The organism is Nonomuraea sp. NPDC004702, from assembly GCF_053601695.1.
In genome coordinates this window covers 1-56,410 of the sequence record NZ_JBSGCE010000025.1, presented here as the reverse complement: position 1 = coordinate 56,410, position 56,410 = coordinate 1, and the positions used below count along the sequence as shown (strand labels likewise).

The window sequence follows — 56,410 nt, the reverse complement described above, 5'->3', positions numbered from 1 at the left end:
AAGTCCTCGACGACGAGCACCCTCACCGCCCCGCACCGCCGCTCGCCGTGCGCGGAGGGCGGACGTGGCGGCCGAACCGGCCGCCGGGACGAGAAGCCATGGGCCAACGATGCCAGATCCCCGGTCGCAGCCGGGTCGCAGCGGCCGCGACCCGGCTGGAACCGGGTGCCGCGTACAACCGTCGCCATGAATTCATCCATGTCTCACCGATCCGGCCGGTCGTCCGGGCGGGACGGTTTCCTCCGGATGCTGCGCGCGGAGTGGGCCGGGTTCCGTTCCGCGCGGGGCCGGGTGCTCGCCGTGGCGGCCTCCGTGCTGGTGACCGTGTCGATCGGACTGCTGGTCGCCGGAGGCGTCCGCACCACCTGCGTGACGGGGAAGGGCGAGGGCCCCTGTCCCGCGCCCCTGGTGGGCCCCGACGGCACGGCGGTGAAGGACAAGTACTACTTCGTGCACCAGCCGCTCAAGGGGAACGGCAGCATCACCGCCCGCGTGTCGGACATGACCGGGCAGATCCGGCTGCCGGACGCCGTACCGGGCGTGCGCAACGTCAAGGAGGGGGTGGTGCCGTGGGCGAAGGCCGGCCTCCTGGTCAGGCCGAGCCTCAAGCAGGGCACGCCGTACGCCGCCGTCATGCTCACCGGAGATCATGGGGTGCGGATGCAGTACAACTACGTCCACGACGTGGCCGGCGGTCCGCACAACGGTCCGCAGTGGCTACGGCTGACCCGGTCCGGCGACACCGTCACCGGCCAGGAGTCGGACGACGGCAGGGCGTGGACCGAGGTGGCCACCGTCAGGTTGGCCGGGTTGCCGGAGACGGTCGAGATCGGGCTGTTCGCCACGTCCCCAGGCGCCGTGTGGGACATGGCGAGAGCCTTCGCCAACGCCACCGCCACCTTCGACCAGATCGAACTGCAGGGGGCGGACGGTCCGTGGCGCCGCGACGACGTCGGCGTCTCCATGGAGTCGGACGGGAAGACGCCGCACCATCCGGGCGGGGTCGTCGAGTCCGGCGGGAAGCTCATCGTGACGGGGGGAGGCGACATCGGGCCCGCCACGGTGGAGGGGGCCTGCGCGCCGACCTCATGCTGATCGGCGGAGCCCTGGGACTGATCCCCATGTTCGTGGCGGCGGCCACGTTCCTCACCACCGGCCACCGGCGCGAACCGGCCGGGACCGGCCTGACTGCCGACTCGCGTCCGGCGTGGCTGCTGGCGGCCAGGGCCGGGGTGGTCGGCGTGGTCGGGTTCGCCGTGGGGCTGGTGGCCTCGGGGGTCGTGATCCCTGCCGGGCTGGCGATGATGCGCGCCCATGGGAACCCGATCCAGCCGATCACCCTGGGCACCGGACTGCGGATGATCGTCGGCCACGCGGCGCTGACCGCGGCCGCCGCCGTGCTGGCTCTGGGCCTGGCCGCGCTGGTCAGGCGGGCCGTCGTCGCCGTCGGGCTGGCGATCGTGCTGGTCGTCGTGCCGTACCTGCTGGCGACCGCGGGGCTGGCGCCATGGCTGCTGATGATCACTCCTGCCGCCGGGTTCGCGATCACGCAGAGCATCCCGGCGTTCGCGCATGTGGACGTGGACCCGTCACTGCTGGGGGGCTACTACCCGCTCCCACCATGGGCGGGTTTGACCGTGACCTGTGGATATGCCGTCGTCGCCTTGGGGGTGGCGATCGCCGTACACCGCAGAGAAGTGCCATTTGGCGGCAAGCTCCCGCTCGCCCGCTGAGCCCGTGCCCGCCGTCGGCCGGCCCGACGCCGCCCGCGGGCTTCAGGCTGTAGACGGCCCCTTGCGGGGCCGGGACACGCCACCTGGGCGGCCGACCGGCGATCGTTCCGACGGGCGAAGGCGGTGCCGGGTGCGTGAGCAGGCGGCGTGCCGGAAGTCAGGCACGATGGCGGATGCCAGGGCGAGGGGGTGCGATGGGATGATGGGCCCGTTATGACCGCCTCCTTGCCGTTCCGTCTCGCCCGTGCCGCGGTGTTCGCCGTGGTCTGCGTGGCGCTGGGCGCGCTGGCGCACCTGTTCGGCGGGGGATCGGTCACGGGGCCGGTGGTGGCCGGTGGGCTGCTGCTGGCGTTCGGGGGCGGGGTCGTGGCCTCGGCGCGTGAGCGCACGCTGGCGGTGATCCTGCCGTTGCTGGCCGGCATGCAGGTGGTGCTGCATGTGCTGTTCTCCCTCAGCCATGCCGCGGACGCCTACGCCGCGCTCGTCCACGGCCATTCGGGACTGGTGCCCGGCGTCGGCATGCTCGTCACGCACGCCGGTGCCACCGGGCTGATCGCCCTGTGGCTGGCCCGCGGCGAGGCCGCTCTGTGGGGGCTGCTGCACCGCCTCGCCGCGCGGCTGTGCCGGGTCCTCCTGGCGCTCTTCCCGCGTCCGCCGCACGAGCCGGTCGTCGTGGTGACGGCGCCCGAGCCGGGCCGGCTGCGCTCGGCGGTGCTGGCACACGCCGCGCCCACGCGCGGTCCGCCGTTCACGCAGGTGATCGCTTTCTCCGGCTGACCCTCATGGCGAGGCTGGAGCACGTCGTCATGCCCGGCTCCGTCCGGGTTCGCGTGGCCGCCGACGTCGCGGCCGCGTCAAGCGCCCCTGCCTGATCCGCCTCCGGCGCGGTGGGAAACGCCACCGCGCGCCGAGGGCTGCCTGGAAAGGCCCACCATGCACTCTCTCCGTTCGCGTTCTCCGCTTCTTCCCGCCGCGGCGCTGGCCGTGGCCGTGCTCGTGTCCGGCTGCGGCGGCCAGAGCACGACCGCGTCGACCCCGTCGGCGTCACCGGCGGCCGCCACCGCCGCCGCCACCCCTTCGCCCGCTCTGACCATCACCGACCCCTGGATCAAGACCGGCGGCAAGGGGATGACGGCCGCCTTCGGCACTCTGGTCAACAACACCGACGCGGAGCTGACGGTCGTCTCCGGCGCCTCGCCGCTGTCTCCGACGGTCGAGCTGCACGAAGTGGTGGACTCCGGGGGCAAGATGGTGATGCGCCCCAAGAAGGGCGGGTTCGTGGTACCTGCTCGCGGTTCTCACCAGCTGGCGCCCGGCGGCGATCACATCATGCTGATGGGGGTCACCGGGAAGGTGGAGCCCGGCGCCGAGGTGCCCTTCACTCTGACTCTCGCCGACGGTTCCACCCTCCAGTTCACCGCGATCGGCAAGGACTTCGCCGGCGGCAAGGAGAACTACCAGCCGGGCGAGGGCAAGCACTGATGGACGCCCACACCGGCAGCAGGTCCCGCCTGACCCGGCGGGGCCTGCTGGCCTCGACCGCGGCCGCCGCGGCCGGCGCGCTCGCGGCACAGGCCGCTTCGGCGGGCCCGGCCCAGGCTGCTTCGCCGGGCTCGGCGGTGGAGCCCTTCCACGGCCCGCACCAGGCGGGGATCGCCACCGTCCCGCAGGCCCACGCCGTCTTCGTCGGACTGGACCTGCGCGCGGGCGTCGGCCGCGAGGCGGTGGCCCGGATGATGCGGCTGCTGACCGACGACGCCCGCCGCCTGAGCGCGGGCGGTCCCGCCCTGGCCGACACCGAACCGGAGCTGGCGGTGCTGCCCGCCCGGCTGACCGTCACCTTCGGGTTCGGGCCCGGTCTGTTCGACGCGGTGGGCCTGGCGGACGCGCGCCCGTCCTCGCTGAAGGCGCTGCCCCGCTTCTCCATCGACAAGCTGCAGAACCAGTGGAACGGCGGCGACGTGCTGGTGCAGATCTGCGCCGACGACCCGCTGACCGTGGCCCACGCCCTCCGCATGATCATCAAGGACGCCCGCGCGTTCACCCGCGTCCGATGGGTCCAGCGCGGGTTCCGGCGGGCCGCCGGGGTGCAGGCGTCCGGGCTGACCCAGCACAACATCATGGGGCAGCTCGACGGGACCGCCAACGCCGTCCCCGGGAGCCCTGTCTTCGACCGGGTGGTGTGGGCCGGCGCGGACGCGCCCGCCTGGCTGCGCGGCGGCACCACGCTGGTGCTGCGGCGGATCCGGGTCGAACTGGAGACCTGGGACGCCGCCGACCGGGTCGCCAAGGAGTTCACGATCGGACGCCGCCTGGACACCGGCGCCCCGCTGACCGGGACCGCCGAGCACGACCCGCCCGACTTCGCCGAGCTCACGCCCCTGGGGTTCCCGGTCATCTCCGAGTACGCCCACATCAGGCGCGCGCACAGCGCCGACCCGGCCAAGGGGATCTTCCGTCGCCCCTACAACTACGACGAAGGGCTCACCGCGGCCGGACACTCCGACAGCGGCCTGCTCTTCGCCTCCTACCAGGCCGACGTCGGCGCGCAGTTCCTGCCGATGCAACGCCGGCTGGCCGAGGCCGACCTGCTCAACGAGTGGACCACGCCCATCGGATCGGCCGTGTTCGCCATCCCGCCGGGCTGCCCGCCCGGCGGCTGGATCGGGCAGGGGCTGCTGGCATGACCCGAGGGGGCCCGCCGACCTGGCGGCGCGACCTCGGCGTCAGGTCAGCGGTCCCCCGGTGACAGGCGGCGCAGCAGGTACGTGTCCATGATCCAGCCCTTGCGGTCGCGGGCCTCGGCACGCAGCCGCCGGATGCGGTCACCGACCTCCGGCACCGGCCCCGACACCAGGATCTCGTCCGGCGTCCCGAGGTAGGCGCCCCAGTAGATGTGGAAGTCGTCGAGACCGGTGAAGGAGCAGTGGGCGTCGAGCATGACCACCACGTCGTCGGAGGTGGGGCCCTGCTCGGCCAGGCGGCGGCCGGTGGTCAGGTGCGTGGGCCGGCCGACCTGGGTCAGGCCGATGCGGTGACGGGCGGTGAGGGCGGCCACGCTGCTGATGCCGGGGACGACCTCGACGTCGAACGTGACGTTCCCGCGTCGCCGGATCTCGTCGAGGATGGCGAGCGTGCTGTCGTAGACGGCCGGGTCGCCCCACACCAGGAACGCGCCGGTCTCGCCGGCGCCCAGCTCGTCGTGGATGAGCGCTTCGCAGGCGAGCGAGCGGCGCGAGCGCCAGTCCTCGACGGCGGCGGTGTAGGCGGGGGCGGCGCGGTCCCGTTCCGGGTCGCGGGCCTCGGCGATCCGGTACGGCTTGCGACCGTGCTCGGCGATCAGGTCGAGGCGGAGCTGGATCAACTCCTGCTTGGTCTCGCCCTTGTCGACGATGAAGAACACGTCCGTGGCGGCGATGGCCTTGACCGCCTGCAGCGTGAGGTGGTCCGGATCGCCGGCGCCGATCCCGATGACGAGAAGCCGTTTCACCCGCCAAAGTCTGCCAGATAGGCAGATATACGATATCCCTCGCACTTTGCCATCGAGGAGGATCGTGAACCTGGCCGAGCAGGGCGACGCCTTCGCCGCGTCCCGTCAGGAGCGGCTTGCCGAGGAGATCCAGCTGACACGGCGCGACGCGTGATCACGGTCGTCGGGATCGGCGCGGACGGCTGGGACGGGCTGACCCCGGGCTCGCGCCGCGCGGTCGAGGCCGCCGACGTGCTCATGGGCAGCGCGCGGCAGCTCGACCTCGTGCCCGCGACGGCCGCCGAACGCGTGGCATGGCCGTCGCCGCTGCTGCCCGCCCTGCCCGCGCTCATGGACCGGTACGCCGGCCGCGAGGTCTGCGTGCTGGCCAGCGGCGATCCGATGTTCTACGGCATCGGCTCGACGCTGGTCCGGCTGCTGGGCGCGGAGCGCGTAACGGTGCTGCCGCACGTGTCGTCGCTGACGCTGGCCTGCGCCCGGCTGGGCTGGCCGGCCGAGCAGGTGGACGTCGTCAGCCTGGTGGGCCGGCCGCCCGCGGCGCTGGCCGCCGCGCTCCAGCCGGGCCGCCGGGTCGTCGTGCTCGGAGCGGGCCCCGGCTCGCCGCCGGTGGTCGCCGGGCTGCTCGTCCGGCACGGGTACGGACCCAGCCCGATGACGGTGCTGTCGGAGCTGGGCGGCCCAGGGGAGTCCGAACGGCGGGGCACGGCCGAGAGCTGGGCGGAGGGCCAGGAGTCCCCGCTGCACGTGATCGCCGTCGAGTGCGTCCTCGCCCGGGACGCCGAGCCCCTGGCCAGGGTGCCGGGGCTGCCCGACGGCGCGTACGAGCACGACGGGCAGCTCACCAAGCGGGAGGTCCGCGCCGTCAGCCTGTCCCGCCTGGCCCCGACGCCCGGCGAGCTGCTGTGGGACGTGGGCGCGGGGGCGGGCAGCATCGCCGTCGAGTGGATGCGCAGCCACCCGTCGTGCGCCGCCGTGGCGATCGAGAGCCGGGCCGACCGGGCCGCCGCCGTCCGGCGCAACGCCGAGCGGCTCGGCGTGCCGTCGATGCGCGTGGTCGAGGGGAAGGCCCCCGGGGCGCTGGACGGGCTGCCCGAGCCGGACGCGGTGTTCGTCGGCGGCGGCGCGACCGCCCCCGGCCTGCTGGAACGCTGCTGGACGGCGCTGCGCCCCGGCGGCCGGCTGGTGGTGAACGCCGTGACCCTGGAGTCCGAGGCCGTCCTCGCCCACTGGCACGGCAGGCTCGGGGGCGACCTGGTGCGCCTGGGCGTCCAGCGGGCCTCGCCGGTCGGCGGGTTCACCGGCTGGCGGGCGGCGATGCCGGTGACCGTGTGGTCGATCACAAGGAAGGAACAGCCTTGACCGTGTACTTCGTCGGAGCCGGTCCCGGCGCCGCCGACCTGATCACCTTGCGCGGCCTGCGCCGGCTGGAGGCGTCGCCGGTCTGCCTGTACGCCGGGTCGCTGGTGCCGCGCGAGCTGCTCGACGCCTGCCCGCCCGGGGCCAGGCTGGTGAACACGGCGGACCTGACGCTCGACGAGATCGTCGCCGAGCTGGCCGCCGCGCACCGCGACGGTCTCGACGTGACGCGGCTGCACTCGGGCGACCCGTCGGTCTTCAGCGCCGTGGCCGAGCAGATGCGCAGGCTGGACGCCCTCGGCGTGCCGTACGAGGTGGTGCCCGGGGTTCCGGCGTTCGCGGCGGCGGCGGCCGCGCTGGGCCGGGAGCTGACCGTGCCCGGCGTGGGCCAGACGGTCATCCTGACGCGCACCTCCGCCCGCGCCACCCCCATGCCGGACGGCGAGGACCTCGCGACGCTCGGCGCGAGCCGGGCCACGATGGTGCTGCACCTGGCCGTGCAGCGGATCGACGCGGTGGTCGCCGAGCTGCTGCCCTCCTACGGCCCGGACTGCCCGGTGGCCGTGGTCGCGCGGGCGAGCCGGGCCGACGAGGTGATCCTGCGCGGGACGCTGGCCGACATCGCCGGGCAGGTCCACGACGCCGGGATCCGGCGGACGGCCGTGATCGTCGTGGGCCGGGTGTTGTCGGCGACGCAGTTCCCCGACAGCCACCTCTACAGCGACGCCAGGGAGCGGGCGTGCGGCGGGTCCTGATCCTCGGCGGCACCGCGGAGGCGCGGGCCCTGGCCGCCGAGCTGGCCGCCGATCCCGGGCTGCACGTGGTGTCCTCGCTGGCGGGGCGGGTGAACAACCCGCGGCTTCCCGTGGGCGAGGTGCGGGAAGGCGGGTTCGGCGGGCCGTCGGGCCTGGCCGCGTGGCTGCTGGAGGAGCGCATCGACGTGCTGGTCGACGCCACGCATCCGTTCGCGGAGCGGATGACCGCCTCGGGGGTCGCGGCCTCGTCGGCGACCGGGGTGCCGCTGCTGGTGCTGCGGCGTCCGGGGTGGCGGGAGGGGCCGGGCGACGCGTGGCTGCGGGTCGGCTCCCTCCAGGAGGCGGCCGGGCTGCTGACCACGGCCCGGTGGGGCGCGGCCGGCCGTGACACCCGGGTCTTCCTCACGACCGGACGCCGGAGCCTGCCGGTGTTCGCGCCGCTGCCCGGCGTGTGGCTGCTGGCCAGGTCGGTGGACCCGCCGGAGGGGCCGGTGCCGGCGAACGTGCACGTCCTGCTCGACCGCGGGCCGTACACCGTCGAGGGCGAGCGCGCCCTGATCCGGGAGCACCGCCTGGACGTGCTGGTGACCAAGGACAGCGGCGGCGGCATGACCACGGCCAAGCTCGGCGCGGCGCGTGAGCTCGGCCTGCCGGTGATCATGGTGGACCGGCCGCCGCTGCCCCCGGGCGTCCGGGCCACGGACAGCGTGGCGGCGGCGGCGGCCTGGGTTCAGGGGTAGCGGCGCGGGGTGTAGACGACGCCGCCTTCGGTGGCCCGGGTCGTGGACGAGCCGATGATCAGCAGGCAGCGCATGTCCACCTGGCCGGGGTCCAGCTCGCCGAGCGTGGTGACCGTGACGCTCTCCTGCGGGCCGCCGACGTCGCGGCCGATCACCACGGGGGTGTCCGGCGCGCGGTGCTCCAGCAGCAGGTCCCGGGCGGCGGCGACCTGCCACGTACGGCTGCGCGAGGCCGGGTTGTAGATCGCCAGCACCAGGTCCGCCCGCGCGGCGGCGGACAGCCGGTCGGCCACCACCTCCCACGGCTTGAGCAGGTCGGACAGCGACAGCACGCAGTAGTCGTGCCCGAGCGGCGCGCCCGCCCTGGCGGCGACCGCCTGGGCGGCGGTCAGTCCCGGCACGACCCGCACCGGCACGTCCGGGAAGTCGGCGGCGGCTTCGAGCACGGCACTGGCCATGGCGAACACGCCCGGGTCGCCGGACGACACGACCGCCACGCGGGCCCCGTCCCGGGCCAGCTCAAGGGCGTGCCTGGCGCGCTCGGCCTCCACCCGGTTGTCGGTGCGGTGGCGGCGCTGGCGCGGGTTCGGAGCCACCCGGTCCACGTACGGGCCGTAGCCGACGAGGTCGGTGGCCGCGGCCAGCGCCTCCTGCGCCTCCGGCGTCAGCCACGGCCGCCCCGCCGGTCCCAGACCGACCACGGCCACCTCGCCCCGCCCCTCGTCCGCCGGGCGCTCGGGGACGAAGGTGCGCTCGGCCGGGCTGGCGAGCAGGGCCAGCGAGAAGTACGGGACGCCGTCCGGGTCCACGTCCTTGAGCGGGGCGACCCGCTCGGCGCCCATGGTGGCGCGCTCGACGTACCAGGCGTCGTCGAGGCGGCCCGCCTCGGCCAGCGCGTCGCGCACCTTCCCGAACGTGCGGCCCAGCTTGAGCACGGCGGCCGAGTCGGTGTCGCGCAGCCGCTCGGCCAGCACCTGCGCGGGCAGCGTGCCGGGCAGCACGGTCAGCACCTCGTCCCGCTCGACCAGCGGCCGTCCCAGCACGGCGGCGGCGGCGCTGACCGAGGTCACGCCGGGCACCACCTCGGTCGGGTAGCGGTGGGCGAGCCGCTTGTGCATGTGCATGTAGGAGCCGTAGAACAGCGGGTCGCCCTCGGCCAGCACGACCACGGTGCGGCCCGCGTCCAGGTGGGCGGCCAGGCGTTCGGCGCAGTCGGCGTAGAAGTCGTCGAGCGCTCCCTGGTAGCCGCCGGGGTGGTCGGTGGTCTCCGTGGTCAGCGGGTAGAGCAGCAGCTCCTCGATCTGGCCTTCGCGCATGTACGGCAGCGCGATCGAACGGGCGATGCTGCGGCCGTGCCGGGCGGCGTGGTAGGCGATCACGTCGGCCTCGCCGATCAGCCGGGCCGTCCTGACCGTGACCAGCTCGGGGTCGCCGGGGCCCAGGCCGACTCCGTACAGGCGTCCTGACATGGTCGTCACTCCGTCTCGTTCGCGATGGCGTTGATCGCGGCGGCCGTCATCGCACTGCCGCCGCGACGGCCGTGCACCACCAGGTACTCCAGGTCGCTGCCGGCCAGCGCCTGCTTGGACTCGGCCGCGCCGATGAAGCCGACCGGGATGCCGAGCACGGCAGCGGGGCGTCCGGCGCCCTCGGCCACCAGCTCCAGCAGCCGGAACAGGGCGGTCGGCGCGTTCCCGATCGCCACCACCGCGCCCTCCAGGCGGTCGCGCCACAGCTCCAGGGCCGCGGCGCTGCGGGTGGTGCCGAGGCGTTCGGCCAGCTCGGGCACGCGCGGGTCGCCCAGCGTGCACAGCACCTCGTTGCCCGCGGGCAGCCTGCGCCGGGTCACGCCGGAGGCGACCATCATGGCGTCGCACAACACCGGCGCGCCGCCGCGCAGCGCCTCCCTGGCCCGCGCGACCACCTGCGGCGACCAGGCCAGGTCGGTGACGAGGTCGGTCATGCCGCACGCGTGGATCATGCGCACCGCCACCTGGGCGACCTCGGGCGGCAGGCCCGTGAGGTCGCTCTCGGCGCGGATGGTCGCGAACGAGCGCCGGTAGATCTCGGCGCCGTCGCGGATGTAGTCGCTCACTCCTGGCGTTCCTCGTATCCGTTGATGGTTGCGATCAGCTGGCGGACCGGGCCGCGTGGCAGGCCGCAGCGCCGCTCGCAACCGGCCCAGTGGACGGGCGTGGCGGGTGCGCGGCCGAGGCTCCGCACCCATTGCCGGGCATCGGCCCGCACGTCGGCGAGCGCCTTCGCGCAGCCGGGACGGCCGGTGCAGGCGGTCACCCCGGCCCAGGGGGAGTCCGGGTCGGCGGCGAGCCCGGCGGCGGCCAGCGCCCGTTCGGTCGGGTCCGCCTCGCCGGGGGAGAGGTCCGGCAGGACGACGGTCCGCCAGGGGGTCAGGCGCACCGGCCGTCCGAGGTCCGCGAGGGCTCCGGCCTGGTCGGACGTCAGGCGGCCGAGCGGCACGAGCGCCTCGATCGCCATCCGGCCGTCCCGCTGGGCGATCCTGCCCGCGGACGGGCGGCGCGCGGAGACGGGGGCGGGCGCGGCGTCCGCGGCATCCGAGGCGTCCGGGGCGTCCGTGGCGTCCGGGGCCTCTGGGGCGTTCGTGGCGTGCGGGTCGTCGATCAGGCTTGGTTCGCCGGCGCGCAGGCGGGTGGCGATTCTGGCGGGGCCGTCCGGGAGGTCGCGGATGCGCCAGGCGCGCGGGCCGTCGGGGGACAGCTCGTCCAGGAACGCCTCGGCGGCGTCGATCATGAGCGGGACGGCCGCGTCCGGGGTGACGGTCAGCCCCGTGTCGGCGCCGGCGAGCAGCAGCCGTCCGGTCGCCACGTAGGTGACGTCCGCGCCGAGCCCGGCGACGTCCCGCGTGCCGTCGTCCAGGGCGAACAGGAACCGTCCAGGCAGCGCGGCCAGCCGGGGCCGCGCGCACAGCGCCCGGTCCAGGGCGTCGGCCATCGCCAGCACATCCAGCAGCCCGTCGGGACCGCGCCCGCCCAGCGGCGAGGCCAGGATGTTGCGCACCCGCTCGTGCGCGGGCGACGGCAGCAGCCCGGCCGCCGCGATCCGCCCGGCGAAGACCTCGGGCGAGCGCAGCCCCCGCACCTGGACGTTCGCCCGCGACGTCAGCTCGATCACGCCCGTTCCCAGCTCGGCCGCGCACCCGGCGAGCACGCGGAGCTGCGCGGCCGACACCGCGCCGCCGGGCAGGCGCACGCGGGCGAGCGGGCCGTCGGCGGCCTCGTGCACCTGGAGCGCCCCCGGACAGGCATCGGGACGCGTACGTCCGGAAGATTCACCTACGGGCACGAAGGGATCGTAACGCCACTTCTGGGACGGGTCGCTCCTGTCGTAAGCTTCGGCGTAGACGATGGCAATGGGAGGAAGCCGGTGTGAATCCGGCGCGGTCCCGCCACTGTGACCGGGGAGCGAACCCCACCACGAGGCCACTGTCCGGCGACGGGCGGGAAGGCCGGGGTGAGCGTCGATCCGGGAGCCAGGAGACTCCTGCCGTCGTGTCACCCGCGACCGGGGCGAGGACCCCGAGGGAGGAATGCGCCGTGCCTGGCGACAGCCGTACCGTTCTGCTGCTCTCCACCTCCGACACCGACCTGCTGAGCGCTCGCGCCTGCGGGGCGGGCTACCGCCTGGGCAATCCCGCCCGGCTGACCGCCGAGGACGTCCCCGGCCTGACGGAGGGGACCGACCTCGTCGTGGTGCGCCTGCTGGGCGGGCGGCGGGCCTGGCCGGACGGGCTCGACGCGCTGCTGGCCGGGCCGCGCCCGGTGGTGGTGCTGGGCGGGGAGCAGGCTCCCGACGCCGAGCTGATGGAGCTGTCCACGGTCAGCGGCGGGGTGTGCGCCGAGGCGCACGCCTACCTGGCCCATGGCGGCCCGGCCAACCTGGCCGAGCTGCACGCGTTCCTGTCCGACACCGTCCTGCTGACCGGGCACGGGTTCGAGCCGCCCGTCCCCGCCCCCACCTGGGGACGGCTGGACCGCCCTGCCAGGACCACCGGCGGTCCCGTGGTGGGCGTGCTCTACTACCGGGCCCACCACATGGCCGGCAACACCGCGTTCGTCGAGGCGTTGTGCGACGCCGTCGAGGAGGCGGGCGGGCAGGCGCTGCCGGTTTTCTGCTCGTCCCTGCGCGCGGCCGAGCCGGAGCTGCTGGACACGCTGCGCGCGGCGGACGCCCTGGTCGTCACGGTGCTGGCGGCGGGCGGCTCCCGTCCGGCCACCGCGGGGGCGGGCGGCGACGACGAGGCCTGGGACGTCGGCGCGCTGGCCGGGCTGGACGTGCCGATCCTGCAAGGACTCTGCCTGACCACCACCCGGCAGGCATGGGAGGAGAACGACGACGGGCTGTCGCCGCTGGACGCCGCCTCCCAGGTCGCGATCCCGGAGTTCGACGGCCGGATCATCACGGTGCCGTTCTCGTTCAAGGAGATCGACCACGACGGGCTGACCGTCTACGTCGCCGACCCCGAGCGGGCCGCCCGGGTGGCGGGCATCGCGGTGCGCCACGGCCTGCTGCGGCACACCCCTCCCGCAGAGCGGCGGCTGGTGGTGATGTTGTCGGCGTACCCGACCAAGCACTCCCGCGTCGGCAACGCGGTCGGGCTGGACACCCCCGCGAGCACCGTCCGGCTGCTGGCCCGTCTCGCCGAGGCGGGTTACGACCTGGGCGACGGCTTCCCCGGCGTGGCCGACCAGGACGGCGACGCGCTGGTGCACGCGCTGATCGCCGCCGGCGGCCAGGACCAGGACTGGCTGACCGAGGAGCACCTGGCGGGCAACCCGGTGCGGATCTCCGCCGCCTCCTACGAGCAGTGGTACCGGACGCTGCCCGCGGCCCTGCGCGAGGGAATCGAGCGCCACTGGGGGCCGCCGCCCGGAGAGCTGTTCGTGCACGAGGGCGACAGCGGGACCGACATCGTGCTGGCCGCGCTGCGGGCCGGGAACCTGGTGGTGATGGTGCAGCCGCCGCGCGGCTTCGGGGAGAACCCGATCGCCATCTACCACGACCCCGACCTGCCGCCCAGCCACCACTACCTGGCCGCCTACCGCTGGCTGTCGGCCGAGTTCGGCGCGCACGCGATGGTGCACGTCGGCAAGCACGGCAACCTGGAGTGGCTGCCCGGCAAGTCGGCGGGGATGTCGGCCGCGTGCGGCACCGACGCCGCCATCGGCGACCTGCCGCTGGTCTACCCCTTCCTCGTCAACGACCCGGGGGAGGGCACGCAGGCCAAGCGGCGCGCGCACGCCGTGCTGGTGGACCACCTCGTGCCGCCGATGGCCCGCGCCGACACCTACGGCGACATCGCCCGGCTGGAGCAGCTCCTGGACGAGCACGCCACGATCGCCGCCATGGACCCCGCCAAGCTGCCCGCGATCCGGGCGCAGATCTGGACGCTGATCCAGGCCGCCCGGCTCGACCACGACCTCGGGCTGGCCGACCGGCCGCACGACAGCGAGTTCGACGACCTCATCCTGCACGTGGACGGCTGGCTGTGCGAGGTGAAGGACGCGCAGATCCGCGACGGGCTGCACGTCCTCGGCCAGGCGCCCACCGGCCAGGTGCGGGTGGACCTGGTGCTGGCCATGTTGCGCGCCCGGCAGATGTGGGCCGGCAGGGAGACGCTGCCCGGCCTGCGCGAGGCGCTCGGCCTGGCCGAGGACGGCACGGCGGCGCTCGGCGACGTGGACCGCGCGGAGACGACCGCCCGCGCCCTGGTCGAGGCCATGGAGCAGCACGCCTGGGCCCCGAGCGCAGCCCCCGCCGTCACTCGCGCGGTATTGGGTGGCGTGGCCGAGGAAGGCGTGGCTGAGGGGCGGGAGGAGCTGGTGGCGCGGGTGCTGGCGTTCGCCGCCACCGAGATGGTGCCGCGCCTGGCCCGCACCACCGACGAGCTCGACCACGTCCTGCACGCCCTGGACGGCGGCTACGTGCCCGCCGGCCCCAGCGGCTCCCCGCTGCGCGGCCTGGTCAACGTGCTGCCGACGGGCCGCAACTTCTACTCCGTGGACCCACGGGCGGTGCCCAGCCGCCTGGCCTGGGAGACCGGCCAGGCGATGGCGGAGTCGCTGCTGGAGCGCTACCGCGCCGACACCGGCGAGTGGCCGCGCTCGGTCGGGCTGTCGGTGTGGGGGACCAGCGCCATGCGCACGGCGGGCGACGACGTCGCCGAGGTGCTGGCCCTGCTCGGCGTCCGCCCCGAATGGGACGAGGCGTCGCGTCGCGTCATCCGCCTGGAGCCGATCCCGCTCGCCGAGCTGGGCCGCCCGCGCATCGACGTGACCGTCCGCATCAGCGGCTTCTTCCGCGACGCCTTCCCGCACGTGGTCGGCATGCTCGACGACGCCGTACGGCTGGTCGCGTCGCTGGCGGAGCCGGCCGCGGACAACTACGTCCGCGCCCACGTGGCCGCGACGGGCGGCGACGAGCGGCTGGCCACGATGCGCGTCTTCGGCTCCGCGCCCGGCGCGTACGGGGCCGGGCTGCTGCCGCTCATCGACAGCCGCAACTGGCGCGACGACGCCGACCTGGCCGAGGTGTACGCCGTGTGGGGCGGCTACGCCTACGGCCGCGACCTCGACGGCGTCGCCGCCCGCCCCCAGATGGAGGACGCCTACCGCCGCATCGCCGTCGCCGCCAAGAACGTCGACACCCGCGAGCACGACATCGCCGACTCCGACGACTACTTCCAGTACCACGGCGGCATGATCGCCACCGTGCGCGCGCTCACCGGCAGGGCCCCGGCCGCCTACGTCGGCGACAGCACCCGCCCCGACGCCGTGCGCACCCGCACCCTGTCGGAGGAGACCTCACGGATCTTCCGCGCCAGGGTGGTCAACCCGCGCTGGCTGGCCGCCATGCGCCGGCACGGCTACAAGGGCGCCTTCGAGCTGGCCGCCACCGTCGACTACCTGTTCGGCTACGACGCCACCACCGGCGTGATGGCCGACTGGATGTACGACAAGCTCACGGAGACGTACGTGCTCGACCCCGAGAACCAGGCGTTCATGGCCCGCTCGAACCCCTGGGCGCTGCACGGCATCGCCGAACGCCTCCTGGAGGCCGCCGAGCGCGGCATGTGGCAGCACCCGGACCCGGAGGTCCTGCGCGGCCTGCAGGAGGTCTACCTCAAGACCGAGGGCGACCTGGAGGACGACACCAGCCGCTGAGCCAGGCGCGGCGCGCCCGCCCAGTGCAGATGCAGGTAGGACGCGGTCACGCCGGGGTCGCCGTACCCGTCGTGGCCGCCGTCCCAGCGGAACAGCGGCTCGCCCGCGTACGTGACGGCCGTCCGGTGGAACTCGTGCCCGCGCAGCCGCTCGCCCGTCCTGGTGAGCGGCGAGCGCCGCAGCGCGACGGCGTCCCGGTAGCCGAGCGTCAGCCGGGACGTCATCCGCGCCCGCCCCGGGACGCGCCCGCACATGCGCTGGCCGTCCAGCTCGTCGCACAGGTACAGCAGCCCCGCGCACTCCGCGGCGATCGGGCCGGGGAAGGCGGCCACCTGCTGCCGCAGGGGCTCGTTGGCGGCCAGCTCGGCGGCGTACACCTCCGGGAAGCCGCCGCCGATCACGATCGCGCCGGTCCCGTCCGGCAGCCGCGTGTCGCGCAGCGGGTCGAAGACGGCCACCTCGGCCCCCGCCGCCCGCAGCAGCTCGACCTGCTCGGCGTAGCCGAACGTGAACGCCGCCCCACCGGCCACGGCCACCACCGGCCGGCCGCGCGCGGCACCCGCCACCGCCTCCTCTGGCCGGCCGCCCGTCGCGGCGGGCGTCGGCGGCGTCCAGGAGGGGCCGCCCAGCGGGGGAGCGGAGCGCGCCAGCCGCAGCAACGCGTCCAGGTCGCACGAACGCGCCACCAGGGCGGCCAGCCGGTCCACGGCGGCGACCGCCTCGGTCCGGCGCTCGGCGGCCGGCACCAGCCCCAGGTGCCGGGAGGGCGTGGCCACGGCGTCGTCGCGGCGGATCGCCCCCAGCACCGGCACGCCCGCCGCCGCCAGCGCCGACCGGCACAGCTCCTCGTGCCGGTCGGAGCCCACCCGGTTGAGCACCACCCCGCCCACCCGCACGTCCGGGTCGAAGGTGGCGAACCCGTGCACCACCGCCGCCACCGACCTGCTCTGCCGGGCCGCGTCCACGACCAGCACCACCGGCGCGTCCAGCAGCGTCGCGACGTGCGCGGTCGAGGCGAAGCCGGTGTCCCCCCTGCCGTCGAACAGGCCCATCACGCCCTCGACCACCGCCACGTCGCACCCGGCGGCGCCGTGCAGGAACAGCGGGGCGACGAGCTCCTCCCCGACGAGCCACGGATCCAGATTGCGGCCGGGACGGCCGGCGGCCAGCGCGTGATAGCCCGGGTCGATGTAGTCGGGCCCCACCTTGTGCGGCGAGACCCGCAGCCCGCGCTCCCGCAACGCCGCCATGAGCCCCGTGGCCACCGTCGTCTTGCCGCTGCCCGACGACGGCGCGGCGATCACCAGCCGGGGGACTACCACTCGATGCCCTTCTGCCCCTTCTGCCCGGCGTCCATGGGGTGGCGTACCTTGCCCATCTCCGTCACCAGGTCGGCGACCTCGATCAGCCGTCCGGGCGCGTCCCTGCCGGTGATCACGACGTGCTGGCTGCCCGGCCGGTCCGTCAGCGCCTTCAGCACGTCGTCCAGGTCCAGCCAGCCCCACTTCAGCGGGTAGGTGAACTCGTCGAGCACGTAGAACCGGTACGTCTGCGCCGCCAGGTCGCGCTTGATCTGCTCCCAGCCCTCACGGGCGTCGGCCGCGTGGTCCTCCTCGCTGCCGGGCCGCTGGATCCACGACCAGCCCTCGCCCATCTTGTGCCAGGTCACCGGGCCGCCCTCGCCCGTCTCGCCGAGCACCTTGAGCGCCCGTTCCTCGCCGATGCGCCATTTGGCCGACTTCACGAACTGGAACACCCCGACCGGCCAGCCCTGGTTCCAGGCCCGCAACGCCATCCCGAAGGCGGCCGTGGACTTGCCCTTGCCCGGTCCGGTGTGCACCATCAGCAGCGGACGGGTCCGCCGCTGGCGCGTGGTCAGGCCGTCGTCGGGCACGACAGCCGGTTTTCCCTGAGGCATGTTCAGACCGCCTTCCTGTGGTCACGGACGACCGAACCGAGATCGGCCAGAGAGTCGAGAGGCACGAGCCGCGCGCGCAGCCGCGAGGCCAGCCGGACGGCCAGGCCGAGCCTGACCGGCCCGCTCTCGCAGTCCACGACCACCGACGCGGTGCCGGCCAGCAGCGCGGCGGCCCGGTCCACGTCGCCGCCGGCCGTGGCCCGTCCGTCGGTGACCAGCACCAGCAGCGGACGCCTGGCGGGGTCGCGCAGCCGTTCCACGCGCAGCACCTCCGCCGCGCGCACCAGCCCCGCCGCCAGCGGCGTGCGCCCTCCGGTGGGCAGGGAGCGCAGCCGGGCCGCGCCCGCCTCCACCGACGAGGTGGGCGGCAGCGCCACCTCCGCGACGGCGCCCCGGAAAGTGATCAGTCCTATCTTGTCCCGCCGCTGGTAGGCGTCGAGGAGCAGGCTGAGCACGGCCGTCTTGACCGCGGTCATCCGCTTGCGCGCCGCCATCGAGCCGCTCGCGTCCACCACGAACAGCACGAGGTTGCCCTCCCTGCCCTCGCGCACCACCTCGCGCAGGTCGTCGCCGCGCAGCGCCAGCCCCGGGCCCTGATGGCCGCGTTCCCGCTGGTGGGGCGCCGCTGCCAGCAGCGTCGCCGGCACATGGAGGTCGCGTACGGGGCCGGGCGGGCGGCGCGCGCCGGCGCTCCGGCCGCGCCGGGTCCGGGACCGCGACCGCCGGCCCACCGCCCCCTCGCCGATCCCCGGCACCTCCAGCAGCGGCACCCGGTACGGCGCGGCCACGCCCGCCACCTGCGCGGCCGCCTGGGAGGCCGCCTGAGGCGCCGCCGCTCGGGAGGCGGCAGCCCCCGTGGCGGGCGACGCGTCCGGAGCGGGGTCTCCGGCCATCGGCGGCGCGTCCGCACCGGCGGCCCCGGACGCCGACGGGTCAGCGGCGGCCGTCCGGCCGTCCGCCGAGGGCTCCGCGCCGGTCGGGTGGTTCCGCGTTCCGGGTCCGGTGCCGTCGCCCGGTGGCGGCGTCCCGCCAGGTCCGCCGGGACCTGAGCCGTCGGGACCTGAGCCGTCGCGGCCGCCGCCGGGCCCGGAGCCGTCGGGGCCGCCGTCCGGGGTGTCGTCGCCCGACGTGCGTTCCAGCAGCTCGTCGAGCAGCGCCTCGTCCAGGCCCGGAGCGTCGAACGGATCGCGCCGCCTGCGATGCGGCAGCGACAGCCGGGCCGCGGCCCGGACGTCCTCGGTCGTCACCGTGTCGCGGCCCTGCCAGGCGGCGTGGGCGATGGCCGCGTTCGCCGTCACCAGGTCGGCACGCAGGCCGTCGACCTCGAAGGCGGCGCACACCGTCGCGATCTGCCGCAGCCGGGCGTCCGGCAACCGCACGCCGGGAACCCGGGACCGGGCGGCGGCGATGCGGGCCGACAACGCCGATTCCGCTGCCGTCCATCGACGCGCGAACGCCGCCGCGTCCGCCTCGAAGGCCAGCCGCCGCCGCACCACCTCGGCGCGCTCCTCCGGGTCGCGGGACGCCCTGACCTCGACCGTCAGCCCGAACCGGTCCAGAAGCTGCGGACGCAGCTCGCCCTCCTCCGGGTTCATGGTGCCCACCAGCAGGAAGCGGGCGGCATGGCGCACCGACACCGACTCGCGCTCGACGTAGCAGGTGCCCAGCGCGGCCGCGTCGAGCAGCAGGTCCACGAGGTGGTCGTGCAGGAGGTTCACCTCGTCCACGTACAGGACGCCGCGGTGGGCGGCCGCCAGCAGCCCCGGCTCGAACGCCTTCACCCCTTCCGTCAGCGCCCGCTCGACGTCGAGCGAGCCGGCCAGCCGGTCCTCCGACGCGCCGACCGGCAGCTCCACCAGGGCGGCCGGCCGTTCCACCCGCCCGGCGCCGGGCTCGTGCGGCCCGTCCGGGCACTCAGGGTCGGGTACGGCGGGGTCGCAGGCGAACCGGCAGCCGGGCACCACGGACACCGTCGGCAACTGGGCCGCCAGCGCCCGCACGATCGTGGACTTCGCCGTTCCCTTCTCCCCGCGGACGAGCACCCCGCCCACCCGGGGCGACACCGCGTTCAGCACCAGCGCCAGCTTCAGGTCGCCGAGCCCGACGACGGCGCTGAACGGATAGGTGACGATCAAGACTCAGCCTTCCGGTTGACGTGGACCACCCGCCAGCCGTCCCGCGCGACGGTCAGCTCGGTGGTGGACAGAGGGGCCAGGTCGAAACGGGCCGCGCGCAGCGGATGCAGCCCCAGGACATGGCCGAGCGCCGCTCTGATGACGCCCGCGTCGCAGACCACGACGGCCCGCGGCTCGTCCCGTACCGAGTCGAGCCAGCCCGCCACCCTGGCGGCGAGCGCGCTCAGTGACTCGCCGCCGTGCGGGGCGGCGTGCGGGTCGGCCAGCCAGCTCGCCAGCGCGTCCGGCTCCGCCAGCGCGACCCGTCCGTACGGCAGGCCCCGCCACCGGCCGCAGTCCGCCTCCGCCAGGGCGGGAGCCTCGCGGGCCGCAAGCCCCATGGCGGCGGCCGTCTGCCGCGCGGCCCTGCAGGGAGCGGCCCATGCCGCCGCCGCCTCGACGGGCCCCGCCGCGGCGGCCCTGGTCAGGCTCGCCGCGTCGGCGTCCTCGTCGGCGGGAAAGCACCCGGCCCGCATCCCCGGTGTCGTGGCATGCCGGACGAACAGCACCTTGCTCAGCTCGGCGCCGCGACCAGCGGGTGAGCCGCCGTACGCCGCTCCGCCCGGTCGCTCGCCCAGCCGAACAGCACGCCGAACGCCGCCCAGAAGACGAGCTGCGTGCCGAGCGAGGCGAGCCGGAACTCCCACAGCAGCGTGGCGGGGAACCCCTCGGGCACCTCATCGACCGCCGGCAGCAACCACCACGCGGCGACGACGGGCACCAGGAACGCGACCGCCGCCGCCGTCCAGCGCGCCCACGGGCCGCCGTCGACGCGGCGGGCCGTCGCCACCGCGATCGCCGTCGCCGCCAGCCCGACGAGGATCATGACCACGTAGAGCAGCGTGCGGCTGTTGATGGTGTCCGGGGCGCCCACCGCAGGCGGGTTGGCCGGATATTTCACGAAGGGCACGAGGATGATCGCGGCGAACGCCGTACCGGCCGCGGCCAGCGCCAGCCGCCCGTCGGAACGCGGGCCGACCCGCCCGCGCAGTCCGGCGAACACCAGGGCGAACACCCCGCCCACGGCCAGCCCGTAGAGCCCGGTGGCCAGGAACAGCCCCGCCTTCTGCACGGGCCTGCCGACCACGGCGTCCTCGCCGTGACTGTGCCCGGCCGCTTCGGCGTGACTGTGCCCGGCCGTCCCGGCGTCCGGATCGGGCGCCTCGGCCTGGGCGGCGGCCTCCTCCAGGGCGATCGCGTGGTCCACGCGAGGTTCACCGAAGGCGAAGGCGAAGGCGCCCGCGATCAGTCCGGCCAGGAGTCCGACGAGCAGACCTCTGGCCAGGAAGGTGCGTACCATGACGGGCCCTCAGTGGCAGGGCACGCCGAGCAGGTGACGCCCGTCGTGCATCAGCTCGTGCAGGAAGGTGCCGGTCTGGGAGATGGCGCCGTTGTCCATCAGAACCAGGTAGGCGACCAGCAGCAGCACGGGTACGGCCAGCAGCAGCCAAGGGCGCAGGCGGGGAAAGGGAATCGTCGACGGGGTGGACAACCCGGTCATGTCAAGCCTCCTCAGGGGTCACGCGTCCCATATCACGAGGTCACGGCTGCCAAGCGACCTGGCTCCCGGGATCTACGTCCCGGATACAGTGGCGCGTCCGCACCGGCATCTCACCGGATTTCCCTTGGACAACCGTGAAATCTACCGGAACGTATCCTTTCCTCACGTTCGCGTCAACATGCGACCGGTGCCCCTGGGCCACCTGCCGCTGCGCGGCGCGCCTTTGCGAAAGGCCCAGAATTTCACCTCGTCGAGTCTGCGGATCTAGCCTGCGTTGGTCATTCGACCGCATATCGACAGCCACGCTGGGCATCGAGCGAATATAGGAGGACCCGGTGCCATGAATGTTGCCCGCGAGGTGCGCGACCGCTATACGGACGCGTTCAACGCCCACGACATGACGGCACTGCTCGGCACTTTCAGCCCGGCCGGAGTGTCCATCAGCCCCGAAGGCGTATCTCAGGGACACAGCGAGCTGGCCTCCTATCTGGAGGAGTTCTGGACGGCGTTCCCCGACGTCCGGGCCGTGATCACGGAGTCCTCCGAGTGTGAGGCCACAACCGTCGACGAGCTTCTCATGGTCGGAACTCACCGAGGCCCATACACCATGCCCGACGGTCAGGTGCTTCACGCGACAGGCCGTCCTGTTCGTTTGCGATGCTGTTATGTCTGCACAGTGGAAGACGGGCTCATCACGAGTTTGCGCCTCTATTTCGATCAACTGGAGTTGCTCACCCAGCTCTCCGACTCGGTGATTCTGCAGCGTCCTTAGCGAATTGCCGGACGCGACGGATCGCCCCCGCCACCGCTCGTCCTGCACCTGGCAGATGTACCCTCAGCAGGGCTCTGGTTGATCTTCGCGGCCGGCCGCACTCTGGCCGCATGACGACGGACACACACGACCTGACCGCCGCTGACACGACCCCGCGATGGGGGCTGCGCGGCTGGCTCGTCCTCATCACGTTGTGCGGCGCGACGTTGATGACCGGGCTGGACTACTCGATCATCACGGTGGCGCTGCCGGAGATCGGCAGGGACCTCGGCTTCTCCTCCGCCTCGGCGCTGCAGTGGGTGGCCACCGCCTGCCTGCTGCCGACGGCCGCGTTGATGCCCCTGTTCGGACGCGCGTCCGACATGGTGGGCAGGCGCCGCTTGTTCGTCATCGGCGTGGCGGCGTTCTCGGTGTTCTCGCTGCTGGCCGGGCTGGCGCCGACCCCGGGGCTGCTGGTGACGGCCCGCGCGGGACAGGGCGTGGCCGCGGCCATGATCGGCCCGACCGCGCTGGCGCTGATGACCGGCACGTTCCCCGAAGGGCCGCAGCGCACCAGGGCGCTCGGCGTCAACGGCGCCCTGCTGTCGCTGGGCTTCGTCGTCGGGACGATCGGCGGCGGGCTCATCACCAGCGGCCTGAACTGGCGCTGGACGATGCTCATCCTGTTCGGCATCGGCGTCCTGGTCATGACGGGCGCGGTGACGGTCGTGCGGGAGACGGCCGTACGCGGCCGGGCCAGGCTCGACGTGCCCGGCGCGCTGCTGGCGAGCGGCGGCCTGTTCGCCCTGGTCTACGGCATCTCGACCGGCGGGGCGGCGGGCTGGGGCAGCCTGCCGACGCTGGCGACCTTGACGGCGGCGGCCCTGCTGCTGGGCGCGTTCCTGGCCGTCGAGGCGCGGCACGCGGCCCCGCTCGTCCCGCTGCGGCTGCTGCGCCGCAGGACGGTCAAGTGGGGCATGACGGTCGGGCTGGTCACCTTCGGGATGTGCGGCGGCGCGACCCTGCTGCTCAGCATCCACATGCAGGACGTCCTGGGCTACACGCCGCTGCAGACCGGGCTCGGCTTCCTCGGGGAGGGCATCGCGGCCCTGGTCGCGGGCAGCTTCGCGGCCAAGATGATCAGCACGCGGGGGACGGCGGCGACCATCGTCACCGGCCTGACCGTGCAGGCCGCCGGCACCGCCGCCATGGTGTTCCTGCCGGGCCAGGGCGGCCTGGTCCTGCTGCTGGCGACGTCGGCCACGATGGGGTTCGGGCACGTCCTGACGGTGGTGGCCGCCGTCACGACCATTACGTCCGGGCTGGGCGAGGCCGACCAGGGCGTGGCGGGCAGCCTCGCCCAGATGCCCCCCTTCGTCGGCGCCGTCGGCGTGGCGGGGCTCACCGCGATCGCCGCCGTCCGTACGGAAGCGCTCGCCTCGGCCGCCACCGAGGCGTCGGCCACCCTCGGCGGCCTGCACGCCGCCTTCCTGGTGGCCGGCGCGGTGGCGCTGGCCGGCGCCCTCGTCGGCGGCGCCCTCCTGCGCCGCCCGGCTCCGGCCGCGTGACCCGCCCCTGAGGCCCTACGGTGAGACGGCGGCGGCCAGCTCGGCCAGCCGCCGCAGCCGTTCCTCCGACGGTGAACCCGCCTCGGCCTGGAAGACCGTCACGCCCTGCCCTTCGTCGTCGGGCGTGCGCAGGAGCTCGGCGGTGAGGGTCATGACGCCCACCTCCGGATGCCGGTAGCCGCGCGAGATGGAGGCGCAGTTGCTCACCGGGTGCTCGGTCCACATCGCACGGAACTCAGGGCTGAGCGCCAGCAGCTCGTCGACCAGCGCGTTCAGCCCTTCGTCGGTGGGGAAGCGGCTCAGGGAGCCCTCCAGGTAGGCGATGTCGTCGCGGGCCTTCTGCGTCCAGTCGGCGTACAGCCCGCGGGAGAAGTCCAGCTCCAGGAAGTCGAGGCGGACGAAGTTGGGCTTCTCCGCCCCCTCGAAGGGCCAGTGCGGGGCGAGCAGCGCGTGCGCCGGACGGTTCCAGGCCAGGATGTCGCCCCGCCGGCCGACCGCGATCGCGGGCCGGTCGGTGAAGGCGTCCACCATCAGCCTGATGCCGGGACGCAGCTGCTCGGGCTTGGCCCTCGCCCCGGCCCGGGCGGCCCTGGCCAGCCGGTGCAGGTGGGCCAGCTCGTCGTCGTCCAGCCGCAGGACGCGGGCCACGGCGTCCAGGACGTCGTCCGAGACGTTGGGGCTCTGCCCCTGCTCCAGGCGGGTGTAGTAACCGACGCTGACTCCGGCCAGCGGCGCCAGCTCCTCCCTGCGCAGCCCCGCGACGCGCCGATGCCTGACTCCTGAGCTCAGGCCCACGTCCTCGGGACGCAGCCGAGCCCGTCGGGACCGCAGGAACTCGCCAAGTGCAGAAGCGGGATACATAGCACCAAGACTGCCAAACTCCCCACCCGCACAAAGCCACCCGCCGCCCTCGACGGCCGGCCAACGCCGTTGCTGCCGGTGCCGCGCCACGGCTTCCGCACCGCCCGGAGCGGAGCACGCCTGGACCGGCTCACCGCCTTCGCGGACCGCCTGGCCGAACTGCTCACAGGCGTGTCGCTTCGCCTGTCACGAGGCCCGCGTTCCGGAGAATCAGCCCGACGGTCCGGGCCAGGGTGCTGCTCTCGTCGATGATCGTCTCCGTCGCGCCGGGCAGGACGTCCTGTTCGAGGTACCACCGCCGCATGTCGTCGAAGCTGAACTGGGTGCGCTGAGGCCGCGTCCGGTGCCTGGCGAGCGTCTCCTCCAGGGAGACGTCCAGGTAGTAGCCGTGGCTCGTGCCTCGATGGTCGCGGAACAGCGCCTGCAGCATCTCTCCGTAGTGGCTCCGGGCGAGGATGCCTTCCAGGATGACGTGGTAGCCGGCGTTCAGTGCGTGGCGGCACATCACGTCGAGCAGTCCGATGTTCACGCCGCCCGCCTTGTCGCGCTCGCGGAGGATCTCCCGGCGTACGACGTCCTGACCGATGAGGGCCATGCCGCGCTGGTCATACGTTTCCCGCACGGTGCGGGCCACGGTGGACTTGCCGGATCCGGAGTTGCCTCGAATGACGATCAGGACCGTGTTCGGTGAGCCGATGAGCACCGTCCGACAGTACCGGGGGTGCCGCCCGTCCTGCGGCGAGCTTTGAAGGAACGCTCTCACCTGGTCCTCTGGACGGCCGTCGGCGCGGCGCGGCGGGTGGGCGGGGAGTCAGGCGGCGGTCGGGGCTTGGTGTTCGGCGGTCTTCGGCGACGTCCGTGGCCGGGGCAGGACGAGGTAGGTGAGGGCCAGTCCGATCAGGCTCAGTGCCGCGCCCGCCAGGCCGGTCCACCGCAGGGCGCCGGCGGCGACGATCGTGCCGCCGATGACCGAGCCGGCCGCGGCCCCGAGGTTGAAGGCGCCGACGTTGGCGGAGACCGCCAGGTTCGGGGCGGCGCCCGCGTGGTGCAGGATCAGTCCCTGGAGCGGGGCGATGGTCGCGGTGGCCAGCAGGCCGAGCACCAGGACCGCGGCCACCGCGGCAGGCTGCCACACCACGGCGAACGGGACCAGCAGGAGCGTCCCCGCCAACCCGCCGAAGACCCCCCGTACGGTGGCGCTCATCGACTTGTCGGTCAGCCGTCCGGCGGTGAGGTTGCCGATGAAACTGCCCGCGCCGTAGGCGAGCAGCAGACCGGAGACCGCCCCGGCGGAGAAGCCGGAGACGCGGATCAGCAGCGGGGCGATGTAGGTGAACACCGTGGCGACCCCGGAGAAGCCCACCGCGGTGGTGGCGATGGCGAGCATGACCGGCCGGCGCGTCACCACGCGTACCTCGTCACGCAGGCGCGTGGACGGCGCCTCCTGCCGGGGCAGGACGACGGCCAGGAGCATGGCGCCCACCAGGGACAGAACGGTCAGTACGGCGAACGGAGCCCGCCAACCGGCGCTCTCCCCGAGCAGTGCGCCCAGGGGCACCCCGAGGAGCGTGGCCACGGTGAAGCCGGAGGCCACGGTGGCGATGGCCGAGCCCGTCCGCTCGGCCGGGACCACCCGGGTCGCCGTCACCAGCGCCAGAGCCAGGAAGGCGGCGTGGCTGAGCGAGGACACCACGCGGCCTGCCAGGAGCAGGCCGAACGACGGCGCCCCCGCGCTGATCGCGCTGCCCGCCGCGAACAGCAGCATCAGCCCGACGGCGAGCCCCTTGCGCGGCAGCCGCGAGGTCAGCAGGGCCATGAGCGGCCCTCCGGCCACCACTCCGAGCGCATACGCGGTCACCGCCTGTCCGGCGGTTCCCACGGAGACGTCAAGATCAGCTCCGACCTGGGGCAGCAACCCGGCGATCAGGTACTCCGAGGTGCCCACGACGAAGACGCTTGAGCACAATGCCGCGAGCGTCGCGAAACCCTTGTCCATCTTCATGGCGTAGACGCTAAAGTCTCACATCGATATGAGAGTCAAGGCGAGCGGGGTGTCGTCGTGCGCATCGGTGAGCTGTCCCGGCGGACCGGCGTGGCCGTGCACCTGCTGCGCTACTACGGGGAACAGGGGCTGCTCCACCCGCAGCGGCGCCCCAGCGGCTACCGGGAATACGCCGAGGAGGACGTCGCCGTCGTCCGCCGCATCCGCAGCCTGCTGGCCGCCGGCCTGAACACCTCGACGATCATGACGGTCCTGCCGTGCCTGCGGGACGCCGGCGACCGCCTCGTCCCCACCTGCTCTGACCTGGTCGCCGACCTCCACCAGGAGCGCGCCCGCATCGCCCAGGCCATCAGCGACCTCCAGACCTCCATGGACGCGCTCGACGACGTCATCGCCGCGGCCCCGGCCGACGTCACCCGCCGGGCCCTGGCCTCACTCGGCGGCTGAATCGCCTGTCGTGCTGACGCGGCACGTGGAAGATCGTCAGGATGGACGCATGAGTTCATCGCAGCCCTTCGCCGGCCCCGGGTCCGCCCCGGATCACCGCTACCTGCTCGACAACGCCCGGAGGGAGGCGGGCGAGCGGTTCACCTGGCTGGCCGAGTTGTTCGACGGCGTCACGCGGGGGCACTTCGACCGGCTCGGCGTGCAGGCGGGCTGGCGTTGCTGGGAAGTCGGCGCGGGAGGCCCCAGCATCCCCGAGGCGCTCGCCACGGCCGTCGGGCCGACCGGTCACGTGCTGGCCACGGACATCAACCCCACCTGGCTGGACCCGCACGCCGGGTACGAGGTGCTCCGGCACGACGTCGTCGCGGACCCGCCGCCGCAGCCGGGCACGTTCGACCTGGTGCACGCCCGGCTCGTGCTCGTCCACGTGCCCGACCGTGCCCGGGCGCTGGCGACGATGGTGGCGGCGCTGCGCCCCGGCGGCCGGCTGTTGATCGAGGATGCCGACACCGAGCTGCAGCCGCTGGCCTGCCTCGACGAGGCCGGCCCGGCACAGCGGCGCGCCAACCGGCTGCGGCGCGCCGTCCGGGAGTTGCTGACCCGCCGTGGCGCCGACCTGCGCTTCGGCCGGACGCTGCCACGGGAGTTGCGCGCGGCCGGCCTGGTCGACGTCGCGGCGGCCGGCTGCTTCCCGGTCGGCGGGGTGGCCTGCGACCGGCTGGAGGCCGCGACGGTGCGCATGGTCCGCGCCGAGTTGCTCGCCGCCGGGCTGGCCGAGGACGCCGAGATCGACGCGCACCTGGCCGCCGTCGAGGCCGGCGAGCTCGACCTCACCCTCGCGCCGCTGATCTCGGCATGGGGACGCCGCCCGGAACAGCCCGCGGCGCCCGGACCGCGCTGAGCCGCAGGCCGGTGAACACGCCGCAGGCCGGGACGGTGGACGACGCCGCTGACGTGCTCTCCTCCCGGCGGCTCCCCGGTGGTCGTCAGGCGAGGACCGGAAAGTTGCCGCGGAAGATGCCGCGGGGGTCGCGGGACCGCTTGACGTCCCGGAGGCGGGCCAGGTCGTCCGGGGCGAAGGCGGCGGCGGCGCGCTCGCCCGGTGCCAGGAAGGTGAACGGCTTGCGCCCCGACGTGCAGCGCACCAGCGCCCCCGTCCCCGCGGCGCCGAGGGCGAACGCCACGCCGCCGAGGCGGTCGCCCTGGCCAGACGGACGGGTGACACGCCGCTCCTGGCCCGCACGATGAACAACTACCTGCTCGCCGCGTTCCGCCCCGGCGGCAACGCCGCGCGGCGGGCCATGGCCGAGGAGCTGGCGGCCCTGCCCGGCCTGCCGGTGAGCGGCGAGGTGCTGGCTCGGGTCTCCCTCATGTCCTGCCTGCTGCGCGACGGCGACCTGCCCGGCTGGGACCGCGAGCTGGCCCGCTGCGAGGCGCTGCTGGCCGGATCGCCGCGCCCGGAGCTGGAGTCGATGGTGCGCATCGCCCAGCCCCCCGTGCCACCCTCGACGGCCGGTGGGAGGAGGCCGAGAACCTGCTCGCCCGGTACGGCGACATGCGGTTCGCCCCGGCCATGTGGGGCCGCCGGTTCCACCGGCTGGTGACCACGTTCACCTGCCGGCGCGGCCAGGGGCGGGTGGCCGAGATCCTGGAGGAGCTGGTGGCCGCCGCGGAGGAACCGCGGTTCGTGCCGCTGCGGCCCGTCGCCGTGCTCGCCGCCGTCGAGTCCGGCCGCGTCGAGCTGGCGCACGAGCTGGTGGCGCGCTGGGGGACCGACGTCCCCGCCGACTGGGTGGCCGACTTCCTCGTGCCCGTCTGGGGCCTGGTCGCCGCCCCGCCTGGGCGTGCCCGATCCGCGTGCGCTCTACGACCGGCTGCTTCCGTACGCCGACCTGCTGGTGGTGGCCGGCATGGGCACCGCCTGCCGGGGGTCCGCCCATCTCGTGCTGGCCGAGCTGGCCCGCCGCCTCGGCGACGAGGACGCCGCCCGCGCCCACGCCGCCGCCGCGCGGCCGGCACCGGCGGGCGGCCGGCGGATCTCGCGCGGGACCACGCCGAGCAGCCGGTCGGCGCTCAGGTAGCCCGCCCGGCGCGAGTCGTGGGAGCGCGCCGCGGCGCCGCCCGCACGCCGGCGTGCGCCGTCCGTCTCAGCGAATTCTCAGTGCTTTCTCAACGCTCTGGCCTGCTCCCTGACCTGCTCCGCGCGGGCGTCGCCGAGCTGGTCGAACCACTCCGCCGCGCGCTTCCACGCGTCGAGCGCCGCCTCGGCCTCACCGGCCAGCGCGTGCGTCTCGCCCAGCCTGACCAGCGTCTCCGCCGCGGGATACAGGTCGTCGCAGCTCCGCAGCAACTCCGCGGCGCGTTCGTAGCAGGCCACCGCCTCGGCGTGCTGGCCCATGGCGTCCAGGACGTAGGCGACGCTGTCCCAGGCGTGCCCCTCGCCCTGCGGGTATCCGAAGCCGGCCAGCAGGCGCTGCGCCCGGCGGCAGTCGGCCAGCGCCTGCTCGTACTCGCCGCGCTGGGCGCGCCACCAGCCCGCGTTGTTCAGCGCCCGCGCCTCGCCGACGACGTCGCCGCCCTGCCTGAACAGCTCCATCGCCCGTACGGCGTGTCCCAGCTCCCGCCCCGGCCCGATCCGGCTCAGCGGGACGGTCAGACCCAGGTGGACGTGCGCCTCAAGGACCGGCTCGGTGAACCGGCGGTGCAGCTCCAGCGCCCGCTCGTAGTGCGCCACCGCCTCCCGGTCGTGTCCCAGCTTGACGTGGGCGCGGGCCATGGCGTTGTGGCAGCGCGCCGCGGCCAGCCCCTCGTCGAGACGCTCGGCCGCCGACAGCGCCACCGCCTGGACGCCGAGGATCTCGGCCCACGGGCCGCGCCGCTGCATGAACTCCGTGAACGCCCAGGCGAGCTGCCAGGCGTGCCGGTCCAGCCCGGCGCCGGTGGCCTCGGCGAGCAGCGCGGGCAGGGGCAGCGACTCCGCGGCGAACCAGCGCAGCGCCTGCGCCGCGCCGGCGAAGCGCTGCACCACGACGCCCGCGACCGGCGGTGGCGGGTGCAGCCGCTCCCGGTGGGGATAGCAGACCTCGCTCGCGGCCAGGGCGGTGTGCACGTAGTGGTCGAGGAGGCGGTGCGTCGCCGCCCGGCGCACCTCCTGGTCGTCGGTCGCGCGGCCCTGCTCGGCCGCGTAGACCCGGAGCAGGTCGTGCAGGCGTACGCGGCCTTCCGCGCGCAGCTCCACCAGGTTGGCGTGGTCGAGCCGGTCGACCGTCTCCCGCGCGCGGTCGACCGGCAGCCCGGCCAGGCTCGCCACCGCCGCGAGCGGCAGGTGCACGCCCGATTCGCGGCCGAGCAGCCGGAAGAGGCGGGCGGCCGGTTCCGGCAGGTCGTGGTAGGAACGTCCGAGCACCTGACGCAGGTCGATGGCCGGATCGGCGTGGACGAACGGCTCCAGCCCCGGACGCGCCAGATCGGCGGCGGCATCGGCCAGCGACAGCTCCGTCCTGCGGGACAGGCGCGCCGCGACGATCGCCAGCGCCAGCGGCAGGTGGCCGCATCGGCGCACGATCCGCGCGGCGGCCTCGGGCTCGGCCGACAGGCGTGCCGCGCCCAGCCGCGCCGACAGCAGCCCGCGGGCGTCGCCGTCCGGCAGGACGTCCAGGCGCAGCAGCGACGCGCCCGCGGTCACCGACAGGCCGGACAGGTCGGAGCGGGTGGTGATCAGCGTCAGGCAGCCCGGCGCGCCGGCCAGCAGGGGACGCACCTGGGCCGCGTCGCGGGCGTCGTCCAGGACGACCAGCACCCGGCGGCCGGACAGCAGGCTGCGGAACAGCCCGATCTGCGCGTCGAGGCTCGCGGGCACCCGTCCCTCCGGCACGCCGAGGGAGCCGAGGAAGCGGGGGAGCACCGCGGCGGCGTCACTCGCGTCGAGGTCCGCGTGCAGCTGGCCGTCGGGGTAGCGCTCCCGGCGCAGGTGTGCCCAGCGCAGGGCCAGCGACGACTTGCCCACCCCCGGAGGGCCGTGGATCACGCGGACGGGGGCCCGCTCGCCGTCCAGCCGCTCCAGCTCGGCGGCCCGGCCGACGAAGCAGCCGAGGTCGAGCGGGAGCTGGGCGGGCGCCACGGGCTCGGCGGCGCGGGCGCCCCGATCGGGATGGAGCATCCGCTGGTGGACGCGGTGCAGTTCGGGCCCCGGATCGACGCCCAGCTCCTCGGCCAGGAGGGCGCGCACGTCCGCGAAGCGGGTCAGCGCCTCGGCGGTCCTGCCCCACTCGTGCAGCGCCTCGATCAGCGCCGCCGCCACCGGCTCGTCCAGCGGGTACTCCTCGGCCAGCGGCGACAGCGCCGCCACCGCCGCTCCCGGATCGGCGCGGGTCACGGCGCGCGCCCAGCGCAGGCGGACCTCCTTGTGCTCGTCACGAAGGGCGCGGCGCGCCCGCTCCGCCCACTCGCCCGGCAGCCCCATGAGCGGCTCGCCGCGCCACAGCCCGAGCGCCTCGCCCAGCAGGGCCTCCGGCTCCGGGACGGACGCCGCCCGCTCGGCCAGGCCGCGGAACCGGACGAGATCCACCGCCGTCTCCTCCACGTCGAGCAGGTAGCCGCCGAGCCGGCGCAGCACGTCGCCGTCGTCGCCCAGCACGTCGTGGCGGAGCTGCGTGATGATCGTGTAGAGGGTCCTCCTGGCGCCGTCGGGCACCTGCTCGCCCCAGATCCTCTCCTGCAGCGCCTCGACGGGGACGACCCGGCCCACCTCCCACGCCAGGGCGGCCAGTGCGAGCGCGACCTGCGGAGGCCGTACCTGGCGGATCCGTGCCTCGCGTTCCAGTTCCACCGGCCCAAGCAACCGAATCAGCATGATCTTCGAGGGTAGTCATGGAGACGGCATTGAGAAATCGCCGAGCCGACGGACGCACAATCCAACGCCGTCCTGTTCCGGTAGCCTCATCGGCGCCTGGCCAAGGTGATCAAGAAAAGGGGCTGGTGAAGTACGTGATGTGCGAGCCGCAGCATGGCGAGGTCGAAGAGGTCGACGCGACGGAGACGGACGAACCCGAGAGCGGAGGGACGATTTCGATTCTGTCCCGCATCGATTACCGCATCGAGGATTTTGACCGGCTTCTCGAAGAAGGGCGCAAGTCCTACCGGCGTATACAGCCTGACGCGAGCCCGGAAGAAGTGAACGACGCCGTACCGGACCTGCAGAGTGCCATTTACGAGATCATGCACGCGAACGAGGATCGCATCCCCTTCCCCTTCCCTGCCGGGGTGCCGATCGCGGGCATCACGTGGTTTCTGGAAGTGGACGAGGCGCTGGGGAAAGACGTGGACAGATCGCCCGAGCAGCCCTTCGGCATCGCCTGCACCATGGAAGACGCCGATCTCATCCATCAACATCGCGACATTTATTACCTGACGGCAGAGGCGCTGGAGTCACCGAGAGAGCCCCACCTCCACTCCGGAGAATAAGTCCGGACGCGCCGCCTGCCGACCGGCCTCCGGCAGGAGGCGCCCCCGGACGCCCCCGAAGGGGGACGCCGGCTACCGCCGAAGTTGCAGGCGGACGAACCGCCGTACAGCGGTTGATAGACGAAAAATCTCTATTTTTCGCCGTATTTCACGAGTTCAGGGCCGTTGGTAGCGTCAGCCGCGCAACACGGAGTGATCCTCAGCGAGGAGGCCGGTGTGGTCGTGCGATGGTTGTCAGCGCTCATCCTGGTCTTCTCCGGGGTCCTCGTGGTGACGGGGGCGCCCCCGGCCGCCGCCGCGTCGGTCCAGCCGGGACCGGGCCAGTTCTACGGGGTCCGGGCCCGGGTGCTGAGCAACGTGTCGATCGCGGCGGGGGCCACCACCACGGTCAAGGTGGCGGGCGTGGGCGCGGTGCCCGCGAGCGGGGTCGCGAGCGTCGCGGTGAACTTCGCGGCCAAGGGCGCGAGCGCGGCGGGCGGCCTCATCGTCTTCCCCTCCGACCTGGCCGCGGCGCCCGCGGTGACGGGCACCCGCTACCGGTCCGGCGTGTGGGACGACCAGCTCGTGACGGTCAAGCTCGGCCCGGACGGCGCGCTCAAGGTCAAGAACACCGGCACGGCCGCCGTCAGCGTCTACGCCGACGTGCACGGGTACTACACCGCGACGGCCGCCGCCACGGCGGGAGCCCGGTACGTGCCGCTGAACACCGGCCGGGTCATCGGCAACCAGACCGTCGCGGCCAACTCGACCGCCACGTTCGCGGTGGCGGGGGTGGGCGGCGTGCCGGCCTCCGGGGTGGCGTACGTGGCGCTGACGTTCGCGGTGAAGAGCACCGGGTCCGGCAAGATGATCGCCTACCCGTCCGGCGGCACGCTGCCCGTCGGGTCGAACATCGACTACCGGCCCTCCTACTTCCAGTCGAACCTGGTCATCGCCGCCCTCGGGGCGGACGGCAAGATCGCCGTCAACAACAACGGGGCCGCCGCGCTGACGGTGTACGCCGACGTGGCGGGCTACTTCGCGACGCCCGCCGCCACGGTCGCCTCCTCGATCTTGGCGCCCGTCGCCCCGTCACGGACCCTCACCTCCGTGACGGTGGCGGCGGGCGCCTCGTACACCGTCGCCCCGCTGGGCAAGGGCGGCGTGCCGGCCTCCGGGGTGAGCGCGGTCGGCGTGAACATCACCGCCAAGGGCACGGCGAACGGCCTGCTGCGCGTCCACCCCACGGGCCAGGCGAGCATCCCGGGCGGCGGCTCGATCGCGTACCAGCCGAACGACTTCTGGTCGAGCCTGGTGCCGGTCAAGGTGGGCACCGGCGGCACGTTCGTGATCCTGAACACCGGCACCGCGAGCGTCAGCGTGACCGTCGACACCTTCGACTACTACAGGTCGGCGTCCGTGCCGTCCGCCCCGGCCGGAGTCTCCGCGACGGCGGGTGACACGTCGGCGACCGTCTCCTGGCAGCGTCCCGCGGACGGCGGCGCGCCGATCACCGGGTACACGGTCACCGCCGGCCCCGGCGGCAGGACCGCGACGGTCTCCGGCGACCTGTTGACGGCCACGGTCACCGGCCTGACCAACGGCACCGCGTACACCTTCACCGTGACCGCCGCCAACGCGGTGGGCGGGTCGGCCAAGTCGGCGGCGTCCGCGCCGGTGACGCCGGCCGGGGCGGTCACCCGTCCCTCGCCGCCGCTCGGGGTGTCCGCGACGCCGGGCGACCGTACGGCCAAGGTCACCTGGCGCGCGCCCGCCTCCGACGGCGGCTCGGCGATCACCGGGTACGTCGTGACGGCCGCCCCCGGCGGCGCGACCGCGACCGTCGCCGGCGACCAGTTACAGGCCACGGTCACCGGCCTGACCAACGGCACCGCGTACACCTTCACCGTCACGGCCGCCAACGCGAACGGGGTGTCCGACGCCTCCGCGCCCGGCGACCCGGTCACGCCCGGCGTCCCGGGCAGGCCCGGCCGCCCGTTCGTCACCGGCGTGTACGGCAGGGACGGCGCGGTGCGCGTCACCTGGGCGCCGCCCGAGACCGGCGCCGCGGGCGTGACCGGCTACGTCGTGACGGCGGCCCCCGGCGGCGCCACCGTGAACACGACGGCCACGGAGGCCACGGTCACCGGCCTGACCAACGGCACCGACTACTCCTTCACCGTCACCGCGGTCGGCGCGGCGGGCGCGGGAGACCCGTCGCCGCCCTCGGACGCGGTGCGCCCGGCGCCCGCCGAGGTGCCCATGTCCCCGCCCGCGCTGCTGGTGACCCCCCTCGACCAGCGCGTGGACGTGCAGTGGGCGCCCGCGGTGGACGGCGGCTCGCCGATCACCGGGTACACGGTGACCGTCCAGCCCGGCGGCCGGACCGTCGACACTCCGCCCGACACGACGGTCACCTCGGTGACCGGGCTGGCCAACGGCACCGCGTACACGGTCTCGGTCGTCGCCAGGAACGCGGTGGGCGCGAGCGCGCCGAGCACCGCGGCGGCGGTCACCCCGGCGGCCAGCCGGCCGCCCGGCGCGCCGACGCACCTGCGGGCCGGGCTCCCGGCCTCCGGCAGCGTCCAGGTCACCTGGGACGCGCCCGCCGACGTCGGCACCGGCCCCGTCACCGGCTACACGGTGACGGCCAGCCCCGGCGGAAAGACCGCGACGGTCACCGCCACCACCGCCACGATCTCGGGACTGGACCCGGCCACGGCCTACACCTTCACCGTGCGCGCCACCAACGCCGCGGGCACCGGCACGGCCAGCGCCCCGACCGAGGCGATCACGCCGAAGCTCACGGTCAAGAGCGAGCCGCGGGTGCTGTCCCCGCAGGCGGCGGCCACGTTGCGGGCCGTACGGGGGCGGGCCCTGGAGTTCGAGAACCCGCCGGCCGAGGTCACCGGGCTCACCGCGGGCACGCTGCTCGTCATCGGCCAGACCGGACGCACCCCCGAAGGCTTCTTCGGCAAGGTGTCCGGCACCGCGCTGCAGAACGGGCGGTTCGTCGTCTGGACCACGGCCGCCTCGCTGAGCGACGCCTTCACCGACGCCAACTTCGCCACCGACGGCCGCGTGGACACCGGCGACCAGGTGGAGTTCGTGCCGTCGGTGCCGGGGGCGCGGCTCGTCAAACCCGTCGAGAACACCAGTAACCGGGCGGCCGGGCCGCGGATCGGCCTGCGGGACGGGAACCTGGTCATCGAGTTCGAGGAGTCGTTCGAGCAGAAGGGCCGCTCGGTCACGAAGGTCGAGGGCTGGGCGGTGATCGACCAGGACACCAAGATGGGCGCCAGCACCGACTCCGCCGGCCGCGGCGTGGACATCAGCAACACCACGAAGATCAGCTCCGAGGTGCGGGTGAAGCAGGGCCTCGGGTTCGAGTTCAAGAAGCGGACGCACCTCGGGCACGTCAACGGGCCGTGCTTCTCGTTCATGGTGGGCAAGGTGCCGGTCGTGGTGTGCGTGCGCTTCTCGGTCGCGCTGTCGGTCGAGGCGTCCGCCTCGGTCGGGCTGAGCTTCGCCGTCCACTGGGACAAGCAGTTCGGCACGCGCTGCCACACCAGCAAGAGCGGCACGTCCTGCACCCCGAACGACGGCGGCCCCGGCTTCTACAGCGACGGCGGCGTCGGGGCCTACGGCGACGGCACGTTCACCACCGCCATCTCCACCGACGTCGAGCTCCTGCTGTACGGCGTGGTGGGCCCCGCCCTGGTGGTGGACGTGCCGGGCGCGCAGCTCAAGGCCGACACCACGCAGAACCCGTGGTGGGAACTGCGGGTGCTGGCCCGGCTCGGGGCCGCCATCGACCTGGGGGCGATCGGCAAGGACTACTCGGTCTGGCGCAAGGACGACATCATCAGCTCGTTCTGGACGGTCACCCACGCCCCGGGCGCGTTCCAGGGCATTAAGGTCACCCCCCAGCGCGGCAAGGTGGGACCGGGCCAGAACTACCAGTTCAAGGTCACCGTCTCCGGCTACCCCGACGACGTCGTCACCCAGTGGAAGCTGATCAGCGGCCCCGGCACGCTCACCGCGGACGGCCTGTTCAACTCCTCGCAGGAGGGCCTGGCCGAGGTCGAGGTGACCAGCCCGGCGACCGGCGGGCACCCGCAGCTGCAGGCCCGCGGCGGAGTCGAGGTCGGCGCGCAGTACGGCACACCAGGCCCGCCCAAGCTCGACACCTACACCGCGCCGACGCTGCGCGGGGCCACCGTGAGCTGGTCGCCGCCGGCCGACACCGGCACGAGCGACATCTCCGGCTACGTGGTGACCGCGACGGCCGAGGACGGCAGCCAGACCGCGCGTGCGTACGCCTACGGCGGCGACGCGACGCACCAGCTCGTCCAGGGGCTCACGCCCGGGGTGACGTACAGCGTCACCGTGATCGCGCAGAACGCCCAGGGCAGCGGCGAGCCGTCAGCGCCGCTGAAGCTGACACCGACGGACGTGATCTTCTTCGGCCCGCCCTCCACGCTTGGCGCGGACCTCGCGGGCAGCACCGAGACGCAGGGCCGGCCCGACTCCTCCGGCACGGCCGGCGGCGCCACCGGCGCCGCGGCCTCCGGCGACGGCCGCTACATCTTCTTCATGACCAAGGCGCGCAGCAACCTCATGCCGGACGACCGGCGCGCGCCCTCCAGCACGGCGCCGTTCATCCTGCGCAAGGACACGCAGGGCGGCGGCACGCAGGTGGTGTCGATGGGCGCCGACGGCGTCACCCCGGTCACCGGTTTCGTCGGTGGCCCGCTGGCCAGCCGGTACGGCAACGTGGTCGCCTTCACCTCGCTGGAGTGGACCGGCGTGCTGACCCCGAGGTCGGTCGTGCACGACATCGCCGCCAGGACCTCCTGGACGCTGGAGGAGTACGGCTACGTCTCCGCCGTCAGCGACGACGGGCACGCGGTCGTCTACTGGAAGAAGCTGGACGTGAACTCGGGATCCTCCCGGTGGAACCTCTACCGGCAGGTCAAGGGCGGCGCGGCGCAGAAGCTGACCTCGTGCGACTCCCAGACCGACGGCGACTGCCCGACCTCGACGGGCGAGGGCGTCCTGTCCGGCGACGGCAACCGGGTGACCTGGTCCACCTACGACGCCACCGCCCAGAAGTACCGCACCTGGCTGTACGACGCCACCGCCGGCGGCACGACGGAGATCTTCCCGGGCACCGACGTCGGCGACCCGATCATCTCCGGCGACGGGCAGGTGGTGGCCCTGCGGTTCACCGCGCATCCGTCCCAGACCTCGTGCCTGATGGTCGCCAGGATCGGCGGCGCCACGCCGGGCGCGGGCAACTGCCTGGTCCCCGAGGACGCCAACGGCCACGGCAGGGCGCTGTTCCTCAGCCAGAAGGGCACCGCGCTGGCCTACGAGTACACCGACGACGACTCGGTGCGCAGCCTGCGCAGCTACCGGGGCGGCGTCACCCATCTGGCGGGCGGCGCGCCGGGGCAGTCGTGGCCGGTGACGGCGTTCATCACCGACGACGACCAGCGCCTGATCTACACCCTCGGCTACGACGGCGGCACGGCCACGGCCGACACCGTCGTCGCCCACGAGGTGCCGGGCGTGTGGTGGGACTTCACCACGGGCGGGATGCCCGGTGGCACCCCGGCAAGCGCCGCAGCGCCCGACCGGCGGGCGCCAGCCCGTGACCTGCGGGTACGCATGCCGGACAAGCCGGTCACACTCGGCTCGACGGACCCACGGGGAACTGTCGCCGACAGTTCCCCGATCCCCCACCTGCGTCAATCGCCGCGGACCCGGTTCGGTTCGTCATGACGAGCCGGCGGGCCGGGCGCCCCGGTCAACCGCCCGGCAACGTCGCCGGGCACCGCATCGCCCGTGCCGACGACGGCCCTGTGCCTGAGCGGTGGCTGATCAGGCAGTGGCCCGACGACGAGAGCGAGCCGATCAGTCCGAAGACGTCAGAGGCTCAAACCGTCACGCCGCAACAGCCACCGACAGACCTGACGAAGCACCATCAGGCGCGCTCGGGCCAGACAGGGCCCTCGTCGGTCCACACGACACCCTTGTTGCGGCAGAGACAGAAGGGGTGGCCGACGGGGTCGGTGTAGACACGCCACCCGTAGCCGTTGGGGCCGATGAAGTCCTGCTGCAGGGACGCGCCGAGGGCCAGGACGCGGCTCTGTTCGGCCTCGATGTCGTCGACTTCGAAGTCGAGGTGGAACTGCTTGGGGTGCTCGCCGTCGGGCCACTGCGGGGCGCGGTAGTCCTCCACCGGGTAGAAGGCCAGCTCGATCTCGCCGAACCGGATGCCGGCCCAGTTCTCGTGGCTGCCCTCCCTGATCGGGCGACCCGTCACCGCGGAGTAGAAGGCCGCCAGTTTCATCGCATCCGGGCAGTCGATGATGAAGTCGGTGAGTCGCAGCATCCCGCGATCCTGCCACAAGATCTGATCCGCCGGGACTTCGAGACAGGCCCGCAAGCCGATCCGCCGGCGCTGGCGGCGGGCATCCCGTTCTTGCCGATGATGCTGCTCAGCGCCATTCTGGCCCAGTCCTCCGCGCAGCGCTCGCGTTGTCGGCGGCCCCTGCGGCCGCCGACCGCAGTGCCTGGTGACGTGACCCCGCGGCCGGGTTGTGGTCATTGCGAGGCAGGTGCCACCGCGCCGGACGTCAGGGCCGCCTGCACGATGCGGAGCGCTTCGGCCGCGTCGAGGCCGACGCTGGCGATCACGGCGGCGTAGTCGGCGGCGGCCCGGCGCGCCCGTTCCCGGCCTTCCTCACCGGCGGCCGACACGAACGAGCCCGCCCGCCCGCGCGTCTCGATCAGCCCCGCCTCCTCCAGCTCCCGGTACGCCCGGCCGACCGTGTTGACGGCCAGGCCGAGGTCGGCCGCCAGATGGCGGATGGTCGGCAGCCGGGCGCCCACGGCCAGCGTACGGTTCTGGATCTGCCGGGCGAGCTGGGCCCGCAACTGCTCGAACGGCGGGACCGGCGAGCCCGCATCGATGACGATCATCGCAGGCCCACCGCGCGCCGCGCCGTGGCCGCGTACGACGGCGTCCTGACATGGACGGCGACCAGGGCGAGCACCCCCAGCACCAGGAAGCCCACCGAGGCGGCGCTCCACCACCCGGGCGCGAACCCGGACAACAGCACCACCGGCAGCGTCCACAACACAGGCGGCGCGGAGCTCTCGCGCGCGTCCTCGATCCGCATGACGACGTCGGCCGTCAGTGAGACCTCGTCCTCGGCCACGACGGGCCGGGCCAGCATCTCGCGCAGCTGCAGGACGGCGCCGAGGGCGACCCCGGTCACGGCGACCAGCAGCACGACGGCGGCATGCCGGGCGGTGCCCTCGGTGACGACCAGCGCGCTCACCCCCAGCGCGAACGCGCAGGCGAAGGTGGCGCCCGCCATGACGGCGTAGGGCCGTCCGAGCAGGGCGGCCCAGCCGAGCCGCACCGGATGGGTCACCCGTCGCGGCAGCGCGGCCCCGGCACGCCGGTCGACGCGCCGCACCCAGGCGTCCAGCAGGGCCTGGGTCAGCAGCAGCGCGACGATCGACCCGCTCAGCGCCGGCATCGGCGCCAGCCGATTCGGCCCGGACCCGCCGGAGGCTCCTGGCAGGGCGGCGACCTGCGCCAGGGAGGCCGCGATGATCAGCACGGCCAGAAGGACGCTGCCCAGCAGCCGCACCCGCCGCCGCACCGCCAGGCGCGTGGCCAGCAATGGCGTCGGCGGGCCGTCGCCCAGGCCGTGCCTCCGCAGCCAGGCCTCGGCGGAGCGGACGTCGGCCGACGGCGGTCCGGCCTCGGACATGGAAGCGTTCGTCATGCCTCCTCCTTTTGTCGCAAGCTTTGTAGCAACATCGTGCGTCATACCTTGCGACAAAGTCAACGCCCGGGCCCTTCGTCTCCCATCCGGACGCGCGTGCTCTGCCGTCAGGGTGGCCGACGGCGTTGTTCGGCCGCACCGTGCAGCGCCGCATCCACGCCGTCATGCGCGACCTGAACGCCGTGACCCGCTTCCAGGCGGGTCTGGAGGCCCGGGAACGCGGCTGGATCCAGCTCCGCGCGCGACCCGGCGACCCAGCGGCCAGGCGTCCGGGCGTTCGGGGCGTCCGAGCAGCATGACGAGCAACCGGACGGCCGAGACCGCGCCCGTGGCCGCGCTGAACAGGGTGAACCAGAACCAGAAGGAGCGCCAGGCGGCCGGGATCGGCAGGAGCGCCGCGACCACGATCGGCAGGCCGAGCACCAGCAGGCGCAGCCGGCGCTCGTCCTTGAGCCGGTGGCCGGACGCCGCCGCCGGGCGCAGGCCGCCGACGATCGCCAGACGCCAGGCGCGCAGCGCGGTGACATGGACCGCGACGACCATCGCGAGCCCCGCCAGCTGCGCCCATTCGAACGCGTCAGTGTCGGTCGGCGAGCCGTACAGCACGGCGGTCGAGATGAACGGCACCGTGCTGAGCGCCTCGACTGCGATCACCCGGGTCGCCGGCCTCTCGCGGAACAGGGGAGAGGCTGTTATGTTCATCATCTCAACTATCGTAGATTATTCGATAGATTCAGTCACGATCCTTTGGGAAGTCCATGAGAGTGCTCGCCCTCGGTGACCCCGGAGCGGTGGCGCGGGTCGCGGTGCGCGTGGCGGCCGGTCTGCGCGGGGTCCGGGAGATCGTCGTCGCCGACCACGACCTCGACGCGGCCCGCGCCCTGGCCGGGGAGCTGAAGGGGGTCCCGGCCCGGCTCGGCGTCCGCGACGTCGCCGGCGGACGTGCCCTGGCGGCCGCGCTGGCCGAGGCCGACGTCGTCCTCAACACGCTCGGCCCGCACCACCGGCCGGGGCCGCCGGTGCTGCGGGCCGCGATCGCCGCCCGTACCCATTACCTGGACGTCTGCGACGACTGGGAGGCCACGTCGGAGATGCTCGGCCTCGACGCCGAAGCCCGCGCGGCGGGCGTGCGCGCGGTGATCGGCATGGGCGCCAGCCCGGGGATCAGCAACCTGCTCGCGGCCAGGGCGGCGGCCCGCCTGGACACCGTGACCGACCTCTACACCGCCTGGCCCGTCGACGTGCCCGGCTCCGACGCCGGCCGGGCCGGCCTGAGCGGGTCCGACGGTCGCCCGATCCCCGCCGTGGTGCACTGGATGCGGCACGTCAGCGGCACGATCGCGGAGATCGGCGGCGGCCGCCCGGTACGCCGGCCACCCCTGCGGCCGGTCGGGCTCGCGCTGCCGGGCGGCCGCGAGGGCACCGCGTACACCGTGGGCCACCCCGAGCCGGTGACCTTGGCCCGCAGCTACCGGGTGGCGGGGGAGTCGGCCGGTCTCATGGTCGTCACCCCCGGGACCGCGGCCTATCTGGACGTGCTGCGCCGCGACATCGACCGGGGCAGGCTCACGCCCGCGACGGCCGCCGCCGAGCTGACCCGGCCCACCATGTGGCGGGCGCTGCGCGCCGCCGTACGGGCCTTCGGCTTCAAGGGGCCCGGCTCGCTGCCCGCGTTCTTCGCCGTCGCCACAGGGGTGGCGGACGGGCGGCCGGCGACCGTCCTGGCCCATCTGACGGGTACGTCGCCGCTGCTCCAGGGCATGGCCGAGGCCACGGGCGTGCCGGCCGCGCTGGGCCTCGCGCAGCTGATCGACGATCCCGGGGCGCGGCCCGGCGTCCACCCGCCGGAGGCGGCGATCGACCACGAGCGGTTCTTCGCCGACCTGGCCCGGTGGACCGGCGGCTCGGTGCGGGTCGCCGTGGAGACGGCGTGACGGCGTGACGGCGTGACGGCCCGTCAGGCGCCCGCGGCCAGACGGCTCAGGCCGCCGTAGAGGCCGAACAGGCGGACGGCGCCGGCGTCCTTGCCCGTCTGCTCCTCCAGCAGCGACCAGCAGCGCGCGGCCAGCGCCCGGGCCCGGGCGCCGGGCCAGGGCCGGGGCAGCAGCTCGGGGGGAAGCAGCGGGTCGGCCTCCATCGCGCGGGTGAACTCCGCGGCCAGCTCCACCGCGATGGTCAGCCGCCGCGGCTCGGACGACCCGGGCTTGCCCGACGGCTCGGCGTGCTCCTGGAGGAACCGGAGCCGGGGCTCGGCCACCGCGGCGAGCCGCTCGTAACGCTCGGCGATCTCGCCCAGCGGCCACATGGCCCGGGCGAGCGCGACGGGATCGCTCTCCTCGCCCCGGCGCAGGTCCCGGGTGGTCAGGAAGGTGACGTGGCCGAGGACGTCCAGGCGGCGGGCGTGCTCCTCGACGTAGGGCTCCCACGGATTGGCGCTGACGTACAGGCCGCCGTGGACGGGGGCGCCGCCCAGCAGGGTGAGCGCGGCGCGCAGCGCGTCGCGCGCGGGCCGGGCGCTCTCCGGGACGGTGAAGGCGACGAGATGCCAGGCGCCGTCCCAGGGGGCGAGCCCGGCGTCCTGGCGGTAGGCGTGGGTGACGAACTCGACGTCGAGGCCCATCGCGCGTCCGGTGCTGCCGGTGGCGCGCAGGATCGCCTTGCGCCCCCGCCCTTCCTGGACGAACCGCCCCTCGGCGACCAGCCGTTTGATGCACAGGCGCACCTGCTGGTCGTTCATGTCCAGCAGGTTGGCGGTGGCGTAGAGCTCGCCGGCGTCGACCGTGAGATCGGTGCGGACGAGCGCCTCGACGAGCATCCGGGTGGGGACATGGACGTCCATGCCGACTATCGTATCGAGTCCGATCGTTATGCGCCGATGACCTGGGCCACCGCGTCCAGCAGGGCGCGGTGACGGAGGTCGGCCAGGGCGTCGGCGGGCATCGTCCGCGGCAGGAAGGCCAGGGCGAGACCCCGGCGTGGATCGCCGAGGCCGAGGGCGCCGCCGATGCCCGGATGGCCGCAGGCCGTGGGCGACCCCAGACGCCAGGCGCGGCTGGGCAGCGCGAACCCGCACCCGAAGGCCGACGGCACGCCGAGCACCCGGTCGCGCCCGGCGGCGCGCGGCCGGACGGCCGCCCGCCAGGTCCGCGCGCCGATGAGCGGGGGCTCGTCGCCGGGCGCGGATCCGGCGCCGGGCAGCAGCAGCGCGTAGAGCCGGGCCAGGGAGCGGGCCGTGGCCACGGCGTTGGCGGCCGGCAGGTGGGCGGCGAGGGTCTCCGGGCGGGCCACCCACCGGTCGGGCGGCTCGGTGAGCGCACCCCCCACCGTCATCGCCGCCCACAAGGGCGTCCCGGGCCGGGCGAAGACCGCGGTGGTCATCCGGACCAGGAACGGGACGTGCGTGGCGGCGTGCACGGGCGCGGGTGGCGGGCCCGGCTGCCCGCCGCCGATGCCGATCGCCAGGCCGCGCGGCCGGCACACCCACGCGTCGAGCACCTCGCCGAGCCGTCCGCCGGTGACGCGGCGGACGAGCTCGTCGGCGAGCGTCCCCCAGGTGACCGCGTGGTACCCGGGCCGCCCCGGCGGCCAGCGCGCGGGCTCGGCGGCCAGGACGTCGGCCAGCGGACGTCCCTCCAGCACCTCCGCGAGGGTGGCGCCGCCTTCCGGGGCGATGAGCCCGGCCTGATGGCTCAGCAGGTGCGCGACCATGATCCCGGACTTGCCGCGACGGGCGAACTCGGGCCAGTACCTGGCCACGGGCGCGTCGAAGTCGAGCTGCCCGCGGTCGGCGAGCACCGCCAGGCAGGCGGCCGCGACGCCCTTGGAGGCGGAGAAGACCACCTGCCGGGTGTCCGGACCGTAGGGCCCGGACGCGTCGCTCCCGGCGTACAGATCGACGACGGCCCGGCCGCGGTGGATGACGTGCAGCCCCGCGCCGCGCTCGCCCGGCCTGCCCATGATCGCGGCGAACGCGCGGCGGACCGGCTCCCACCCGGGCCCGACGTCGCCGCGGACCCCGGGAAGCGGGCGATCGACGCCGGTCACGGGGTCCGGTCCACGGTGACCACCTCGTCGCGGCCGGCGCACGGCGGGTCGCAGTGGACGGCCAGCTCCGCGAAGTACCTCTCCGGGTCGAGCACGGCGTCCGGGGGACGGACGCCGGCGGCGCGCACCGAGCCGTCGAGGATCTGCGCCGCCGCCAGCGACAGCGGGATCCCGGTCGCCCTGGCCATCCCGCGCGGCGAGCCGATCAGCCGCGCGCCGATCCGGCACGGCCGGCCGTCCCGGACGCCGGCGGCCAGCGCGAAGAAGGGCGGCAGCGAGCCGGGGCCGCGCAGCGAGAGCCGGCGCACGGCGGAGCGGGCGAAGCGGCCCGCGGTCGGACGCTCGATCGCGGCCGCGGCCTGCTCCAGGGAGAGCCCGCCCCGGTCGATCTCCTCGCGCAGGGTCATCAGGTACGCGGCCGTCTCCGGCCTGACCACCATGACGCAGGCGGAGTCGCCGGTGATCGAGCAGGTCGCCGGGAGCGTCAGCGGCTCGGGATGGCCGACGGTGTAGGCGGTGCCGGGGCCCAGCCCCGGATAGTCGAGCCTGACCGGTTCGAGCGGCGGCCGTTCGGCGGGCGCGCCGCCGGCCCAGACGCGGATCGTGCCGGACAGCTGCTGCATCCAGTGGACGACGGCGGCCGACTCCCCGCCCGCCGAGGCGTCGGCGGGGTCGTCGCCGACGAACGGGACGTCCACCGGCCAGGCGGTGTGGACGCTCTCGACGGTGTCCAGCTCACGGGTCGCCAGCGCGGCCAGCATGTTGCTGGTGCCCGGGCTCGCGCCGGCCCCGATCACGGCCGTCACGCCCGCGTCCCGCGCCTGGGCGTCCATGGCGAGCATGTCCAGGGTCGGTTCCCAGTCGTCGCAGATGTCGGCGTAGTGGGTACGGCTCTCGATCGCCGCCCGCAGGATCGGCACGCCGAGCCGGAAGAAGGGGCCGGTGGTGTTGACGACCAGGTCGGCGTCGCGGAACAGCTCGCGCAGCCGGACCGGGTCGGCGGCGTCCACCGTCGCGGCCGAGGCGTTCGCGTACTTGACGGACAGCCGCGCGGCGGCGGCGGAGTCGCGGTCGGCGATCACCAGGTCGGCGATGTCCGGCCGCCCGGCCAGCGCCTCGACGACGGGCCTGCCCATCGCGCCGGCGCCGCCCAGGGCCACTACCCGGTACTGCTCACCCATCGAAGATCATCCCCTTGCGGACGTCGAGGAACGCCGACCGCAGCCGGTCGGTCAGGTAGTTCTGGCCGGCCGTCCACGGCGCGCGGTCGCCCTGCTGCGGGAACAGGTGCGCCGCGCGCTGGACGTAGGCGGAGGTCAGGCCGAGCAGCGGACGGCGGGCGACGTCGCGCGGCAGCGCGGGCATCGCGGTGGTCAGGCCGTGCCGCCGCATGTGGTCGAGCAGCCGGACGACGTAACGGGAGGACAGCTCCGCCCGCAGCGTCCACGACGCGTTGGTGTAACCGACGCAGAAGGCCAGGTTGGGCACGCCGCTCAGCATCAGCCCGCGGTAGGCGGTGGTCTCGGCCAGGTCGACCGGGCGGCCCTGCACCGACACGGCGATCCCGCCAAAGGGGATCAGCGACAGGCCCGTCGCGGAGACGATCACGTCCGCCTCCAGCGTGCGCCCGGACTCCAGCTCGATCCCGCGCTCGGTGAGACGGGCGATCCGGTCGGTGACCATCGACACGCGCCCGGCGGCCACCTCGCGGAACAGGTCGCCGTCGGGGACGACGCACAGCCGCTGGTCCCACGGCTGGTACCGGGGGGTGAAGTGCCGGTCGAGGAGGGCCGGGTCGGGCAGGTACCGCTGGATGCCCTTGCGCAGGTGCCGCTTGGTCTGCTCCGGGTAGCGCCGGCTCAGCCAGTACGTGAGCTGGCTGCTCAGGACGTTCTTGGCGCGGAGCAGCCGGTGGGCCGTACGCGCGGGAAGCAGGCGGCGCAGCGGGCCCGCCGCCGGGTCCACGTCGGGCAGGGAGGTCAGGTAGGTCGGGGAGCGCTGCAGCATCGTGACGTGCCCCGCCCGTTTCGCCAGCGCCGGCACCAGGGTGACCGCGGTGGCCCCGCTGCCGATCACCACGGTGCTCTTGCCGGTCACGTCGAGGTCGTCCGGCCAGAACTGCGGGTGCACGAACCTGCCGCCGAAGTCCTCGGCGCCCTTGAACTCCGGCTGGTGGCCGTGGTCGTAGTCGTAGTAACCGGCGCAGACGTACAGGAACGAGCACGTCCAGGTTCCGCGGGTGGTGCGCACCGTCCACCGGCGCCGCTCCCAGGACCAGTCGGCGGACAGGGCCTTGGTCCGGTGCCGGACGTGCCGGTCGATGCCGTGGTCGCGGGCGGTGTCCTCGATGTAGCGGCGGATGGCGTCCCCGTCGGCCAGGGACTTGCGGCCGCGCCAGGGCTGGAAGGCGTAGCTGAGGGTGAAGATGTCGGAGTCCGAGCGCACGCCCGGATAGCGGAACAGGTCCCACGTGCCGCCGAGACGGTCTCGGGCCTCCAGCACCGCGTAGGTCCTGCCGGGTCGCCGCTGGAGATGCCATGCGGCGCCGATGCCGGACAGGCCGGCACCGATGATCAGTACGTCGACGTGTCGCCCGGCATCGGCCGGGCCGGCTTCGCTCGTCATGAACGCCACCTCTCTTTCGCACGCAAAACTATCGCATGAGAAACGAACGTAGCAATTCCGAACGATTGATTCGGGGCATGGCGAAGCGCGCCCCGGCCCGTGGCCGCAAGGGCCGGGGCGGGGGCGGAGGTCAGCGCTGGTTCAGGAGGCCGGGCTCCCGTCGACCCAGGACGGGTCCGCGACGAGGGTCCGCAGCTCGTTCACGAGCCGGGCGGAGTGGAACCCGTCGGCGGCGGCGTGGTGCACCTGGAGTGCGAGGGGGAGCAGGACCCGGCCGTCGCGCTCGGTGTACCGGCCGAGGGTGAAGATGGGGGCGAGGTGGTCCCAGTTGTCGCCGATGTTGAGGTTGAACCCGGTGAAGGACGTCCACGGCAGGCTCGACACGTCGAACGTGTTGGACGGAAGCGACCCCTGCGGGAAGAAGTCGGTGGCGCGGGCGTGCTCGGCGAGCAGGGGAGCGGCGGCGTCGTGGAAGGCGGCGAAGTCGGGGTCGTAGGGCGCCCACACGCACGCGAACGTCTCGCGTTCGGGGTTGAGGACCGTGAAGGCCGGATGCACGACGGGCCAGACGGCCGGTTCGCCGGAGGCGGTCAGGCACATCCTGAACTCCTCGTGCCGGTTGACGACCGTGGCGATCGCCCAGACCTGCGCGAGGTAGGACTTGCGCCGCGACCGGCCGAGCGCCGCCGTGAACGCGGTGACGTCGATCTCCACCGTGATCGAATACGTGCACGGGACGGCCCGGCGGTAGTGCTCGAAGTGCTGCCGGCGCGGCCAGGCATCGGTGTCGATGGGGATGGGGGCGTCCATGCGCTCATCATCCCAACCGCCGGGCCGCACGGAATGTCGGCCCCGGCGGATACGGTCGCCTCCCATGAACCCCCAGTACGGCTGGTCCGCCCTCTTCGCGGCGAAGGGCCTGACCCCCCTCAGCCCCGAAGGCCCGCCGCCCGCGCCGGGCGACGGCCTGCACCCCCCGGCCGGCGAGGCGGAGGTCAACCGGCTCGAAGACCGGCTGGGCACGGCCCTGCCGCCGAGCTACCGGCAGTTTCTGCTGTTCGCCGACGGCTGGGGCGACGACGAGTCCGGCCATGTCGTGCTGCCGGCCGCCAGGGTCGGCTGGTTCCGTGACCTCGAACCCGAGGCCGCCGCGCTGTGGCCGTCGCCCGGAGAACCGGTCTCCGTGAGCGTCCCCGACGAGCTCTACTTCGTCTACGGGGCCGAGCAGGACTGCGTCGACCTGCGGGAGGAGTACGTGCGCGACACCCTGCTGGTCGGCTACGGGGATGACGGCGAGTTCCTGCTCAACCCCCACGTCAGGACCGCCGACGGCGAGTGGGAGGCGTGGTTCCTCGCGCCCTGGCTGCCGGGCGCCGACCGCCACAGGTCCTTCTGGGACCTGATGAGAACGCAGTAGCCTCCGCAAGGCCGGTCTCACCCCGGCGCGGGCACGCCGGCGACCGGGGCCGGCTCCCCGCGGACGGGCAGCAGGCGGGCCAGCAGGGCCGTGGCCAGCGCGGCGATCAGCGCGGCCTCCAGCATGCGCTCCAGAATGATCATGTGGATCAGCCACGGCAGCGCCGTCCGCAGGGGCAGCCACACCAGCTCCAGCGCGAGGGCGTAGAGCACCGCCGCGGCCAGCCCCGTCAGCATGCCCTTCGCGACCGGCGACGTCCCGGACAACCCGGCCACGCAGGCCGCCAGGGCGGCGCCGGCGGCGGCTCCGGTCGCGATGACGCCCGACAACGCGGTGCCGGAGCTCTGGAAGACGTAGCCGTTGACCGTGCCCGACACCATGGCCGTGACCAGCGCCGCGGCGGCCGCGCAGCCCACCGCCAGGGCGAGGCGGCCGGTGCGCCGGGGCGCGCGCGGGCGGCGTTCGCCGAGGGTGACGAAACGTACCGCCATCGGGGCCAGCATGAGCAGGACGACAGCGAGCAGCAGGAGGAGGCCCGCCGACAGGCGGGAGTCCAGCATGATCTGCGCAGTGATCAGGACCTGCGCCAGCGGGTCGGAAACAGCGGGATATTTCTGGACGTGGGCGATGATGATGTCGGCCTGGACGTCGTAGAACCCCCGCGCGCCCAGCGTCACGACCACCGCGATCAGCAGCAGCGGCCCGAGCGCCGACCGCGGCCCGTGCACCCGCGGCGCCCACATCCGCGCCACCCACCGCACCCACACCCCCAGCAGCAGGCCCGCCACCGCCAGCACCACCAGCCCGGCGAGCTGCACCGACACGGGGAACGGCGCCAGCGCATGGTCGGTCATCCTGCTCGGGGCCAGCACCCAGCCGCCCGCCAGCCCCACGGCCAGGCCCAGCGGCACGTGCACGGCGTCGCCGCGCGCCCCCACGGCCCGCAACGCCCGCAACCCCAGCGCGACGGCCAGCAGCAGGGCGAACACCTCCGCCGGCCACGGCAGCGTGTTGGTGCGTCCCTGCGCGGTCAGCGACGTGGCCGGATCCATGGTCAGGGAGAAACAGCCGCCCAGCGCCAGCGGGAAGACGAAACCCTGGCGGACCAGCGGCTCCTCGTCCTCCAGCGCGGCCCGCCGGACGGCGAGATGCGGATGGGTGCGCACCCGCAGCGACACCGGCCACCGGCGCGGCGCCGGCGCCTGTTCGAACACGCGGCGCAGCGGCGTCGCGTCCCGCTCCCACGACAACACGCGGGCGTCGGCCATCAGCTCGCGCGACTGCAGCACCACCGAACGGGTCAGCCACGACAACACCGCCAGCCCCGCGATCTGGGCGGCGAACAACCACGACAGCGCCGCGCGCGCCCCGAACGGCATCAGCTCCGCCCGCAGGAACGGCGCCTGCCCCGACACCACCCCGTTCACGGCGGCGAGCAGGCCCGGCACGAGGATCACCGCGGCATACGACCGCCACATCGCCAGCGTGACCGCCGTGATGGTCAGGTCCCTGTTGCGCACGTGCGCCAGCTCGTGCAGCACCACCGCCCGGAACAGCGGCCGGTCGCGCTCGAACGACATCCAGGTGCCCCGGCTGATCACCACGTACCGGCGCCCGGGCCGCCCGAAGGCCAGCCCGGCCACCGCGGGGTCGAGCACGTCGAGCAGGAAGACGACGCGGCGGCCGCCGAGCACCTCCGCCGCCATCCGCCGCAACTCCTCGCCGACCTCGCCGCCGACCGGACGCAGCCGCCGGCGGCGGATCCGCCAGGCCGGGCCGAACCAGCACTGCAGCGCGGTGAGCAGGACGAGCGTCGCGAAACAGAGCAACACGCCGAGCCGGAGATCCTGGTGAGCCCCGCGGCTCATCACGTCGCACGCGGGATCGTCCAGGCCCTTCAGCGCCGCGAGCTGGCACGCCTCCCTGACCTTCGCCGGGACCTCCGCCCCCTGCACCGACAGCAGGTCGAAGATCCCCGGCCGGTAGATCGCGGTCGTCGCGAACGCCAGGCTGATCAGCAGGACGAACGCGGACGTGGTGGCCGACGGGAGACGGCCTCTCATGACGGGTTACGGGCCAGCTCGCTCACCACCGCGTCGGCCAGCGCGTCGGCCTGCGCCTGCGACATGCCCATCCGGCGCGCCTTGTGGTAGGCGACCTTGCGGATCTCCGTCAGCCGGGCCGGCGGCAACGGCGCCGGGCCCGCCGGCTGCGCCTCGGGCAGCTCCCGCGGACGGCGGCGCAACCGGCCGATCAGCCGGCCGGTCCACGAGCCGACGTCCTTGCCCACGTCCGCGAGCACCGTGGTCACGACGCCGGAGACGATCGCCGTCACCAGCAGCTCGTCCACCCCCGGCAACCCGAAACCGAGCGGATCCCGATGCGACCGCGGCCTCGTCCTGCCGCCGAGCGCGTCCCAGGTCTGGTCGAACAGCGGCAGTTCGGCGGGAGCGATCCTGGTCACGACCCGGCGGCTGAGATCCTTGGCGAACACATCGGACACCGAGACCTCCAACAGGAGAATTCCGTTGCCTGAAATATAGGCAGCTCCGAGGCCGGATGTCCTCGGATACCGACGGCCCGGCCCGGTTTCCGCCGCATTTCCGCCGCACGTCCTCCGTGGCCCGTCCGATGTCTAGTCGCCGTGGAGCCCGTCGGGGTCGCAGTAGTCGATCTCGTTCGTCGGCTTGAAGTCGGCCACGATGATCTCGCGCCGGAACGGCCCGCCGCTCTCCATCTCCTCGGCGGACGCCTCGAAGGTGAAGCGCTGCATGGGCCGCAGCAGCCTGCCCGCGATGACCACCGGCCTGCGCACCGAGTAGATGGCGGGGAACGGGCAGCAGTAGTAGCTGCCGAGCGGCTTGCCCGTCGCGTCGACGGCGTAGGCGATGGCGCCGTCCCGGAAGGCGGCGTCGATCTGCGCCTGGATGTGCAGCGTGGCGGCCGGGTCGGGGTCGTACTCCCACATCTCCTTGACGGCCTGCCGGGCCTTGGGGTCGGCCTGCCAGTAGTCCCGCCGCTGCGGGTCGGTCAGGCACCAGGGGTCGAGGCCGCGCAGGTTCGCCTCAAGGGACCGGTACGTCGCCGCGGGCCTGGTGACGGTGCTCTGGTAGGTGGCGATGTGCCTGGGCATGGCGATGAGCTGGCCCACGTGGTAGTAGAGCTCCAGGGACCGCTGCAGCCGTTGCTCGATCGCCTCGTGCAGGCTCGGCTGCGGATCGGCCTTGAGCAGCCCCTCGGCGTAGTCGGCGGCGGTGGCGGCCTCGGCCACGAGCTGGCGCAGCCGCTGCAGGTCGGCCTGGTGGTCGTGGTCGTCGGCGACGGTCTGCTCGAACACCCCGAAGGCCACCTCCGCGTGCCGGCGGATCGCGCGGGTGGCGGCCAGCATGCCGTGCAGATGGGGCAGCGGGCACGGGTCCGCCTCGGCCCATTCGGGCAGGTCGGCGGGCAGCTGGAGCTCTGTCTCGACCAGATAGCGGGTGTTGCCGGCCGCCTGCCGGGCGCGCGACACCCAGCCTTCCACCTGCGCGAAGCAGGCGGCCACCTGCCGGCTGGTGACCGGCGGCACGTAGCCCGCGGTGCGCGGGTCGGCGCTGTAGTCGGAGTCGAGCAGCTGCTCGCCGATCGTCTGCAGCACGAACGCGTTCCAGGTGCACAGCAGCTGCCCGGAGGCGGACTGCGGGCCGTGCCAGAGGTTGACGCCGTCCTGGACCAGGCGTAACCGCAGCTCCTCGGCACGCTCCAGCTCGGTGTAGACCAGGCCCCCGGCCCGCCGGTACGCCTCCAGCTCGTCCGCGCGCACCTCGCCCTTGTACGCCGCGACCATCCGCGTCATCAGCGTCGGCCGCCCCGGATCATTGGCCATCATGTACGTCCCCGTCCTCTTCCCCCGTGACAATTGGTGATCCGTACCCTAAGCCGCCATCCCCTCGGCGGGCCATCCATGGCGAGCTCCGGGATCAGCCCGCGCGGCGCGGAGGTGACGCCCTACGATCGGGGGATGGCCGTCCCCGAGCTGATCCGCATCGTGACGCGTTCGTCTCCCATGGCGCTCGCCCAGGTCGAGCGCGTCCGGCGGGAGCTGGCCGACCGGCATCCCGGCATCCGCACCGAGGTCGTCCCGGTCACCACGTCCGGCGACCGGTGGCAGGGGGCGCTGTCGGCGCTGGGCGGCAAGGGCGCCTTCACCAAAGAGGTCGACGAGGCGCTCCTGGCCGGCCAGGCCGACCTGGCGGTCCACTGCATGAAGGACGTGCCCGCCGACCGTCCGCTGCCGGCCGGCACGGTGTTCGCGGCCTTCCTCAAGCGTGACGACCTGCGCGACGCGCTCGTGCACCCCGGCGGCCTGAAGCTGGACGCGCTGCCCGAGGGCACCCGGATCGGCACGTCGTCGGTGCGGCGCGTGGCCCAGCTCGCCGCGTCCCACCCGCAGCTGCGCTGCGTGCCGATGCGCGGCAACGCCAACCGGCGCCTGGAGAAGCTCGACGCGGGCGAGGCCGACGCGCTGCTGCTGGCGGTGGCCGGGCTGGAGCGCATCGGCCGGCCGGACCGGATCACCGAGGCGCTGTCGCTGGAGACGATGTGCCCGCCGATCGGCGCGGGCGTGCTGGCCCTGCAGTGCCGGGAGGACGACCCGGCGACCGTCGACGCGGTCGCCGGGCTGGGGCATGCCGACACGTGGCGGGAGATCACCGCCGAGCGCATGCTGCTGCACGTGCTCCAGGGCCACTGCAACTCGCCCATCGCCGGGTACGCCCGCGCCGAGCGCGACGGCCGGTTGTCGTTGCGCGCCCGGGTCTTCTCCCCCGACGGCAAGCGCGTGCTCGACGCGCACGAGTGGGCCGGCCCGCTCGACCCGGCGACGCTCGGCACCTCCGTCGCGGTCGCGCTGCTCCGCCAGGGCGCCCGGGAACTGATCGATGCCATCCCCCACTGACGGCGGGCCGCCTATGTCGTGGCGGCCGCCACCTCGTCCTGGTCGCGGAGGGGTTCGTCGCCGTGCAGCAGCCACTCCAGCGTGGCGGGGGTGGCGTCGAAGTGCCCGGCGTGCCCGGCGTCGGGCTGGACGGTGAGGGTGGCGGTGGGGATGCGGGCGGCGAGCCAGCGGGCGTGCGCGACCGGCACGACGCCGTCCAGCTCGCCGTGCCACAGCCGGACCGGGACGGTGATGGCGGCGGGGTCCACCCCCCAGGGCCTGCCGAACAGGGCGATGACGTCGTCCGCCCAGCCGCCGAGGCCGGGACGGACCGCCTCGGCGTAGGCGGCCGCCAACATGGCGCTGACCTCGGGACGCGTCAGGACGGCGGCCTCGAACGGCGGCAACTGCGGCGGCCCGGACGAGTCCGCCCCCAGGTGGGCGATCATCGCGTCGCGATCCTGGAGGGCGACGGCGGCGCTGCGCCGGTTGCCCTCCATCATCCCGGCCGTCCAGTCCAGCCCCTCGGCGTCGCGCGGGGCCGGCGCCGCCAGCGAGGCGACCCGGACGGCCCGGCCGGGGTGGCGGGCGGCGAACGCCAGCGCGTGCGGCCCGCCGCCGGAGACCCCGTAGACGGCGAACTCGTCGAGGCCGAGCGCGTCGGCCACGGCGGCGACGTCGTCCGCGCCGTCCACGACGCGCCGCCCGGGCAGCGGCGTCGAGCCGCCGAGGCCGGGGCGGTCGAAGGTGATCAGCCGGATGCCGAGCCTGGTGTACAAGGAGTCGTCGGGGTGGCGGGCCAGGCGTCCCACGGGGGTGCCGTGCAGGTAGAAGACGGGTGTCCCGTCGGGGACGCCCCACTGCTCCACGGCAAGGGCGCGGCCGTCTCGCGTGATCACTGTGTGCACTCCGCCACGGTAGCCATCAGGGACACCTGCGCACCGTAGGTTTCATTTCCGGCGAAACAGACGAATCGCTCGCGGGTCAGCGGGGTGCAGGCGCGTTCCAGGCGGGCCCGCCCGGCTTCCGCGAGGGAGTGGCGGTTTTCCGTAGGAAAAGCGGAGGGACTTCGCCATGGTGGCGGAACGAGGGTGATCCATAGCGTTGGGCGGGTGCTCAGAGACATCGTCGCCGTGTTCTGCCTCGCCCTGCCGCTCGCGTCCGGCCCGGCCGTGCCCAAGGACCTCGCGCCCTCGTCGGTGGACGCCTTCGTCACGAGGTACCGCGAGGCGACCGGGCTCCCCGGGGTCGCGGTCGCGATCATCAAGGGCAGGCGGGTCGTCCACGCCGCCGGGTACGGCCGGACCGCCTCCGGCGAGCCGGTGACGACGGACACGCCCATGGCCGTGGCGTCGGTCAGCAAGTCCTTCACCTCGCTCGCCGTCCTGCAACTGGTGGAGAAAGGCCAGGTCGAGCTGGACAGGCCGGTGCGCGGCTACCTGCCCGAGTTCACCATGGCCGATCCCAGGGCCGCCCGGATCACCGTGCGGCAGTTGCTCAACCAGACCTCCGGCATGGCCGACTCGGCCTTCCGCGAGAAGAGCCTGCCCCAGCCCCGCACGCTCGAAGGCGCCGTGGCCCGGCTGAGGACGGCCCGGCTCGCCGCGGAGCCGGGCACCGCCTTCAGCTACCACAACACCAACTACCAGGTCGCCGCGCGGCTGGTCGAGGTGGTGAGCGGGCAGCCGTTCGCGGCGTACCTGCGCGAGAACGTCTTCACGCCCCTCGGCATGCGCCACAGCAGGACGGTCGACACCGACCGCGACCTGCCCGGCAGCGCCCGCGGCCATCTGGTCGTGCTCGGCCGGGCCGTCGCCGTGCCGGAGCCGCCCGGGTTCGGCAACGGCTCGGGCGGGGTCCTCAGCACCGCCGGCGACATGGCCCGATGGCTGATCGCGCAGAACGACGGCATCCTCTCCCCGCGAAGCGTCAAGGAGATGCGCACGCCGTCCGAGCAGGACGGGGAGTACGCCCTCGGCTGGGAGATCGGCCAGACCGCGCGCGGCACCCCCGTCGTCCGGCACGACGGCGACCTGTTCACCTCCACGGCCGCCCAGCTGCTGATGCCGGAGCGGGGATACGGCGTCGCGGTCATGGCGAACACCGGGACGGCCTTCGGCGACGCCGGCGCCCTCATGGACGGCCTGGTCGCCCTGATCGAGGGAGGCACACCCGAGATCCCCTCCGCGCCGCCCTACCTCGTCACCGACATCCTGTTCGTCCTGCTGACCCTCGCGACCGCCGGGCTGGCCGTACGGGGCGTGGCCCGCTCCCGGCGCTGGGCCGCCGGGTGCGTGGGGTGGCGGCGGTGGCGGCTGCTGCCGCTGCTGGCCCCGCTCGCGTTGTGCGTCATGATCGTCCCGATCATGCGGGTGCTCCTGCGGGGTGGCGACATCATGTGGATCCAGGTGGTCTGTCTGTATCCGACGTTCATGGTCTGGTTGGTGACGGCCGCGGTCGCGGGCACGGCGGTGACGGCCGCACGGCTGCTCGCCGCGGCCCGCACGGGCAGGTTGACGTGAGAGGGCGAGAAGGCATGGACGTGTACGAAGCCGTGGACAGCCGCCGGGCGGTGCGGGCGTTCAGCGACGAGCCGGTCCCCAAGGAGGTGCTCGAACGCGTGCTGACCGCCGCGACGCGGGCCCCGTCGAGCGGGAACCTTCAGCCGTGGCGGCTGTACGTCGTGGCCGGCGAGCCGCTGGCCGAGCTGAAACGGCGGGCGACGGCCAGGGCCCTGGCGGGCGACCCGGGTGACGAGCGGGAGTATCCGATGTACCCGGCCGAGCTGACCTCGCCGTACTTGGACCGGTTCGCCGCCGCGGCCGACCAGCGGTACAAGGCGCTGGGGATCGAGCGCGACGCCCCCGACCGGCCGCGGCGGATCGCCGCCTTGAACTCGGCGGCGTTCGGGGCGCCGGTCGTCCTGTTCTGCTACCTCGACCAGGCGATGGGCCCCGGGCAGTGGGCGGACGCGGGGATGTACCTGCAGACGGTCATGTTGCTGCTGAGGGCGGAAGGGGTGCACAGCTGCCCCCAGGTGATGTGGACGATGTACCGCGAAACCGTCAGCCAGACCATCGGCGCTCATGACGGTCTTGTCCTGCTCTGTGGGGTCGCGGTGGGCTTCGAGAGGGAGGACGTGCCGCGGCTGCGTACCGGGCGGGCCGACCTGGCCGAGACGGTGAGCTTCGTCGGGGTGTGACGCCGGGCGGTCAGGATCGGCGGGCGCGGGCGGCGAGGCGGCCGGCGACGGCGAGGACGAGGTCGCGCAGCTCAGCGGGACGCTCGATGACGAACGGGCGGTCGAGCGCGGCGAGCACGCCGGGCAGCCAGTCGAGCCGTTCGGCCCGCAGCTCGACCCGCCACCAGCGCTCGCCTGCCGGCCCGGCGGGCTCCTCAGCGGGGTCGTCAGCGGTGTCGAGGGCGGGCCCGTCGGTGATCTCCTCCATGGTGGCGACGGCGGCGGGCAGGCGGGTGCGGATCCGCTCGGCCGTCCCGTGGATCCGCAGGGTCACCTCGTGCCGGTAGGACGCGGTGGCGAACCCCGACAGGACGCGCTGCGCCGGATCCGGCGCAGCGCGTCCAGCAGGCGGCTCGAACGGTGGTGAGCTCGCCGAGCAGGAGGACGCGCGTGCGGGGGTCGCCGTCGACGCGCGGGCGAGCG

General features: G+C 74.2%; 51 protein-coding genes, 1 pseudogene and 1 riboswitch (1 of these 53 cut by a window edge). Of the genes and pseudogenes, 22 read left to right on the top strand and 30 right to left on the bottom strand.

Annotated elements, in window-relative coordinates:
* On the bottom strand, nt 1-26 hold the 5' end (the start) of the coding sequence (locus tag ACWEJ6_RS28280; RefSeq protein WP_452427533.1) for a response regulator transcription factor. The gene continues 637 nt to the left of window position 1, outside the view; only the first 26 of its 663 coding nucleotides appear in the window; it begins with the start codon at nt 24-26; the stop codon falls past the left edge of the window.
* Nucleotides 27-198: 172 nt separating this feature from the next.
* On the opposite strand from ACWEJ6_RS28280, the gene ACWEJ6_RS28275 reads away from it, so the two are divergent.
* The 5 genes from ACWEJ6_RS28275 (at nt 199) to ACWEJ6_RS28255 (ending at nt 4,420) form a co-directional block, all read left to right on the top strand.
* The gene (locus ACWEJ6_RS28275) at nt 199-1,095 is read left to right on the top strand and encodes a hypothetical protein (protein ID WP_452427531.1); all 897 of its coding nucleotides are present in this window, start codon (nt 199-201) and stop codon (nt 1,093-1,095) included.
* Complete coding sequence (locus ACWEJ6_RS28270) at nt 1,089-1,733, top strand: hypothetical protein (RefSeq protein WP_452427529.1); 645 nt, start codon at nt 1,089-1,091, stop codon at nt 1,731-1,733. Before ACWEJ6_RS28275 ends, ACWEJ6_RS28270 begins: the two co-directional genes overlap by 7 nt.
* 225 nt (nt 1,734-1,958) lie before the next feature.
* Entirely contained in the window at nt 1,959-2,510 is a 552-nt protein-coding gene (locus ACWEJ6_RS28265) for an MFS transporter (RefSeq protein ID WP_452427527.1), read from the top strand.
* A gap of 156 nt (nt 2,511-2,666) precedes the next feature.
* The gene (locus ACWEJ6_RS28260) at nt 2,667-3,215 is read left to right on the top strand and encodes a copper chaperone PCu(A)C (RefSeq protein ID WP_452427525.1); all 549 of its coding nucleotides are present in this window, start codon (nt 2,667-2,669) and stop codon (nt 3,213-3,215) included.
* Nucleotides 3,215-4,420: a Dyp-type peroxidase gene (locus ACWEJ6_RS28255; protein WP_452427523.1), complete on the top strand. Its 1,206-nt coding sequence runs from the start codon at nt 3,215-3,217 to the stop codon at nt 4,418-4,420. The genes ACWEJ6_RS28260 and ACWEJ6_RS28255 overlap by 1 nt, the downstream gene beginning before the upstream one ends.
* A gap of 44 nt (nt 4,421-4,464) precedes the next feature.
* On the opposite strand, the gene cobF is transcribed toward ACWEJ6_RS28255, so the two are convergent.
* The gene (gene cobF / locus ACWEJ6_RS28250; RefSeq protein ID WP_452427521.1) at nt 4,465-5,223 is read right to left on the bottom strand and encodes a precorrin-6A synthase (deacetylating); all 759 of its coding nucleotides are present in this window, start codon (nt 5,221-5,223) and stop codon (nt 4,465-4,467) included.
* Between the two features lie 150 nt (nt 5,224-5,373).
* On the opposite strand from cobF, the gene cbiE reads away from it, so the two are divergent.
* Genes cbiE through ACWEJ6_RS28235 form a run of 3 tightly spaced genes read left to right on the top strand, consistent with a single transcriptional unit; the run spans nt 5,374 to nt 8,074 of the window.
* Entirely contained in the window at nt 5,374-6,582 is a 1,209-nt protein-coding gene (gene cbiE / locus ACWEJ6_RS28245; protein WP_452427519.1) for a precorrin-6y C5,15-methyltransferase (decarboxylating) subunit CbiE, read from the top strand.
* Nucleotides 6,579-7,334, top strand: a complete 756-nt coding sequence (cobM, locus tag ACWEJ6_RS28240; protein WP_452427517.1) for a precorrin-4 C(11)-methyltransferase — start codon at nt 6,579-6,581, stop codon at nt 7,332-7,334. The genes cbiE and cobM overlap by 4 nt, the downstream gene beginning before the upstream one ends.
* Nucleotides 7,319-8,074 carry a cobalt-precorrin-6A reductase gene (locus ACWEJ6_RS28235; protein WP_452427515.1) on the top strand — a complete coding sequence of 252 codons (756 nt, stop codon included), beginning with the start codon at nt 7,319-7,321 and terminating at the stop codon, nt 8,072-8,074. Before cobM ends, ACWEJ6_RS28235 begins: the two co-directional genes overlap by 16 nt.
* Here the strand turns inward: ACWEJ6_RS28235 and ACWEJ6_RS28230 are convergent.
* From ACWEJ6_RS28230 to cobG, 3 genes are read right to left on the bottom strand one after another with little or no spacing between them, the layout of a single operon-like run.
* Nucleotides 8,065-9,543 (bottom strand): precorrin-2 C(20)-methyltransferase, encoded by a 1,479-nt coding sequence (locus ACWEJ6_RS28230; RefSeq protein ID WP_358295399.1) that lies wholly within the window; start codon nt 9,541-9,543, stop codon nt 8,065-8,067. The two genes, ACWEJ6_RS28235 and ACWEJ6_RS28230, sit on opposite strands and share 10 nt — an antisense overlap.
* Nucleotides 9,544-9,548: 5 nt before the next feature.
* Entirely contained in the window at nt 9,549-10,169 is a 621-nt protein-coding gene (locus ACWEJ6_RS28225; protein ID WP_387673532.1) for a precorrin-8X methylmutase, read from the bottom strand.
* Complete coding sequence (gene cobG / locus ACWEJ6_RS28220) at nt 10,166-11,395, bottom strand: precorrin-3B synthase (protein ID WP_452427512.1); 1,230 nt, start codon at nt 11,393-11,395, stop codon at nt 10,166-10,168. Before cobG ends, ACWEJ6_RS28225 begins: the two co-directional genes overlap by 4 nt.
* Nucleotides 11,396-11,426: 31 nt before the next feature.
* Nucleotides 11,427-11,608, top strand: a riboswitch (cobalamin riboswitch).
* Between the two features lie 38 nt (nt 11,609-11,646).
* Here cobG and cobN point away from each other — a divergent pair.
* On the top strand, nt 11,647-15,273 hold the full coding sequence (gene cobN, locus ACWEJ6_RS28215; protein ID WP_452427510.1) for a cobaltochelatase subunit CobN: 3,627 nt from the start codon (nt 11,647-11,649) through the stop codon (nt 15,271-15,273).
* Here cobN and ACWEJ6_RS28210 read toward each other — a convergent pair.
* The 6 genes from ACWEJ6_RS28210 to ACWEJ6_RS28185 are packed head-to-tail and all read right to left on the bottom strand — an operon-like array spanning nt 15,228 to nt 20,866.
* On the bottom strand, nt 15,228-16,580 hold the full coding sequence (locus ACWEJ6_RS28210; RefSeq protein WP_452427661.1) for a cobyrinate a,c-diamide synthase: 1,353 nt from the start codon (nt 16,578-16,580) through the stop codon (nt 15,228-15,230). The two genes, cobN and ACWEJ6_RS28210, sit on opposite strands and share 46 nt — an antisense overlap.
* A gap of 8 nt (nt 16,581-16,588) precedes the next feature.
* Nucleotides 16,589-17,191 carry a cob(I)yrinic acid a,c-diamide adenosyltransferase gene (gene cobO, locus ACWEJ6_RS28205; RefSeq protein WP_452427508.1) on the bottom strand — a complete coding sequence of 201 codons (603 nt, stop codon included), beginning with the start codon at nt 17,189-17,191 and terminating at the stop codon, nt 16,589-16,591.
* Between the two features lie 2 nt (nt 17,192-17,193).
* A complete protein-coding gene (locus tag ACWEJ6_RS28200; RefSeq protein WP_452427506.1) occupies nt 17,194-19,326 on the bottom strand; it encodes a VWA domain-containing protein in 2,133 nt (710 codons plus the stop codon).
* On the bottom strand, nt 19,323-19,874 hold the full coding sequence (locus tag ACWEJ6_RS28195) for a histidine phosphatase family protein (RefSeq protein WP_452427504.1): 552 nt from the start codon (nt 19,872-19,874) through the stop codon (nt 19,323-19,325). The genes ACWEJ6_RS28200 and ACWEJ6_RS28195 overlap by 4 nt, the downstream gene beginning before the upstream one ends.
* A 5-nt stretch (nt 19,875-19,879) precedes the next feature.
* A complete protein-coding gene (locus ACWEJ6_RS28190; RefSeq protein WP_452427502.1) occupies nt 19,880-20,665 on the bottom strand; it encodes a CbtA family protein in 786 nt (261 codons plus the stop codon).
* A gap of 9 nt (nt 20,666-20,674) precedes the next feature.
* On the bottom strand, nt 20,675-20,866 hold the full coding sequence (locus ACWEJ6_RS28185) for a CbtB domain-containing protein (protein WP_352320001.1): 192 nt from the start codon (nt 20,864-20,866) through the stop codon (nt 20,675-20,677).
* A 340-nt stretch (nt 20,867-21,206) separates the two neighbouring features.
* On the opposite strand from ACWEJ6_RS28185, the gene ACWEJ6_RS28180 reads away from it, so the two are divergent.
* Both ACWEJ6_RS28180 and ACWEJ6_RS28175 read left to right on the top strand, forming a co-directional pair.
* Nucleotides 21,207-21,638 carry a nuclear transport factor 2 family protein gene (locus ACWEJ6_RS28180; RefSeq protein WP_452427500.1) on the top strand — a complete coding sequence of 144 codons (432 nt, stop codon included), beginning with the start codon at nt 21,207-21,209 and terminating at the stop codon, nt 21,636-21,638.
* A gap of 110 nt (nt 21,639-21,748) precedes the next feature.
* The gene (locus ACWEJ6_RS28175; RefSeq protein ID WP_452427498.1) at nt 21,749-23,185 is read left to right on the top strand and encodes an MFS transporter; all 1,437 of its coding nucleotides are present in this window, start codon (nt 21,749-21,751) and stop codon (nt 23,183-23,185) included.
* A gap of 15 nt (nt 23,186-23,200) precedes the next feature.
* Here the strand turns inward: ACWEJ6_RS28175 and ACWEJ6_RS28170 are convergent, their stop codons facing one another.
* The 3 genes from ACWEJ6_RS28170 to ACWEJ6_RS28160 all read right to left on the bottom strand — a co-directional run bounded on the left by ACWEJ6_RS28170 (nt 23,201) and on the right by ACWEJ6_RS28160 (nt 26,048).
* A complete protein-coding gene (locus tag ACWEJ6_RS28170) occupies nt 23,201-24,046 on the bottom strand; it encodes a helix-turn-helix transcriptional regulator (protein ID WP_452427496.1) in 846 nt (281 codons plus the stop codon).
* Nucleotides 24,047-24,209: 163 nt separating this feature from the next.
* On the bottom strand, nt 24,210-24,749 hold the full coding sequence (locus ACWEJ6_RS28165) for an AAA family ATPase (RefSeq protein WP_452427494.1): 540 nt from the start codon (nt 24,747-24,749) through the stop codon (nt 24,210-24,212).
* A gap of 108 nt (nt 24,750-24,857) precedes the next feature.
* On the bottom strand, nt 24,858-26,048 hold the full coding sequence (locus tag ACWEJ6_RS28160; protein ID WP_452427492.1) for an MFS transporter: 1,191 nt from the start codon (nt 26,046-26,048) through the stop codon (nt 24,858-24,860).
* A 57-nt stretch (nt 26,049-26,105) separates the two neighbouring features.
* Between ACWEJ6_RS28160 and ACWEJ6_RS28155 the strand changes: the two genes are divergently transcribed.
* Both ACWEJ6_RS28155 and ACWEJ6_RS28150 read left to right on the top strand, forming a co-directional pair.
* Nucleotides 26,106-26,495 carry a MerR family transcriptional regulator gene (locus tag ACWEJ6_RS28155; protein ID WP_387673496.1) on the top strand — a complete coding sequence of 130 codons (390 nt, stop codon included), beginning with the start codon at nt 26,106-26,108 and terminating at the stop codon, nt 26,493-26,495.
* A gap of 49 nt (nt 26,496-26,544) precedes the next feature.
* Entirely contained in the window at nt 26,545-27,396 is an 852-nt protein-coding gene (locus ACWEJ6_RS28150; RefSeq protein WP_452427490.1) for a methyltransferase, read from the top strand.
* An 85-nt stretch (nt 27,397-27,481) separates the two neighbouring features.
* On the opposite strand, the gene ACWEJ6_RS28145 is transcribed toward ACWEJ6_RS28150, so the two are convergent.
* A complete protein-coding gene (locus ACWEJ6_RS28145) occupies nt 27,482-27,679 on the bottom strand; it encodes a hypothetical protein (RefSeq protein ID WP_452427488.1) in 198 nt (65 codons plus the stop codon).
* A 60-nt stretch (nt 27,680-27,739) separates the two neighbouring features.
* Between ACWEJ6_RS28145 and ACWEJ6_RS28140 the strand changes: the two genes are divergently transcribed.
* Together ACWEJ6_RS28140 and ACWEJ6_RS28135 are read left to right on the top strand one after the other, a co-directional pair.
* Complete coding sequence (locus ACWEJ6_RS28140) at nt 27,740-28,099, top strand: hypothetical protein (RefSeq protein WP_452427486.1); 360 nt, start codon at nt 27,740-27,742, stop codon at nt 28,097-28,099.
* Between the two features lie 240 nt (nt 28,100-28,339).
* Nucleotides 28,340-28,576, top strand: a complete 237-nt coding sequence (locus ACWEJ6_RS28135; RefSeq protein ID WP_452427484.1) for a hypothetical protein — start codon at nt 28,340-28,342, stop codon at nt 28,574-28,576.
* 77 nt (nt 28,577-28,653) lie between these two features.
* On the opposite strand, the gene ACWEJ6_RS28130 is transcribed toward ACWEJ6_RS28135, so the two are convergent.
* A complete protein-coding gene (locus ACWEJ6_RS28130) occupies nt 28,654-31,347 on the bottom strand; it encodes a BTAD domain-containing putative transcriptional regulator (RefSeq protein WP_452427482.1) in 2,694 nt (897 codons plus the stop codon).
* A 125-nt stretch (nt 31,348-31,472) separates the two neighbouring features.
* On the opposite strand from ACWEJ6_RS28130, the gene ACWEJ6_RS28125 reads away from it, so the two are divergent.
* Both ACWEJ6_RS28125 and ACWEJ6_RS28120 read left to right on the top strand, forming a co-directional pair.
* A complete protein-coding gene (locus ACWEJ6_RS28125) occupies nt 31,473-31,958 on the top strand; it encodes a hypothetical protein (protein WP_452427480.1) in 486 nt (161 codons plus the stop codon).
* A gap of 222 nt (nt 31,959-32,180) precedes the next feature.
* Complete coding sequence (locus ACWEJ6_RS28120) at nt 32,181-37,724, top strand: fibronectin type III domain-containing protein (RefSeq protein WP_452427478.1); 5,544 nt, start codon at nt 32,181-32,183, stop codon at nt 37,722-37,724.
* Between the two features lie 202 nt (nt 37,725-37,926).
* Here the strand turns inward: ACWEJ6_RS28120 and ACWEJ6_RS28115 are convergent, their stop codons facing one another.
* The 4 genes from ACWEJ6_RS28115 to ACWEJ6_RS28100 all read right to left on the bottom strand — a co-directional run bounded on the left by ACWEJ6_RS28115 (nt 37,927) and on the right by ACWEJ6_RS28100 (nt 40,450).
* A complete protein-coding gene (locus ACWEJ6_RS28115; RefSeq protein ID WP_387673482.1) occupies nt 37,927-38,337 on the bottom strand; it encodes a VOC family protein in 411 nt (136 codons plus the stop codon).
* 212 nt (nt 38,338-38,549) lie between these two features.
* Entirely contained in the window at nt 38,550-38,927 is a 378-nt protein-coding gene (locus ACWEJ6_RS28110) for a GntR family transcriptional regulator (RefSeq protein ID WP_452427476.1), read from the bottom strand.
* Nucleotides 38,924-39,745: a hypothetical protein gene (locus ACWEJ6_RS28105; RefSeq protein WP_387673476.1), complete on the bottom strand. Its 822-nt coding sequence runs from the start codon at nt 39,743-39,745 to the stop codon at nt 38,924-38,926. The genes ACWEJ6_RS28110 and ACWEJ6_RS28105 overlap by 4 nt, the downstream gene beginning before the upstream one ends.
* A gap of 162 nt (nt 39,746-39,907) precedes the next feature.
* Nucleotides 39,908-40,450 carry a hypothetical protein gene (locus ACWEJ6_RS28100; RefSeq protein WP_452427473.1) on the bottom strand — a complete coding sequence of 181 codons (543 nt, stop codon included), beginning with the start codon at nt 40,448-40,450 and terminating at the stop codon, nt 39,908-39,910.
* 53 nt (nt 40,451-40,503) lie between these two features.
* Here ACWEJ6_RS28100 and ACWEJ6_RS28095 point away from each other — a divergent pair, with 53 nt between their 5' ends.
* Entirely contained in the window at nt 40,504-41,679 is a 1,176-nt protein-coding gene (locus ACWEJ6_RS28095) for a saccharopine dehydrogenase family protein (protein ID WP_452427471.1), read from the top strand.
* Between the two features lie 23 nt (nt 41,680-41,702).
* Here ACWEJ6_RS28095 and ACWEJ6_RS28090 read toward each other — a convergent pair whose 3' ends face one another.
* From ACWEJ6_RS28090 to catA, 5 genes are all read right to left on the bottom strand, one after another.
* The gene (locus ACWEJ6_RS28090; protein WP_452427469.1) at nt 41,703-42,584 is read right to left on the bottom strand and encodes a PaaX family transcriptional regulator C-terminal domain-containing protein; all 882 of its coding nucleotides are present in this window, start codon (nt 42,582-42,584) and stop codon (nt 41,703-41,705) included.
* Nucleotides 42,585-42,610: 26 nt separating this feature from the next.
* Nucleotides 42,611-43,789, bottom strand: a complete 1,179-nt coding sequence (locus tag ACWEJ6_RS28085) for a serine hydrolase domain-containing protein (protein ID WP_452427467.1) — start codon at nt 43,787-43,789, stop codon at nt 42,611-42,613.
* Entirely contained in the window at nt 43,786-44,970 is a 1,185-nt protein-coding gene (locus ACWEJ6_RS28080) for a saccharopine dehydrogenase family protein (protein ID WP_452427465.1), read from the bottom strand. The genes ACWEJ6_RS28085 and ACWEJ6_RS28080 overlap by 4 nt, the downstream gene beginning before the upstream one ends.
* Nucleotides 44,963-46,414, bottom strand: coding sequence for a flavin-containing monooxygenase (locus ACWEJ6_RS28075; RefSeq protein ID WP_452427463.1), 1,452 nt, complete (start codon nt 46,412-46,414; stop codon nt 44,963-44,965). The genes ACWEJ6_RS28080 and ACWEJ6_RS28075 overlap by 8 nt, the downstream gene beginning before the upstream one ends.
* Nucleotides 46,415-46,555: 141 nt before the next feature.
* A complete protein-coding gene (gene catA, locus ACWEJ6_RS28070; protein WP_452427461.1) occupies nt 46,556-47,224 on the bottom strand; it encodes a type A chloramphenicol O-acetyltransferase in 669 nt (222 codons plus the stop codon).
* Between the two features lie 64 nt (nt 47,225-47,288).
* Here catA and ACWEJ6_RS28065 point away from each other — a divergent pair, with 64 nt between their 5' ends.
* Nucleotides 47,289-47,831, top strand: coding sequence for an SMI1/KNR4 family protein (locus tag ACWEJ6_RS28065; protein WP_452427459.1), 543 nt, complete (start codon nt 47,289-47,291; stop codon nt 47,829-47,831).
* 17 nt (nt 47,832-47,848) lie between these two features.
* On the opposite strand, the gene ACWEJ6_RS28060 is transcribed toward ACWEJ6_RS28065, so the two are convergent.
* The 3 genes from ACWEJ6_RS28060 to ACWEJ6_RS28050 all read right to left on the bottom strand — a co-directional run bounded on the left by ACWEJ6_RS28060 (nt 47,849) and on the right by ACWEJ6_RS28050 (nt 51,699).
* Complete coding sequence (locus tag ACWEJ6_RS28060) at nt 47,849-49,894, bottom strand: M48 family metalloprotease (RefSeq protein ID WP_452427457.1); 2,046 nt, start codon at nt 49,892-49,894, stop codon at nt 47,849-47,851.
* On the bottom strand, nt 49,891-50,334 hold the full coding sequence (locus ACWEJ6_RS28055) for a hypothetical protein (protein WP_358295504.1): 444 nt from the start codon (nt 50,332-50,334) through the stop codon (nt 49,891-49,893). Before ACWEJ6_RS28055 ends, ACWEJ6_RS28060 begins: the two co-directional genes overlap by 4 nt.
* A gap of 132 nt (nt 50,335-50,466) precedes the next feature.
* The gene (locus ACWEJ6_RS28050) at nt 50,467-51,699 is read right to left on the bottom strand and encodes a hypothetical protein (protein WP_452427454.1); all 1,233 of its coding nucleotides are present in this window, start codon (nt 51,697-51,699) and stop codon (nt 50,467-50,469) included.
* Between the two features lie 132 nt (nt 51,700-51,831).
* Between ACWEJ6_RS28050 and hemC the strand changes: the two genes are divergently transcribed.
* Nucleotides 51,832-52,767 (top strand): hydroxymethylbilane synthase, encoded by a 936-nt coding sequence (gene hemC / locus ACWEJ6_RS28045; protein WP_387673444.1) that lies wholly within the window; start codon nt 51,832-51,834, stop codon nt 52,765-52,767.
* An 11-nt stretch (nt 52,768-52,778) separates the two neighbouring features.
* Here the strand turns inward: hemC and ACWEJ6_RS28040 are convergent, their stop codons facing one another.
* Nucleotides 52,779-53,654 (bottom strand): alpha/beta fold hydrolase, encoded by an 876-nt coding sequence (locus tag ACWEJ6_RS28040; protein WP_452427452.1) that lies wholly within the window; start codon nt 53,652-53,654, stop codon nt 52,779-52,781.
* 204 nt (nt 53,655-53,858) lie between these two features.
* On the opposite strand from ACWEJ6_RS28040, the gene ACWEJ6_RS28035 reads away from it, so the two are divergent.
* Entirely contained in the window at nt 53,859-55,268 is a 1,410-nt protein-coding gene (locus ACWEJ6_RS28035; protein WP_452427450.1) for a serine hydrolase domain-containing protein, read from the top strand.
* A 14-nt stretch (nt 55,269-55,282) separates the two neighbouring features.
* Complete coding sequence (locus ACWEJ6_RS28030) at nt 55,283-55,948, top strand: nitroreductase (RefSeq protein ID WP_452427448.1); 666 nt, start codon at nt 55,283-55,285, stop codon at nt 55,946-55,948.
* 10 nt (nt 55,949-55,958) lie between these two features.
* On the opposite strand, the pseudogene ACWEJ6_RS28025 reads toward ACWEJ6_RS28030, so the two are convergent.
* Nucleotides 55,959-56,410: pseudogene (locus tag ACWEJ6_RS28025) on the bottom strand (hypothetical protein); the annotation flags it as partial.

Coding starts and splice junctions, on each gene's coding strand:
- ACWEJ6_RS28090 (WP_452427469.1), bottom strand. CDS start 42,584: ATGGACGTCCATGTCCCCACCCGGATGCTCGTCGAGGCGCTCGTCCGC.
- ACWEJ6_RS28095 (WP_452427471.1), top strand. CDS start 40,504: ATGAGAGTGCTCGCCCTCGGTGACCCCGGAGCGGTGGCGCGGGTCGCG.
- hemC (WP_387673444.1), top strand. CDS start 51,832: ATGGCCGTCCCCGAGCTGATCCGCATCGTGACGCGTTCGTCTCCCATG.
- ACWEJ6_RS28150 (WP_452427490.1), top strand. CDS start 26,545: ATGAGTTCATCGCAGCCCTTCGCCGGCCCCGGGTCCGCCCCGGATCAC.
- ACWEJ6_RS28105 (WP_387673476.1), bottom strand. CDS start 39,745: ATGACGAACGCTTCCATGTCCGAGGCCGGACCGCCGTCGGCCGACGTC.
- ACWEJ6_RS28170 (WP_452427496.1), bottom strand. CDS start 24,046: ATGTATCCCGCTTCTGCACTTGGCGAGTTCCTGCGGTCCCGACGGGCT.
- ACWEJ6_RS28075 (WP_452427463.1), bottom strand. CDS start 46,414: ATGACGAGCGAAGCCGGCCCGGCCGATGCCGGGCGACACGTCGACGTA.
- ACWEJ6_RS28050 (WP_452427454.1), bottom strand. CDS start 51,699: ATGATGGCCAATGATCCGGGGCGGCCGACGCTGATGACGCGGATGGTC.
- ACWEJ6_RS28260 (WP_452427525.1), top strand. CDS start 2,667: ATGCACTCTCTCCGTTCGCGTTCTCCGCTTCTTCCCGCCGCGGCGCTG.
- catA (WP_452427461.1), bottom strand. CDS start 47,224: ATGGACGCCCCCATCCCCATCGACACCGATGCCTGGCCGCGCCGGCAG.
- ACWEJ6_RS28230 (WP_358295399.1), bottom strand. CDS start 9,543: ATGTCAGGACGCCTGTACGGAGTCGGCCTGGGCCCCGGCGACCCCGAG.
- ACWEJ6_RS28065 (WP_452427459.1), top strand. CDS start 47,289: ATGAACCCCCAGTACGGCTGGTCCGCCCTCTTCGCGGCGAAGGGCCTG.
- ACWEJ6_RS28110 (WP_452427476.1), bottom strand. CDS start 38,927: ATGATCGTCATCGATGCGGGCTCGCCGGTCCCGCCGTTCGAGCAGTTG.
- ACWEJ6_RS28275 (WP_452427531.1), top strand. CDS start 199: ATGTCTCACCGATCCGGCCGGTCGTCCGGGCGGGACGGTTTCCTCCGG.
- cobO (WP_452427508.1), bottom strand. CDS start 17,191: ATGCCTCAGGGAAAACCGGCTGTCGTGCCCGACGACGGCCTGACCACG.
- ACWEJ6_RS28255 (WP_452427523.1), top strand. CDS start 3,215: ATGGACGCCCACACCGGCAGCAGGTCCCGCCTGACCCGGCGGGGCCTG.
- ACWEJ6_RS28100 (WP_452427473.1), bottom strand. CDS start 40,450: ATGATGAACATAACAGCCTCTCCCCTGTTCCGCGAGAGGCCGGCGACC.
- ACWEJ6_RS28030 (WP_452427448.1), top strand. CDS start 55,283: ATGGACGTGTACGAAGCCGTGGACAGCCGCCGGGCGGTGCGGGCGTTC.
- ACWEJ6_RS28140 (WP_452427486.1), top strand. CDS start 27,740: ATGAACAACTACCTGCTCGCCGCGTTCCGCCCCGGCGGCAACGCCGCG.
- ACWEJ6_RS28190 (WP_452427502.1), bottom strand. CDS start 20,665: ATGGTACGCACCTTCCTGGCCAGAGGTCTGCTCGTCGGACTCCTGGCC.
- ACWEJ6_RS28060 (WP_452427457.1), bottom strand. CDS start 49,894: ATGAGAGGCCGTCTCCCGTCGGCCACCACGTCCGCGTTCGTCCTGCTG.
- ACWEJ6_RS28185 (WP_352320001.1), bottom strand. CDS start 20,866: ATGACCGGGTTGTCCACCCCGTCGACGATTCCCTTTCCCCGCCTGCGC.
- ACWEJ6_RS28180 (WP_452427500.1), top strand. CDS start 21,207: ATGAATGTTGCCCGCGAGGTGCGCGACCGCTATACGGACGCGTTCAAC.
- ACWEJ6_RS28130 (WP_452427482.1), bottom strand. CDS start 31,347: ATGCTGATTCGGTTGCTTGGGCCGGTGGAACTGGAACGCGAGGCACGG.
- ACWEJ6_RS28270 (WP_452427529.1), top strand. CDS start 1,089: ATGCTGATCGGCGGAGCCCTGGGACTGATCCCCATGTTCGTGGCGGCG.
- ACWEJ6_RS28160 (WP_452427492.1), bottom strand. CDS start 26,048: ATGAAGATGGACAAGGGTTTCGCGACGCTCGCGGCATTGTGCTCAAGC.
- ACWEJ6_RS28175 (WP_452427498.1), top strand. CDS start 21,749: ATGACGACGGACACACACGACCTGACCGCCGCTGACACGACCCCGCGA.
- ACWEJ6_RS28115 (WP_387673482.1), bottom strand. CDS start 38,337: ATGCTGCGACTCACCGACTTCATCATCGACTGCCCGGATGCGATGAAA.
- ACWEJ6_RS28080 (WP_452427465.1), bottom strand. CDS start 44,970: ATGGGTGAGCAGTACCGGGTAGTGGCCCTGGGCGGCGCCGGCGCGATG.